At 63.4% G+C, this 54874-nt stretch carries 54 protein-coding genes (1 of these 54 cut by a window edge); 30 read left to right on the plus strand and 24 right to left on the minus strand.

The window, feature by feature from the left end:
• The first annotated feature begins 99 nt into the window (after positions 1 to 99).
• From dnaA to EJA05_RS00030, 6 genes are all read left to right on the plus strand, one after another.
• A complete protein-coding gene (dnaA, locus tag EJA05_RS00005; protein ID WP_125856977.1) occupies positions 100 to 1632 on the plus strand; it encodes a chromosomal replication initiator protein DnaA in 1533 nt (510 codons plus the stop codon).
• 40 nt (positions 1633 to 1672) lie between these two features.
• Positions 1673 to 2776: a DNA polymerase III subunit beta gene (gene dnaN, locus EJA05_RS00010; RefSeq protein ID WP_110994060.1), complete on the plus strand. Its 1104-nt coding sequence runs from the start codon at positions 1673 to 1675 to the stop codon at positions 2774 to 2776.
• A gap of 15 nt (positions 2777 to 2791) precedes the next feature.
• Positions 2792 to 3895 (plus strand): DNA replication/repair protein RecF, encoded by a 1104-nt coding sequence (gene recF, locus EJA05_RS00015; RefSeq protein WP_125462020.1) that lies wholly within the window; start codon positions 2792 to 2794, stop codon positions 3893 to 3895.
• A 4-nt stretch (positions 3896 to 3899) separates the two neighbouring features.
• A complete protein-coding gene (gene gyrB, locus EJA05_RS00020) occupies positions 3900 to 6320 on the plus strand; it encodes a DNA topoisomerase (ATP-hydrolyzing) subunit B (RefSeq protein WP_125856978.1) in 2421 nt (806 codons plus the stop codon).
• 212 nt (positions 6321 to 6532) lie between these two features.
• The gene (locus EJA05_RS00025) at positions 6533 to 7543 is read left to right on the plus strand and encodes a TauD/TfdA family dioxygenase (RefSeq protein WP_125856979.1); all 1011 of its coding nucleotides are present in this window, start codon (positions 6533 to 6535) and stop codon (positions 7541 to 7543) included.
• The gene (locus EJA05_RS00030; protein ID WP_125856980.1) at positions 7540 to 8457 is read left to right on the plus strand and encodes an AEC family transporter; all 918 of its coding nucleotides are present in this window, start codon (positions 7540 to 7542) and stop codon (positions 8455 to 8457) included. Before EJA05_RS00025 ends, EJA05_RS00030 begins: the two co-directional genes overlap by 4 nt.
• 143 nt (positions 8458 to 8600) lie before the next feature.
• Here the strand turns inward: EJA05_RS00030 and EJA05_RS00035 are convergent, their stop codons facing one another.
• Positions 8601 to 9899 carry a sigma-54 interaction domain-containing protein gene (locus tag EJA05_RS00035; RefSeq protein WP_125856981.1) on the minus strand — a complete coding sequence of 433 codons (1299 nt, stop codon included), beginning with the start codon at positions 9897 to 9899 and terminating at the stop codon, positions 8601 to 8603.
• A 246-nt stretch (positions 9900 to 10145) separates the two neighbouring features.
• Between EJA05_RS00035 and EJA05_RS00040 the strand changes: the two genes are divergently transcribed.
• From EJA05_RS00040 to EJA05_RS00050, 3 genes are read left to right on the plus strand one after another with little or no spacing between them, the layout of a single operon-like run.
• Positions 10146 to 11030, plus strand: a complete 885-nt coding sequence (locus EJA05_RS00040) for an MBL fold metallo-hydrolase (protein WP_125856982.1) — start codon at positions 10146 to 10148, stop codon at positions 11028 to 11030.
• A gap of 40 nt (positions 11031 to 11070) precedes the next feature.
• Positions 11071 to 12351 (plus strand): NAD(P)/FAD-dependent oxidoreductase, encoded by a 1281-nt coding sequence (locus tag EJA05_RS00045; RefSeq protein ID WP_125856983.1) that lies wholly within the window; start codon positions 11071 to 11073, stop codon positions 12349 to 12351.
• Positions 12348 to 13166, plus strand: coding sequence for a sulfite exporter TauE/SafE family protein (locus tag EJA05_RS00050; RefSeq protein WP_125856984.1), 819 nt, complete (start codon positions 12348 to 12350; stop codon positions 13164 to 13166). Before EJA05_RS00045 ends, EJA05_RS00050 begins: the two co-directional genes overlap by 4 nt.
• Here EJA05_RS00050 and EJA05_RS00055 read toward each other — a convergent pair.
• Positions 13155 to 14042, minus strand: a complete 888-nt coding sequence (locus tag EJA05_RS00055; RefSeq protein ID WP_125462026.1) for a LysR family transcriptional regulator — start codon at positions 14040 to 14042, stop codon at positions 13155 to 13157. The two genes, EJA05_RS00050 and EJA05_RS00055, sit on opposite strands and share 12 nt — an antisense overlap.
• Before the next feature lie 227 nt (positions 14043 to 14269).
• Here EJA05_RS00055 and EJA05_RS00060 point away from each other — a divergent pair, with 227 nt between their 5' ends.
• Both EJA05_RS00060 and EJA05_RS00065 read left to right on the plus strand, forming a co-directional pair.
• Positions 14270 to 15919, plus strand: a complete 1650-nt coding sequence (locus EJA05_RS00060) for a GMC family oxidoreductase (protein ID WP_125856985.1) — start codon at positions 14270 to 14272, stop codon at positions 15917 to 15919.
• Between the two features lie 97 nt (positions 15920 to 16016).
• Positions 16017 to 17636, plus strand: coding sequence for an MFS transporter (locus EJA05_RS00065; RefSeq protein WP_125856986.1), 1620 nt, complete (start codon positions 16017 to 16019; stop codon positions 17634 to 17636).
• 251 nt (positions 17637 to 17887) lie between these two features.
• Here the strand turns inward: EJA05_RS00065 and EJA05_RS00070 are convergent, their stop codons facing one another.
• The 4 genes from EJA05_RS00070 to glyQ form a co-directional block, all read right to left on the minus strand.
• Positions 17888 to 18658: a lysophospholipid acyltransferase family protein gene (locus EJA05_RS00070; RefSeq protein WP_125856987.1), complete on the minus strand. Its 771-nt coding sequence runs from the start codon at positions 18656 to 18658 to the stop codon at positions 17888 to 17890.
• Positions 18659 to 18720: 62 nt separating this feature from the next.
• Positions 18721 to 19248 (minus strand): D-glycero-beta-D-manno-heptose 1,7-bisphosphate 7-phosphatase, encoded by a 528-nt coding sequence (gene gmhB / locus EJA05_RS00075; RefSeq protein ID WP_125462030.1) that lies wholly within the window; start codon positions 19246 to 19248, stop codon positions 18721 to 18723.
• Between the two features lie 3 nt (positions 19249 to 19251).
• Complete coding sequence (gene glyS, locus EJA05_RS00080) at positions 19252 to 21303, minus strand: glycine--tRNA ligase subunit beta (RefSeq protein ID WP_125856988.1); 2052 nt, start codon at positions 21301 to 21303, stop codon at positions 19252 to 19254.
• The gene (gene glyQ / locus EJA05_RS00085; protein WP_027592054.1) at positions 21300 to 22247 is read right to left on the minus strand and encodes a glycine--tRNA ligase subunit alpha; all 948 of its coding nucleotides are present in this window, start codon (positions 22245 to 22247) and stop codon (positions 21300 to 21302) included. Before glyQ ends, glyS begins: the two co-directional genes overlap by 4 nt.
• Before the next feature lie 83 nt (positions 22248 to 22330).
• On the opposite strand from glyQ, the gene EJA05_RS00090 reads away from it, so the two are divergent.
• A complete protein-coding gene (locus EJA05_RS00090) occupies positions 22331 to 22882 on the plus strand; it encodes a DNA-3-methyladenine glycosylase I (RefSeq protein ID WP_125462032.1) in 552 nt (183 codons plus the stop codon).
• Between the two features lie 41 nt (positions 22883 to 22923).
• On the plus strand, positions 22924 to 23811 hold the full coding sequence (locus EJA05_RS00095) for a lysophospholipid acyltransferase (RefSeq protein ID WP_125462033.1): 888 nt from the start codon (positions 22924 to 22926) through the stop codon (positions 23809 to 23811).
• A gap of 126 nt (positions 23812 to 23937) precedes the next feature.
• Here EJA05_RS00095 and EJA05_RS00105 read toward each other — a convergent pair whose 3' ends face one another.
• The 5 genes from EJA05_RS00105 to def all read right to left on the minus strand — a co-directional run bounded on the left by EJA05_RS00105 (position 23938) and on the right by def (position 28605).
• Positions 23938 to 24252 (minus strand): tetratricopeptide repeat protein, encoded by a 315-nt coding sequence (locus EJA05_RS00105; RefSeq protein ID WP_125856989.1) that lies wholly within the window; start codon positions 24250 to 24252, stop codon positions 23938 to 23940.
• Between the two features lie 149 nt (positions 24253 to 24401).
• Positions 24402 to 25775, minus strand: a complete 1374-nt coding sequence (trkA, locus tag EJA05_RS00110; RefSeq protein WP_110994077.1) for a Trk system potassium transporter TrkA — start codon at positions 25773 to 25775, stop codon at positions 24402 to 24404.
• Positions 25776 to 25799: 24 nt separating this feature from the next.
• Positions 25800 to 27107 carry a 16S rRNA (cytosine(967)-C(5))-methyltransferase RsmB gene (rsmB, locus tag EJA05_RS00115; RefSeq protein ID WP_125856990.1) on the minus strand — a complete coding sequence of 436 codons (1308 nt, stop codon included), beginning with the start codon at positions 27105 to 27107 and terminating at the stop codon, positions 25800 to 25802.
• Positions 27104 to 28036: a methionyl-tRNA formyltransferase gene (fmt, locus tag EJA05_RS00120; RefSeq protein WP_125856991.1), complete on the minus strand. Its 933-nt coding sequence runs from the start codon at positions 28034 to 28036 to the stop codon at positions 27104 to 27106. Before fmt ends, rsmB begins: the two co-directional genes overlap by 4 nt.
• Before the next feature lie 62 nt (positions 28037 to 28098).
• Entirely contained in the window at positions 28099 to 28605 is a 507-nt protein-coding gene (gene def, locus EJA05_RS00125) for a peptide deformylase (RefSeq protein WP_110994080.1), read from the minus strand.
• 209 nt (positions 28606 to 28814) lie between these two features.
• Here def and dprA point away from each other — a divergent pair, with 209 nt between their 5' ends.
• The 3 genes from dprA to EJA05_RS00145 all read left to right on the plus strand — a co-directional run bounded on the left by dprA (position 28815) and on the right by EJA05_RS00145 (position 31255).
• On the plus strand, positions 28815 to 29912 hold the full coding sequence (gene dprA, locus EJA05_RS00130) for a DNA-processing protein DprA (protein WP_125856992.1): 1098 nt from the start codon (positions 28815 to 28817) through the stop codon (positions 29910 to 29912).
• Between the two features lie 39 nt (positions 29913 to 29951).
• A complete protein-coding gene (locus EJA05_RS00135) occupies positions 29952 to 30509 on the plus strand; it encodes an L-threonylcarbamoyladenylate synthase (RefSeq protein ID WP_110994082.1) in 558 nt (185 codons plus the stop codon).
• Between the two features lie 434 nt (positions 30510 to 30943).
• Entirely contained in the window at positions 30944 to 31255 is a 312-nt protein-coding gene (locus EJA05_RS00145) for a DUF3077 domain-containing protein (RefSeq protein WP_125856994.1), read from the plus strand.
• A gap of 343 nt (positions 31256 to 31598) precedes the next feature.
• Here EJA05_RS00145 and EJA05_RS00150 read toward each other — a convergent pair whose 3' ends face one another.
• Entirely contained in the window at positions 31599 to 32576 is a 978-nt protein-coding gene (locus EJA05_RS00150) for an NADPH:quinone reductase (RefSeq protein WP_125856995.1), read from the minus strand.
• 132 nt (positions 32577 to 32708) lie between these two features.
• Between EJA05_RS00150 and hemF the strand changes: the two genes are divergently transcribed.
• The gene (gene hemF, locus EJA05_RS00155) at positions 32709 to 33620 is read left to right on the plus strand and encodes an oxygen-dependent coproporphyrinogen oxidase (RefSeq protein ID WP_046853587.1); all 912 of its coding nucleotides are present in this window, start codon (positions 32709 to 32711) and stop codon (positions 33618 to 33620) included.
• 25 nt (positions 33621 to 33645) lie between these two features.
• Positions 33646 to 34470, plus strand: coding sequence for a shikimate dehydrogenase (gene aroE / locus EJA05_RS00160; RefSeq protein WP_125856996.1), 825 nt, complete (start codon positions 33646 to 33648; stop codon positions 34468 to 34470).
• A 90-nt stretch (positions 34471 to 34560) separates the two neighbouring features.
• On the opposite strand, the gene EJA05_RS00165 is transcribed toward aroE, so the two are convergent.
• The 3 genes from EJA05_RS00165 to betC all read right to left on the minus strand — a co-directional run bounded on the left by EJA05_RS00165 (position 34561) and on the right by betC (position 38724).
• Positions 34561 to 36126: a SulP family inorganic anion transporter gene (locus tag EJA05_RS00165; RefSeq protein ID WP_125856997.1), complete on the minus strand. Its 1566-nt coding sequence runs from the start codon at positions 36124 to 36126 to the stop codon at positions 34561 to 34563.
• A gap of 142 nt (positions 36127 to 36268) precedes the next feature.
• Positions 36269 to 37192: a choline ABC transporter substrate-binding protein gene (choX, locus tag EJA05_RS00170; protein ID WP_125856998.1), complete on the minus strand. Its 924-nt coding sequence runs from the start codon at positions 37190 to 37192 to the stop codon at positions 36269 to 36271.
• Between the two features lie 14 nt (positions 37193 to 37206).
• Positions 37207 to 38724 (minus strand): choline-sulfatase, encoded by a 1518-nt coding sequence (gene betC, locus EJA05_RS00175; protein WP_125856999.1) that lies wholly within the window; start codon positions 38722 to 38724, stop codon positions 37207 to 37209.
• Between the two features lie 109 nt (positions 38725 to 38833).
• On the opposite strand from betC, the gene EJA05_RS00180 reads away from it, so the two are divergent.
• Both EJA05_RS00180 and EJA05_RS00185 read left to right on the plus strand, forming a co-directional pair.
• Positions 38834 to 39754: a choline sulfate utilization transcriptional regulator gene (locus tag EJA05_RS00180; RefSeq protein ID WP_125857000.1), complete on the plus strand. Its 921-nt coding sequence runs from the start codon at positions 38834 to 38836 to the stop codon at positions 39752 to 39754.
• 130 nt (positions 39755 to 39884) lie between these two features.
• Entirely contained in the window at positions 39885 to 40217 is a 333-nt protein-coding gene (locus EJA05_RS00185) for a DOPA 4,5-dioxygenase family protein (RefSeq protein ID WP_125857001.1), read from the plus strand.
• 38 nt (positions 40218 to 40255) lie between these two features.
• On the opposite strand, the gene EJA05_RS00190 is transcribed toward EJA05_RS00185, so the two are convergent.
• The 3 genes from EJA05_RS00190 to trpB form a co-directional block, all read right to left on the minus strand.
• On the minus strand, positions 40256 to 40564 hold the full coding sequence (locus EJA05_RS00190; protein ID WP_125857002.1) for a hypothetical protein: 309 nt from the start codon (positions 40562 to 40564) through the stop codon (positions 40256 to 40258).
• A gap of 190 nt (positions 40565 to 40754) precedes the next feature.
• Positions 40755 to 41564, minus strand: coding sequence for a tryptophan synthase subunit alpha (trpA, locus tag EJA05_RS00195; protein ID WP_125857003.1), 810 nt, complete (start codon positions 41562 to 41564; stop codon positions 40755 to 40757).
• Complete coding sequence (trpB, locus tag EJA05_RS00200; RefSeq protein WP_125462047.1) at positions 41561 to 42778, minus strand: tryptophan synthase subunit beta; 1218 nt, start codon at positions 42776 to 42778, stop codon at positions 41561 to 41563. Before trpB ends, trpA begins: the two co-directional genes overlap by 4 nt.
• Before the next feature lie 225 nt (positions 42779 to 43003).
• Between trpB and EJA05_RS00205 the strand changes: the two genes are divergently transcribed.
• Positions 43004 to 43900, plus strand: coding sequence for a LysR family transcriptional regulator (locus EJA05_RS00205; RefSeq protein ID WP_125857004.1), 897 nt, complete (start codon positions 43004 to 43006; stop codon positions 43898 to 43900).
• Here the strand turns inward: EJA05_RS00205 and EJA05_RS00210 are convergent.
• Positions 43897 to 44220: a DUF883 family protein gene (locus EJA05_RS00210; RefSeq protein WP_125462049.1), complete on the minus strand. Its 324-nt coding sequence runs from the start codon at positions 44218 to 44220 to the stop codon at positions 43897 to 43899. The two genes, EJA05_RS00205 and EJA05_RS00210, sit on opposite strands and share 4 nt — an antisense overlap.
• A 152-nt stretch (positions 44221 to 44372) precedes the next feature.
• Here EJA05_RS00210 and EJA05_RS00215 point away from each other — a divergent pair, with 152 nt between their 5' ends.
• Together EJA05_RS00215 and EJA05_RS00220 are read left to right on the plus strand one after the other, a co-directional pair.
• Positions 44373 to 44588, plus strand: coding sequence for a dodecin (locus EJA05_RS00215; protein ID WP_023632599.1), 216 nt, complete (start codon positions 44373 to 44375; stop codon positions 44586 to 44588).
• A 102-nt stretch (positions 44589 to 44690) separates the two neighbouring features.
• Positions 44691 to 44912, plus strand: a complete 222-nt coding sequence (locus EJA05_RS00220; protein WP_125462050.1) for a DUF1161 domain-containing protein — start codon at positions 44691 to 44693, stop codon at positions 44910 to 44912.
• Positions 44913 to 45011: 99 nt separating this feature from the next.
• Here the strand turns inward: EJA05_RS00220 and EJA05_RS00225 are convergent, their stop codons facing one another.
• Positions 45012 to 46016, minus strand: a complete 1005-nt coding sequence (locus EJA05_RS00225; RefSeq protein WP_125857005.1) for an LLM class flavin-dependent oxidoreductase — start codon at positions 46014 to 46016, stop codon at positions 45012 to 45014.
• 155 nt (positions 46017 to 46171) lie between these two features.
• Between EJA05_RS00225 and EJA05_RS00230 the strand changes: the two genes are divergently transcribed.
• Both EJA05_RS00230 and EJA05_RS00235 read left to right on the plus strand, forming a co-directional pair.
• Complete coding sequence (locus EJA05_RS00230; protein ID WP_125462052.1) at positions 46172 to 46597, plus strand: OsmC family protein; 426 nt, start codon at positions 46172 to 46174, stop codon at positions 46595 to 46597.
• Between the two features lie 74 nt (positions 46598 to 46671).
• The gene (locus EJA05_RS00235; RefSeq protein WP_125462053.1) at positions 46672 to 46905 is read left to right on the plus strand and encodes a DUF1161 domain-containing protein; all 234 of its coding nucleotides are present in this window, start codon (positions 46672 to 46674) and stop codon (positions 46903 to 46905) included.
• Between the two features lie 137 nt (positions 46906 to 47042).
• On the opposite strand, the gene EJA05_RS00240 is transcribed toward EJA05_RS00235, so the two are convergent.
• Positions 47043 to 47456, minus strand: a complete 414-nt coding sequence (locus tag EJA05_RS00240; RefSeq protein WP_125462054.1) for a PA0061/PA0062 family lipoprotein — start codon at positions 47454 to 47456, stop codon at positions 47043 to 47045.
• Positions 47457 to 47511: 55 nt separating this feature from the next.
• Complete coding sequence (locus EJA05_RS00245) at positions 47512 to 47925, minus strand: PA0061/PA0062 family lipoprotein (protein ID WP_125857006.1); 414 nt, start codon at positions 47923 to 47925, stop codon at positions 47512 to 47514.
• A 67-nt stretch (positions 47926 to 47992) separates the two neighbouring features.
• Between EJA05_RS00245 and EJA05_RS00250 the strand changes: the two genes are divergently transcribed.
• On the plus strand, positions 47993 to 49105 hold the full coding sequence (locus tag EJA05_RS00250; protein ID WP_125857007.1) for an aminopeptidase: 1113 nt from the start codon (positions 47993 to 47995) through the stop codon (positions 49103 to 49105).
• A 43-nt stretch (positions 49106 to 49148) separates the two neighbouring features.
• Here EJA05_RS00250 and EJA05_RS00255 read toward each other — a convergent pair whose 3' ends face one another.
• Together EJA05_RS00255 and EJA05_RS00260 are read right to left on the minus strand one after the other, a co-directional pair.
• Entirely contained in the window at positions 49149 to 49796 is a 648-nt protein-coding gene (locus EJA05_RS00255; protein WP_125857008.1) for an HAD family hydrolase, read from the minus strand.
• 131 nt (positions 49797 to 49927) lie between these two features.
• Complete coding sequence (locus tag EJA05_RS00260; protein ID WP_125857009.1) at positions 49928 to 50470, minus strand: gamma carbonic anhydrase family protein; 543 nt, start codon at positions 50468 to 50470, stop codon at positions 49928 to 49930.
• A gap of 66 nt (positions 50471 to 50536) precedes the next feature.
• Here EJA05_RS00260 and prlC point away from each other — a divergent pair, with 66 nt between their 5' ends.
• From prlC to EJA05_RS00285, 4 genes are all read left to right on the plus strand, one after another.
• Positions 50537 to 52624 (plus strand): oligopeptidase A, encoded by a 2088-nt coding sequence (gene prlC / locus EJA05_RS00265; RefSeq protein ID WP_125857010.1) that lies wholly within the window; start codon positions 50537 to 50539, stop codon positions 52622 to 52624.
• Positions 52621 to 52905: a YheV family putative zinc ribbon protein gene (locus tag EJA05_RS00270; protein ID WP_110994107.1), complete on the plus strand. Its 285-nt coding sequence runs from the start codon at positions 52621 to 52623 to the stop codon at positions 52903 to 52905. Before prlC ends, EJA05_RS00270 begins: the two co-directional genes overlap by 4 nt.
• Before the next feature lie 184 nt (positions 52906 to 53089).
• A complete protein-coding gene (locus tag EJA05_RS00275; RefSeq protein WP_407692088.1) occupies positions 53090 to 54145 on the plus strand; it encodes a PA0069 family radical SAM protein in 1056 nt (351 codons plus the stop codon).
• Between the two features lie 391 nt (positions 54146 to 54536).
• Positions 54537 to 54874, plus strand: the 5' end (the start) of a protein-coding gene (locus tag EJA05_RS00285) for a carbonic anhydrase (RefSeq protein ID WP_125462062.1). It continues 382 nt past the right edge of the window; the window shows 338 of its 720 coding nt (coding positions 1-338); the start codon lies at positions 54537 to 54539; its stop codon lies off the right edge, out of view.

The raw sequence follows: 54874 nt of genomic DNA on the forward strand, positions 1-54874 counted from the left end.
CCGGGTCTGCATAGGGCCTCATATGTGGATAACTGACCGTCCGCCCGGTACAATGGCGGTTTGTTTTGCCTCATCCGGCTTTCAACTCAGGGGATATCCGTGTCAGTGGAACTTTGGCAGCAGTGCGTGGAGCTTCTGCGCGATGAACTGCCTGCCCAGCAATTCAACACCTGGATCCGTCCGCTACAGGTCGAAGCCGAAGGCGACGAGTTGCGCGTCTACGCGCCCAACCGCTTCGTGCTCGATTGGGTCAATGAAAAGTACCTGGGTCGTCTGCTCGAGCTGTTGGGCGAACACGGCAACGGCATTGCGCCGGCGCTTTCCTTATTAATAGGTAGCCGTCGTAGTTCTGCTGCGCGGGCTGCCCCGAATGCGCCGGTGAGCGCTGCCGTCGCCGCGACCTTGGCGCAGCAGGCTCAGGTTCAGCCTGCCGCACCGATCGTGCTGCCGAGCGAGCCGGTCATGGCGCCGGTGGCCGAGCCGCTTACCAGCGATATCGAAGAGTCCGCTTCGCGCAACAGCTTCGACAGCATGGCTGAGCCCAGCGCGGCGCCCGCAGCAACGGGCCGCACCGAACAACGTACGGTGCAGGTCGAAGGCGCGCTCAAGCACACCAGCTACCTGAACCGCACCTTCACCTTCGAGACCTTCGTGGAAGGTAAGTCGAACCAGTTGGCCCGTGCGGCTGCCTGGCAGGTCGCGGACAACCCCAAGCATGGCTACAACCCACTGTTCCTGTATGGCGGTGTCGGCCTGGGTAAAACGCACTTGATGCATGCTGTGGGTAACCACCTGCTGAAGAAGAACCCGAATGCCAAGGTCGTCTACCTGCATTCCGAGCGCTTCGTCGCCGACATGGTCAAAGCCCTGCAGCTGAACGCGATCAACGAATTCAAACGTTTCTATCGCTCGGTCGATGCGCTGCTGATCGACGACATCCAGTTCTTCGCCCGCAAGGAGCGTTCGCAGGAAGAGTTTTTCCACACCTTCAACGCCCTGCTCGAGGGCGGTCAGCAGGTGATTCTCACCAGTGACCGCTACCCGAAGGAGATCGAAGGCCTGGAAGAGCGCCTGAAGTCGCGCTTCGGTTGGGGCCTGACGGTGGCTGTCGAGCCGCCGGAGCTGGAAACCCGCGTGGCGATCCTCATGAAGAAGGCCGACCAGGCCAAGGTCGAGCTGCCGCATGATGCCGCGTTCTTCATCGCCCAGCGCATCCGTTCCAACGTACGTGAACTCGAAGGTGCCTTGAAGCGGGTGATCGCTCACTCGCACTTCATGGGCCGCGATATCACCATCGAGCTGATTCGTGAATCGCTCAAGGATCTGCTGGCGCTGCAGGACAAACTGGTGAGTGTGGATAACATCCAGCGCACCGTGGCCGAGTACTACAAGATCAAGATCTCCGATCTGCTGTCCAAGCGCCGTTCTCGCTCTGTAGCGCGCCCGCGCCAGGTGGCCATGGCCCTGTCGAAGGAGCTGACCAACCACAGCTTGCCGGAGATCGGCGACATGTTTGGCGGCCGCGACCATACCACCGTGCTGCACGCCTGCCGCAAGATCAACGAATTGAAGGAATCCGACGCGGACATCCGCGAGGACTACAAGAACCTGCTGCGTACACTGACGACCTGATGACCGTCTGCGTAGCTAATTGAAGGCAAGGGACTAGACCATGCATTTCACCATTCAACGCGAAGCCCTGTTGAAACCCCTGCAACTGGTCGCAGGCGTCGTCGAGCGCCGCCAGACCTTGCCGGTCCTGTCCAACGTCCTGCTGGTCGTACAGGGCCAGCAGCTGTCGTTGACCGGTACCGACCTGGAAGTCGAACTGGTTGGCCGCGTTCAACTGGAAGAGCCTGCCGAGCCGGGCGAGATCACTGTCCCGGCGCGCAAGCTGATGGACATCTGCAAGAGCCTGCCCAGCGATGTGCTGATCGACATCAAGGTCGACGAGCAGAAGCTGCTGGTCAAGGCCGGCCGCAGCCGCTTCACCCTGTCCACCCTGCCCGCCAACGACTTCCCGACCGTGGAAGAAGGTCCGGGCTCGCTGACTTGCAACCTGGAACAGAGCAAGCTGCGCCGCCTCATCGAGCGCACCAGCTTCGCCATGGCCCAGCAAGATGTGCGCTACTACCTCAACGGCATGCTGCTGGAAGTGTCGACCGACACCCTGCGCGCAGTAGCCACCGATGGCCACCGCCTGGCCCTGTGCGCCATGCAGGCGCCGATCGGCCAGGCCGAGCGTCACCAGGTCATCGTGCCTCGCAAAGGTATCCTTGAGCTGGCGCGCCTGCTCACCGACCCGGAAGGCATGGTCAGCATCGTCCTTGGCCAGCACCATATTCGCGCGACCACCGGTGAGTTCACCTTCACCTCCAAGCTGGTCGACGGCAAGTTCCCGGACTACGAGCGCGTGTTGCCGAAAGGCGGCGACAAGCTTGTGGTTGGCGATCGTCAGGCTCTGCGTGAGGCGTTCAGCCGTACCGCGATCCTGTCGAACGAAAAGTACCGTGGTATTCGCCTGCAACTCGCGGCTGGGCAGCTGAAGATCCAGGCCAACAACCCTGAGCAGGAAGAAGCGGAAGAAGAGATCAGCGTCGACTACAACGGCAGCTCGTTGGAGATCGGTTTCAACGTCAGCTACCTGCTGGACGTGCTGGGTGTCATGACCACTGAACAGGTGCGCCTGATTTTGTCGGACTCCAACAGCAGCGCCCTGGTACAGGAAGCCGGCAATGATGACTCGTCCTACGTTGTCATGCCGATGCGTCTGTAACTCGTAGCAGGCGAAATGTCCCTTCTACGCCTTTCGGTCACCGCGGTGCGCAACCTGCACCCGGTGACCCTCTCACCCTCCCCCCGCATCAACATCCTGTACGGCGACAATGGCAGCGGCAAAACCAGCGTGCTCGAAGCCGTGCATTTGCTTGGGCTGGCGCGCTCGTTCCGTAGCACGCGGCTGAACCCGGTCATTCAATACGAACAGCCCACCTGTACGGTCTTTGGCCAGGTAGAACTGGCTGAAGGTGGCACAAGTAACCTGGGTGTTTCTCGCGAACGCCAAGGTGATTTCACCATCCGTATTGACGGGCAGAACGCACGTAGTGCTGCGCAGCTCGCCGAAATGCTGCCCTTGCAATTGATCAACCCTGACAGTTTCAGGTTGCTCGAAGGTGCTCCCAAGGTACGCCGGCAGTTCCTCGACTGGGGCGTGTTCCACGTGGAACCACGCTTCATGGCCACCTGGCAACGTCTTCAGAAGGCCCTGCGGCAGCGGAACTCATGGCTGCGGCATGGTACACTTGACGCCGTTTCGCAAGCCGCCTGGGATCGGGAGTTGTGTCTCGCCAGTGCGGAGATAGATGAATACCGTCGCAACTATATCAAGGCCTTGAAGCCCGTCTTCGAGCGAACCCTGAGCGAACTGGTCGAGCTGGAAGGGTTGACCCTGAGCTACTACCGAGGCTGGGACAAGGACCGGGAACTCAACGAAGTCCTCGCTACCTCTCTCCTTCGTGATCAGCAGATGGGCCATACCCAGGCTGGGCCACAGCGTGCTGATCTGCGCCTTCGATTGGGGGCAAACAACGCTGCCGACATCCTTTCGCGCGGGCAGCAGAAGCTGGTTGTCTGCGCCCTGCGAATTGCTCAGGGCCATCTGGTTAGCCAGGTTCGTCGCGGTCAGTGTATTTATCTGGTGGATGACTTGCCGTCCGAACTGGACGAGCAGCACCGCCGCGCCCTGTGCCGCTTGCTTGAAGAATTGAACTGCCAGGTGTTCATCACCTGTGTAGACCACGAATTTCTGAGGGAAGGCTGGCAAACGGAAACGCCAGTCGCTTTGTTCCACGTGGAACAGGGCCGTATCACCCAGACCCACGACCATCGGGAGTGAAGGCATGAGCGAAAATCAAACGTACGACTCCTCCAGCATTAAAGTGCTGAAAGGGCTGGATGCCGTACGCAAGCGTCCCGGCATGTACATTGGCGACACCGATGACGGCAGCGGCCTGCACCACATGGTATTCGAGGTGGTCGACAACTCCATCGACGAGGCCCTGGCCGGGCACTGCGATGACATCACCGTCATCATTCACACCGACGAATCCATCAGTGTCCGCGACAACGGCCGCGGTATCCCGGTCGATGTGCACAAAGAAGAAGGCGTGTCGGCAGCCGAAGTCATCATGACTGTGCTGCACGCCGGCGGTAAGTTCGATGACAACTCCTACAAGGTTTCCGGCGGTCTGCACGGTGTAGGTGTTTCCGTGGTGAACGCGCTGTCCGAGAAGCTGGTGCTCACCGTTCGCCGCAGCGGCAAGATCTGGGAGCAGACTTACGTTCATGGTGTGCCACAGGCACCGATGGCCGTGGTTGGTGAAAGCGAAACCACCGGTACCCACATCCACTTCAAGCCTTCGGCTGAAACCTTCAAGAACATCCACTTCAGCTGGGACATCCTCGCCAAGCGTATCCGCGAACTGTCCTTCCTGAACTCCGGCGTTGGCATCCTGCTCAAGGATGAACGCAGCGGCAAGGAAGAGTTCTTCAAATACGAAGGCGGCCTGCGCGCATTCGTCGAGTACCTGAACACCAACAAGACCCCGGTCAACTCCCAGGTCTTCCACTTCAACGTCCAGCGTGACGATGGTGTCGGTGTCGAAGTCGCCCTGCAGTGGAACGACAGCTTCAACGAAAACCTGCTGTGCTTCACCAACAACATCCCGCAGCGCGATGGTGGTACCCACCTGGTCGGCTTCCGTTCCTCGCTCACCCGTAGCCTCAACAGCTACATCGAGCAGGAAGGCCTGGCCAAGAAGAACAAGGTCGCCACCACCGGTGACGACGCCCGCGAAGGCCTGACCGCGATCATTTCGGTCAAGGTGCCGGACCCCAAGTTCAGCTCTCAGACCAAGGACAAGCTGGTTTCCTCGGAGGTGAAAACCGCCGTGGAACAGGAGATGAACAAGTACTTCGCTGACTTCCTGTTGGAAAACCCCAACGAAGCCAAGGCCGTTGTCGGCAAGATGATCGACGCTGCCCGTGCCCGTGAAGCCGCGCGCAAGGCCCGTGAGATGACCCGCCGCAAAGGCGCGCTGGACATCGCCGGCCTGCCGGGCAAACTGGCCGACTGCCAGGAGAAGGACCCTGCCCTCTCCGAACTGTACCTGGTGGAGGGTGACTCCGCAGGTGGTTCGGCCAAGCAAGGCCGCAACCGTCGCACCCAGGCGATCCTGCCGCTCAAGGGCAAGATCCTCAACGTCGAAAAAGCTCGCTTCGACAAGATGATCTCGTCGCAAGAGGTCGGTACCTTGATCACCGCCCTGGGTTGTGGCATCGGCCGCGAAGAGTACAACATCGACAAGTTGCGCTATCACAACATCATCATCATGACCGATGCTGACGTCGACGGTTCGCACATCCGTACCCTGCTGCTGACCTTCTTCTTCCGTCAGCTGCCAGAGCTGGTGGAGCGTGGCTACATCTATATCGCCCAGCCGCCGCTGTACAAGGTGAAGAAAGGTAAGCAGGAGCAGTACATCAAGGACGACGAGGCCATGGAAGAGTACATGACCCAGTCGGCCCTGGAAGATGCCAGCCTGCATCTGGACGAGTCGGCACCTGCCGTTTCGGGCGTACAGCTCGAATCGCTGGTGAACGATTTCCGCGCCGTGATGAAGACACTCAAGCGCCTGTCGCGCCTGTACCCGGAAGAGCTGACCGAGCACTTCATCTACCTGCCAAAAGTCACCCTCGAGCAACTGGCTGACAAGGCACAGATGGACGAGTGGCTGAAAGCTTTCCAGCTGCGCCTGGATAACAGCCAGCGCTCCGGCTTGGCGTACAAGGCTGCCTTGCACGAAGACAAGGAACGCAATATCTGGCTGCCCGTGGTGGAAACCACCTCTCACGGCCTAGCCAGCTACGTGACCTTCAACCGTGATTTCTTCGGCAGCAATGACTACCGCAGCGTCGTCACCCTCGGTGAAAACCTCAGCACCCTGTTGGGTGAGGGTGCCTACGTCAAGCGTGGCGAGCGTCGCAAGTCGGTCACCGAGTTCAAGGAAGCGCTCGACTGGCTGATGAACGAAAGCACCAAGCGCCACACTATCCAGCGTTACAAAGGGCTGGGTGAGATGAACCCTGACCAGCTGTGGGAAACCACCATGGACCCAACCGTGCGCCGCATGCTCAAGGTGACCATTGAAGATGCGATCGCCGCTGACCAGCTGTTCAACACCTTGATGGGTGATGCGGTCGAACCGCGTCGTGAGTTCATTGAGAATAACGCGCTGTCGGTGTCCAACCTGGACTTCTGATCCAGCTGACTGCGCGATATCTGCAAAGGCCAACCCATATTGGGTTGGCCTTTTTCGTTCCATGTGGAACAAGATCCTACGGCCCTGATCCCTCTCAGCTTCCTTGCTGAGTGCTTCTGCCTACAGCTTGCTCTCGCAACTTCATACATTCTGCACAAGAGTCAGGGCGTTAGCCCGGACGCAGATTTTAGTGAAAGAGAGCTAAGCAAAAAATGGATAGCACCTGTATATACCCACTGACCGACAGTGAACGCAATCAACTGGCCACCGGTCTGGGCAAGGTCAATTATGATCCCCAAGGCGGGCAGAGCTACATCACCGATCTGCGCATCATGGCTGCTTCAAACCTGCCACGCAGGGTGATTGATGTGCTGGCCAACCAACGGGCTTCGCTGCGTCCGAAACCCTATCTGATATTCGAAAACCTGCCGACCGACGAGGCGGTTTTCACTACCCCAGATCCCGGAGTATTCACTCCCGCGGCCAAGAGCGGCACGCTGAGTGAAAATCTGATCATGGCCTTTGCTTCTCTGATTGGTGAGCCCTATTCGATTCAGTTTGAAGGGGCTGATATCGTCAATAATCTTATCCCCAGCCCTTCGGCCAAGCGCGAGTACACAGGCTTGGGCTCCGAGGTCGAGCTCAGTTTTCATATCGAGAACGCAGCGCTTAAGTACATGGACAACGCCAGTTTTTCTCCGCTTGGGTTGCTGTTGACCGGTGTTCGCCACGACCCGGCTGGGCCGCTGACTCGTCTTGCCGATGCACGTGATGCGCTCGGCATGCTCGAAGAGTCCGAGGTGGAGTGTTTGCGACAGCCCTTGTATCGAATCAAGGTACCCCATCGTTGGCGAAGCCAGGGCGCGTTCGCTACCGAGCCAGTTGCGATGCTAAGCGGCGAGCTGGACTTCCCCGAGATCAGCGCGGTGTTTTACCCGGACATGGTCGAGGCTTTAAGCAAACCGGCAGCGGATGCGATGGCGCGTTTCTGTGATGCGATCAGGCAGGTATCGGTGGGGCTGGACATCAAGCCAGGTCGGCTACTGTACATCGACAATCGTTTCACGCTGCACGCGCGCGATAGTTTCGAACCCTCCTTGGATGCGTTTTCCAACCCGTTGCGTTGGGTACAGCGGGTCTTCGTCAGCAAAAGTCTCTGGAGTCACCGCCGGCTGGAAATGGTCAAGTCTCGAGTATTCATGCCACGAGCCCAAGCACTATGATCAACAGCCTCTTCGCGATATTGCCAATCTTCCTGCTCATCGTGGTCGGCTATGCCAGCAAACGCTGGGTCCTGAATGACGATGGCTGGTGGAAGTATGTGGACAAGTTGGTCTACTACCTGTTCTTCCCTGCCTTATTGATACTGGATGTCAGCAGGGCAGATTTTTCCGGTGGTGAAACCTCAGCGGCCATTGCCGCCACTATGATGGCGACGCTGGCTGTTGGCGCGCTGATCTTCATCGGGCGGGTTTTCGTCAAAACCAGGAATGATCTGTTCACCTCGATCTTCCAAGGAGGGGTTCGCTACAACTCATACGTGTTCATCGCCCTGGCTCATTCCCTTTATGGGGTGGAAGGCGTTGCACTCTCAGGCGTGTTTGTCGCTTACCTGATTGTGTTGACCAATGTCATGAGTGTGCTGGTAATGAATCACTTCGGTGATACCGGCAGGAAATCACTGGCCGGCATGTTTGGCGCTTTGGTGAAGAATCCGCTGATCATTGCAGCAATACTCGGATTGGTAATGAACAACCTGGGTGTAGGTTTCGGCGGCGCTATCGAGCAGTTCATGACCTACCTCGCCGGTGCCGCGACGCCGTTGAGCCTCATGTCGGTGGGCGCGGGGTTGATGTTTAACCTGCAGGCTAATCGTGTGCTAGCCACTCTTTACGTGGTTGGCCTCAAGTTGATGCTGATGCCAATGATCACCTTCGGGTTATTGCTGGCGCTGGGCGCTTCGGGTGTGGCTGCCAATGTGGCACTGCTCTATGCCTGTGTTCCCTGTGCCGGGAACGCTTACATCTTGGCCAGGCAGATGGGCGGAGACGCACCGGCAATGGCATCCATGATCACCTGGACCACGCTGGTTTCCACACTGAGCATCACTCTGATCGTAAGCACGCTGACGCTTTAGTTCGGCTTCACCGGCCAAGCGTCTTTACCTTATATAGGGGCTGCACTCGCTCGGGCCAAACTGCCGAGCGAGTTTGCCAAGGCGGTCCAACGGATACGGTATCTGCGCAGGCGCAGCCTGATGAGTGTTCCACGTGGAACGCTTCAAAGTCCCAAGGCTTTGAGACGCCGATAAAGCGTACGTTCGCTCATGCCCAGATGCGCTGCGAGTTCGCTTCTAGACCCCCTGAAAGTTTCCAGCGCATGGGCCAACTGCGGCATTTCATGTTTCCCGCGACCACGCAAAGCCTTGTGATCAACCACCGGATGGAGGCCCTCGGGAAGATGCTCGGGGCGTATCAGACCGTCATCGGCGAACAGGCGAGCCCGCTCCAGAATATTTCGCAGCTCGCGAATATTGCCGGGGAAGCTATGCAGGCTGAGTCGTTCAAGCGCCTGAGCAGTGACCTTCGGGGACTGCTTGCCCGCCATCCTTTGCAACAGGCTTTCACAGAGCAAAGGCAAATCTTCAGCCCGCTCGCGCAAGGCCGGTAACCGTATCGGGAAACCGCTGATGCGGTAATACAGGTCTTCCCGGAACGTGCCATTAGCAGCCATGTCCTTGAGTGGCTTGTGGGTTGCTGAGACCAAACGAAAATCCGAATGCACCGTGCGCGTGCTGCCGACCGGGCGGAAACTGCCGGACTCGATCAAGCGCAGCAGTTTCACCTGCATGGCCAGCGGCACTTCGCCGATTTCGTCAAGGAACAGGGTGCCGCCATGGGCCGCTTCAGCCAGGCCGATCTTGCGTTGAGTAGCGCCTGTGAAGGCGCCCTTCTCATAGCCGAACAATTCGCTCTCGAACAAAGACTCGGTCAAACCCGTACAGTCCACCACTACCAACGGCCCGTTGGCTCGGGGGCTTCCCAGGTGCAACGCGCGGGCGAACAGCTCCTTGCCCGTACCAGACTCACCTTGCAGCAATACCGGGATTTGCGCCGGCGCCGCCCGTTGCAAGCTGGCGACCGCCGCCTTGAAGGCCGTTGCGCGACCCACCAGGCCCTGCTCCTGCGGTTGTGCCGACGCCAGGGTGACGCTGGTGAGGCGCTCGACGAAGGCCACCACCCTGCCCTGATCGTCGAGGATCGGCCTCAGCTCCACATCCACATGTTCCGGTCCGCGAGGCGTGTGGTGGATGTGCAGCACGCGCTCGGGGACTTTGCTGTCCAGCGATTTGCGCAGCGGGCAGTGCTCACCGGCCTGGTCGCAGGGCACTGCGTAGTGGTGCGAGACCCGGTGGCATTTCTCGCCCACAGGCGCATGATCGTTGCTGCCGAACTGACGTCGGTAAGCAGCATTGGCGGCAAGGATGTTGTAGTCGGTGTCCAGGATGATGCTTGGCAGCACATCGTGTTCGAGGTAGGACACCAGCGCGAGAATCGCGGGATGGGAAGCGGCAAGCATGACAGCACCAGATAAAAGACCCGCCGAGCGTAGCAAGGACTGCCAATCACTGCCATCGGCTGACAGTCGACTGCCAGCAACTGTCACCTTTGGCGGTTGGGTACGGCGCTGTCGCGCAGCCTGTGCCGGCGCAAGGCCGCAGTTACGGGGCAGCGCGCCCATCAGAAAGGCATGGCATGCATCTTGATAAAGCACCGTTCACTGCCTAAGCCTTCAAGGAGGCACGGTGGATAACTGGAGAGCGCAATGATCATCGGCAACAACCTTCATGTTGAAGCATTCTTCGACAAGACCACCTCGACCATCAGTTACCTGGTGATGGACGGCGAGACTCGCCAATGTGCGTTGATCGACAGCGTGCTCGACTACGACCCCAAGTCCGGACGTACCTGCACGGCTTCTGCGGACCAGCTGATTGCCCGGGTGAATGAGTTGGGCGCCAAGGTTCAGTGGATCCTGGAAACCCACGTGCATGCCGACCACTTGTCTGCGGCGGCCTACCTCAAGGAGAAACTTGGCGGCCACACCGGCATCGGTGCGCAGATCACCCAGGTGCAGAAAGTGTTCGGCACCCTGTTCAACGCCGAGCCCGGGTTCGCTCGCGACGGCAGCCAGTTCGATGTGCTGTTCGTCGATGAGGAAGGTTTTCGCATCGGCAACCTGCATGCCCGCGCCCTGCACACCCCCGGGCATACGCCGGCCTGCATGAGCTACATGGTGCAGGACGCCGGCGAGACCGCCGTGTTTGTTGGCGACACCCTGTTCACGCCCGACTACGGCACTGCCCGTTGCGACTTCCCCGGCGCCAGCGCGACAACCTTGTACCAGTCGATCCGTCGGCTGCTGGCCTTCCCTGACCAGACGCAGTTGTTCATGTGCCACGACTACCTGCCGGGCGGCCGTGAGCTGCGCTACGTCACCACGGTGGCCGAGCAACGCGCCGACAACATTCATATTCATGAAGGCGTCAGCCAGGACAGCTTCGTGGCGATGCGCGAAGCCCGTGACAAGACCCTCGACATGCCCGTGCTGATCCTGCCTTCGGTACAGATCAACATGCGCAGCGGCCAGTATCCCGAGCCCGAGGAAAACGGCGTGAGCTACCTGAAGATCCCGCTGAACAAACTGTAAAGCGCATCACCTACATAACGAGATTCCAAGGAACACCGCCATGCCTGCCTTGCTGTCCCCTGCCGATTCATCCCCTGCCGACCACCACAAAGTGGTGATAGTCGGTGCCGGTGCCGCCGGTATCGCCACCGCCTCGAGCTTGATCGCCCGCGACCCGTCACTGGATATCGCCTTGATCGACCCCGCCGATGTGCACTACTACCAGCCTGGCTGGACCATGGTCGGCGCCGGTGTGTTCAAGGCACCGAGCACCGCCCACACCATGGCCGCCACCCTGCCCCGTGGCGTGCGCTGGATCAAGGCGCGGGTCGAAGGTTTCGACCCGCATGGGCAACTGGTCATGCTCGAAGGTGGTCGAGCCGTAAGTTACGAACAGCTGGTGGTGTGCCCGGGCCTCAAGCTCGACTGGAGCGCCATCGAAGGCTTGAGCGAGACACTCGGGCGCAACGGTGTCACGTCCAACTACCGCTACGACCTGGCGCCCTACACCTGGGAGCTGGTGCAGACGCTCAAGCAAGGCCGTGCCCTGTTCACCCAGCCGCCGATGCCGATCAAATGCGCGGGGGCGCCGCAGAAGGCCCTGTACCTGTCGTGCGATCACTGGTTGCGCAATGGCCGGCTCGGCAATGTCAGGGCCAGCTTCTTCAACGCGGGCGCCGTGCTGTTCGGTGTGCCGGACTACGTGCCGGCCTTGATGAGCTACATCGACAAGTACGGCGTCGACCTCAACTATCAGCATCGCCTGACGGCGGTAGATGGCCCGAACAAGCGCGCCACGTTCGTGCGCACACTGCCGGATGGCAGCAGCGAAACCCGCGTCGAGGCCTTCGACATGCTGCACGTGGTGCCGCCGCAAGTGGCACCGGACTTCATCCGCCAGAGCCCGCTGGCCGATGCCGCTGGCTGGGTGGATGTCGACCCGCACACCCTGCGCCACCGCCAGTTCGGCAATATCCACGCCTTGGGCGACGTGGCCAACACCAGCAACGCCAAGACCGCCGCCGCTGCCCGCAAGCAGGCACCGGTGGTGGCCAACAACGTACTGGTGGCCCTTGGGCGCCTGCCGACCTTGGCGCAATACGACGGCTATGGTTCCTGCCCGCTGACAGTGGAGCGCGGCAAGATCGTCCTTGCCGAGTTCACCTATGGCGGCAAGGTGGCACCGAGCTTCCCGCGCTGGTTGCTCGACGGGCGCAAGCCGACCCGCCTGGCCTGGCTGTTGAAAGCGCAGATCCTGCCGCCGCTGTACTGGAAGGCCATGCTCAAGGGCCGTGAATGGATGGCGCGGCCACAGCCGCTGGTGATCGAGGCGCAGCAGTGATCGAACAGCAGCTGCTGGGCGCCGGGCTCGGCGCAATCATTGGCGCGGTGCTGGCGCTGACCGGCGCCGGTGGCGGCATCCTCGCGGTGCCGCTGCTGGTGTTCGGCTTGGGCCTGAGCATGGTCGAGGCGGCGCCGATCGGCCTGCTCGCCGTTGGCCTGGCGGCGGCGGTGGGCGCCCTGCTCGGCTTGCGCGAAGGGCTTGTACGTTATCGCGCCGCACTGTTCATCGCCCTGATCGGCATCGTCGCCTCGCCCTTTGGCCTGATGCTCGCGCATCAATTGCCCAATACACCCTTGGCCCTGGTGTTCGCCGGGGTACTGGTTTACGCCTGCCTGCGCATCTGGCGCAAGGCGGCCAGGCAACTGCGCGGCGAAGCCAATGACGCCCATCGTTTCATCGAGCCCTGCGTGCTCAACCCCTTGCAAGGCCGCTTGCGCTGGACCCTGCCCTGCGCCAGGGCCCTGGCCTTTACTGGGCTGATGTCGGGGTTGCTGTCCGGCCTGCTGGGCGTGGGCGGTGGTTTCGTGATCATCCCGGCATTGAACCGCTACACCAACCTGCGCATGACCAGCATCGTCGCCACCTCGTTGGCCGTGATCGCCCTGGTGTCCACCGGTAGCGTGGTGAGCGCCAGCGTGGCCGGTGTGATGCACTGGCAGGTGGGGGTGCCCTTCGCCATCGGTGCGGTCATCGGCCTGCTGCTGGCGCGGCCGCTCGCCGCCCGCATCGCCGGCCCACGCCTGCAGCAGCTTTTCGCCGTGGCGGGCTGGGCGGCTGCGCTGCTGCTGGCCGGCAAGGCGCTACTCGGCTAGCAGCTCATCCTGCTCGGCGGCGCACAGCGCCAGCAGGTAATCCCACACCACCCGCAGGCGCACCGACTTGTGCAGTTCGCGGCGGGTGCAGATCCAGTAGCTGCGCTGGATGGTTTCGCTGGGCAGCACCCGCACCAGCTTCGGGTCGTGGCGGGCCATGTAGTTGGGCAGCACGGCAATGCCCAGCCCGGCTTGGGCGGCGTGCTGCTGGGCGATCACGCTGGTGCTGCGAAACGCCACGCTGGGTGAGCGGCAGAAGCTGTTGAGGAACAGCAGTTCCTGGCTGAACAACAAGTCGTCGACGTAACCGATCCAGCTGTGCCGGGCCAGGTCTTCGCGGTTGCGCAAGGGCGGTGCGCGGTCCAGGTAGGCTTGGCTGGCGTACAGCGCCAGGCGGTAGTCGGTGAGCTTGCGGGTGATCAGCAGGTCGGCGTTGGGGCGCTCCAGGTGGATGCTGATTTCGGCCTCGCGGTTGAGGATGCTGACGAAACGCGGCACCGCCACCAGCTCCACTTCCAGCCCCGGGTAGCGCTCGAACAACGCGTTCATGCGCGGGGTGAAGAACATGATGCCGATGCCTTCGGTGACCCCCAGGCGAATCTTGCCCAGGGGGGTGATGGCCTGGGTGATTTCCTCCTGCGCCAGCAGGGCGACGTTCTCCATGGCCTCGGCGTGCTTGAGCAGTGCCTGGCCGGAGGGGGTGAGGTCGTAGCCTTGGGCGTGCTGGACGAACAGCGCCGTGCCCAGGCTTTTCTCGATGCTCTCGATATGCCGGGCCACGGTGCTGTGGGTGGTGTTGAGGCGCTTGGCGGCGGTCAGCAGCCGGCCGCTGCGCTGCAACTCGAGGAAAAACCGCAGATCGTTCCAGTCGAACATGCTGATCCCTTTGGCTGTTCGTACTGGCCCTATCGCCGGCAAGCCGGCTCCCACAAGGGTCAGAAGGCTTGTATACCTGTGGGAGCCGGCTTGCCGGCGCTAGGGCCAGAGCAGACATGCCGCTGTGCTAAAACGCACAACGGCTGCGCAAAATCTCGTGTTTCCTCGGCGAAATTAATCAATAAGATGGACCGGGACAAGAATAATAATCAGGCGCGAGGTTGCACATGCCATCAGCCGATTCTGTCTACGACTACGTGGTCGTGGGTGCCGGGCCCGCCGGTTGCCTGCTGGCCAACCGTCTGTCCGCCGACCCTGCCTGCCGTGTCCTGCTGCTGGAAGCCGGTGGTCGCGACAACTATCCCTGGATTCACATCCCCGTCGGTTACCTCTACTGCATCGGCAACCCCCGCACAGACTGGTGCTTCAAGACCGAGGCGCAACCCGGCCTGAACGGCCGCGCCCTGGGTTATCCACGGGGCAAGGTGCTCGGCGGCTGTTCCTCGATCAATGGCATGATTTACATGCGCGGCCAGGCTGCCGACTACGACCGTTGGGCCGAGCAAGGCAACGACGGCTGGGCATGGAAGGACGTGCTGCCGTTGTTCAAGCAAAGCGAAAACCACTTCGCCGGCGCCAGCGACAGCCATGGCGGTGACGGCGAATGGCGGGTTGAACAGCAGCGCTACAGCTGGCCGATCCTCGATGCCTTCCGCGATGCCGCCGAGCAGAGTGGCATCGCCAAGGTCGACGACTTCAACACCGGCGACAACGCCGGCTGTGGATACTTTCAGGTCAATCAGCGCCGCGGTGTGCGTTGGAACTCGGCCAAGGCTTTCCTCAAACCCATCCTCAAACGGCCCAATCTGACCGTATTGACCGGCGTCGAGGTCGATCAGGTGCTGCTCAACAACACCCGGGCCCGGGCGGTGAAAGCGCGTTGGCAAGGCGCGTGGCATGAGTTCGGCGCACGCCGGGAAATCATTCTTTGCGCAGGCTCCGTGGGTTCACCCGGCATCCTGCAGCGCTCAGGCATCGGCCCGCGCAAGCTGCTCGAAGGGCTGGGCATCGGCGTGCGGCACGACATGCCCGGCGTCGGCGGCAACCTGCAGGACCACCTGCAACTGCGGCTGATCTACCAGATCGACAACACCCGTACCCTCAACCAGATGGCCAACAGCCTGTGGGGCAAGCTGGGCATGGGTCTGCGTTACGCCTACGACCGCAGCGGCCCGTTGGCCATGGCGCCGAGCCAGCTGGGGGCATTCGTGCGTTCTGGCCCGGAGCAGGCCACCGCCAACCTGCAGTATCACGTGCAGCCACTATCACTGGAGCGCTTCGGTGAGCCGCTGCATCGCTTCCCGGCCTTCACCGCCTCGGTGTGCAACCTGCGCCCGGTCAGCCGTGGGCGTATCGATATCCGCTCGGCGGACATGCACGCCGCACCCGTGATCGACCCCAACTACCTCAGTGCGCCCGAAGACCGGCAGGTGGCGGCAGATGCCATCCGCATGACCCGGCGCATCGTCCAGGCCCCTGCCCTGGCCGCTTTCGCCCCCCGCGAATACCTGCCCGGCCCTGCCCTGCAGAGTGAAGAAGACCTGCACCAGGCCGCCGGCCAGATCGGCACCACCATCTTCCACCCGGTGGGCACCTGCCGCATGGGCAATGGCGCGCTGGACGTTGTGGATAACCAGCTGCGCGTGCACGGCATTCCCGGCCTGCGCGTGGCCGACGCTTCGATCATGCCGCAGATCGTCTCCGGCAATACCTGTTCACCTACGTTGATGATCGCCGAGAAGGCGGCGCAACTGATCCTCAAGGGGGCCCGTACCCAGACCAACCTCAGCGACTCCAGCGCGATACCGACGCCCTGACCCGGGTGTTTGCAACAGCGACGGCGCGTGGTCGGAGGCCGTCGGCAGTGGAACAACAAGAATAATCACTGTGGCCCTCGGGCCGAGGACAGCAACGATGTCGGACTACATCCAGGAACAGGGGGCGGCGGCGAGCAGCTCCAGCGGTCGTGAAGAACGCAAGATCATTTTCGCGTCATCCCTCGGGACGGTGTTCGAGTGGTATGACTTTTTTCTCTATGGCGCGCTGGCCGCGGTCATCAGCAAGCAGTTCTTTGCTGGGGTCAACGACACCACCGCCTTCATCTTCGCCCTGATGGCCTTCGCCGCCGGCTTCCTGGTGCGCCCGTTCGGCGCCCTGGTGTTTGGTCGGCTGGGTGACATGATCGGGCGCAAGTACACCTTCCTGGTGACCATCGTGCTGATGGGCCTGTCGACCTTCGCGGTCGGCCTGCTGCCCACCTACGCCAGTATCGGCATTGCCGCGCCGATCATCCTGGTGATACTGCGCATGCTCCAGGGCCTGGCCCTGGGCGGGGAATACGGCGGCGCCGCCACCTATGTGGCCGAGCACGCCCCGCACGGCAAGCGTGGTTTCCACACCGGCTTCATCCAGTCCACCGCCACCCTCGGCCTGCTGCTGTCGCTGACCGTGGTGCTGGCCAGCCGCTACATCAGCGGCGACCAGTTCGAGACCTGGGGCTGGCGCCTGCCGTTCCTGCTGTCGATCTTCCTGCTGGCGATCTCCACCTGGATCCGCATGAGCATGCATGAATCGCCAGCCTTCGTGAAAATGAAGGCCCAGGGCAAGGTGAGCAAGTCGCCGATTCGTGAGTCGTTCAGCTCGTGGCCCAACCTCAAGGTGGTGCTGACCGCGCTGTTCAGCATCAACGCCGGGCAAGCGGTGACCTTCTATACCGCACAGTTCTACGTGCTGTTCTTCATGACCCAGATGCTCAAGATGGACCCGGCACAAGCCAACACCCTGTTGATCATCAGCGTGATCATTGGCGCGCCGTTCTTCGTGTTCTTCGGTTGGCTGTCGGACCGCGTCGGGCGCAAGCCGATCCTGATGCTCGGGCTGCTGCTGGCCACCGTCTGCTACTTCCCGATGTTCAAGGCCCTGAGCCATTACGCCAACCCGCAGATCGACGCCGCCAGCCGCCAGGCACCAATCGTGGTGAATGCCAACCCGCAGGGCTGCACCTTCCAGTTCGACCCGGTGGGCAAGGCGCGCTTCGATAGCCCGTGCGACAAGGTCAAGACCTTCCTGGTCAAGCAGGGCCTGCCCTACAGCTCGGTTGACGCCGCGGGCAGCGACGTTTCGGTGAGCATCGGCGACAAGACCATCAACGGCTTCGACGAAGCAGCCATGCGCAGCGCCATCGAGGCGGCCGGCTACCCGGCCAAGGCCGATCCGGCCCAGGTGAACCAGGTGATGGTGGTGGTGCTGATTGTCGCCATGATCCTGATTGCCACCATGACCTACGGGCCACTGGCGGCGGTGATGGTCGAGCTGTTCCCTACCCGCATCCGCTACACCTCGATGTCCCTGCCTTATCACATCGGCAATGGCTGGTTCGGTGGCTTCCTGCCGACGGTATCGTTCGCGCTGGTGGTGTACACCGGGGATATCTTCTACGGGCTGTGGTACCCAGTATTGATCACCGGGGTGAGCCTGGTGGTGGGGATTTTCTGCCTGAAAGAAACCAAGGATGTGGATATCGACAAGGTCTGAGTTTTTCACTGGGGCCTTCGCGGGTAAACCCGCTCCCACAGGTTGTGGGAGCGGGTTTACCCGCGAAGAAGCCAGCAGCGATTTCAACCCATAAAAAAACCGGCGTAAAAGCCGGTTTTTTTATAGCGCGAAAAAACTTATGCACGATTTTCGCAAAAACGTCATACAGAGAAATAAATAGCTAATTCAATCACTTAGCATCTATTTCAGACGACTAATGCAAAACTTGCTAACAAGTTATCCACAGATCGTCAGGCCGGCTGCTGCTCAGGATTTTCAGCCACTGGCGGCAGCGAACCCATGGCCCGCTGGGCTGCTTCGTTCCAGGCTTGGGCACGGTCGTTGAGCTCGGCAATGGCGCGTGGCCCGGTGCCGACTGCATACATCGGTTCGCCGATCACCACCTCGATGGTGCCCGAGCGCTTGCCCCAGCCTTCACGGGGCCAGAACTTGCCGGCGTTGTGGGCAACCGGCAGCACCGGCAGGCCGGCGTTCACCGCCAGGGCGGTACCGCCGCGGGAGAACTTGCCGATCTGGCCGTGAGGCACGCGGGTACCTTCTGGGAAGATCAGCACCCAGGTGCCCTGCTTGAGCAGCTCGTCGCCTTGGCTGGCGACCTGGCGCAGGGCCTCTTTCGGGTTTTTGCGGTCGATGGCGATCGGCCGCAGCATGGCCATGGCCCAGCCGAAGAACGGCACGTACAGCAACTCACGCTTGAGCACCTGGCTCAGCGGCGAGAAGTAGGCCGACAGGAAGAATGTCTCCCAGGTGCTCTGGTGGTTCGACAGGATTACGCAGGGCACCGTCGGCACGTTCTCGGCACCGGTGATCTTGTAATCGATGCCCAGGATCGTACGCACCAGGAACAGCGCGCAGCGGCACCAGTACACGTTGATGAACCGATAGCGCTTGGCGAACGGCAAGAACGGTGCAACGAAGAAGCTCAGCGAGCACCACAGCAGCGAACTGGTGCCCAACAGCAGGTAAAAAAGAAAGATTCTGATCGCCTGCAGGATCGACATAGTGGCATGTACCGTTGCGGGGCAGGCCCGCCTAAGGACAACGCGCCGCTGGGGCGCGCCGTTTAAATGAGTTGTCTGGCGATGGCGGCCAGATCGTCAAAAATCAGTGTGTTCTGCGGGATGCCTTTTTCAAGCGTCCGCTCACCCTTGCCGGTTTTCACCAGCACCGGTTGTGCATCGACGGCCAGCGCCGCCTCCAGGTCACCTTTGCTGTCACCGACGAACCAAACATCGGTCAGTGGCACCTGGTAGTGCTCGGCAATCGCCCGCAGCATGCCGGGCTTGGGCTTGCGGCATTCGCAGCCCTCGTCCGGCCCATGCGGGCAATGCACGATATAGCCCACCTCGCCGCCCTGCTCGGCCACCAGTGCGCGCAGGCGCGCATGCATGGCCTCGAGGGTTGCCAGCGAGTAATAGCCGCGGGCAATGCCGGACTGGTTGGTGGCCACGGCCACCGTCCAGCCGGCCTTGCTCAACTGCGCGATGGCCTCGATCGAGCCGGGAATGGGGATCCACTCGTCCAGCGACTTGATGTAGGCGTCGGAGTCGTGATTGATCACCCCGTCACGATCGAGAATCAGCAGTTTCAAGGCTTACCCCAGCAGCGAAATGTCGGCCACGCCCAGGAACAGGCCGCGCAGGCGGCTGAGCAGGGCATAACGGTTGGCACGTACCTTGGCATCTTCGGCGTTGACCAGCACCGCCTCGAAGAAGGCGTCGACCGGGTCGCGCAGGGCGGCCAGGCGGGCCAGCGCTTCGTTGTACTGACGCGCGGCCGCCATCGGTTGCACGGCCTGGTCGGCCTGCTGGATGGCCGAGTACAGCGAGAACTCGTTGGCGTTGTCGAAGTACTTCGGCTCGACCTGGTCGGCGATGGCGCCTTCGGCCTTGCTCAGCAGGTTCGACACGCGCTTGTTCGCCGCCGCCAGGGCACCGGCTTCCGGCAGCTTGCGGAACGCCTGCACGGCCTGCACGCGCTGGTCGAAGTCCAGGGCGGAGCCCGGCTTCAGGGCACGCACCGACAGGTAGGTGGCAACGTCGATGCCTTCGTCTTCATAGCGCGCACGCAGGCGGTCGAAGATGAACTCCAGCACCTGCTCGGACAGGCCGGCGGCCTTGACCTTGGCACCGAACTGCTTGACCGCGAACTCGACCGCGCTGGTCAGATCCAGGTCCAGTTGTTTCTCGATCAGGATGCGCAGCACGCCGAGGGCGGCACGGCGCAGGGCGTACGGGTCCTTGCTGCCGGTGGGCAGCATGCCGATGCCGAAAATGCCGACCAGGGTGTCGAGCTTGTCGGCGATGGCCACGGCAGCACCGGTGAGGGTCTGCGGCAGCTCGGCGCCAGCACCGCGCGGCATGTACTGCTCGTTCAGCGCCAGGGCGACGTCTTCTGGCTCGCCATCGTTGAGGGCGTAGTAGTAGCCGGCGATGCCCTGCATCTCAGGGAACTCGCCAACCATTTCCGAGGCCAGGTCGCATTTGGACAGCAGGCCGGCGCGGCCGGCGTTGGCGGCGCTGCCGCCGAGGTACGGGGCAATGAAAGCGGCCAGCTTGGAGACGCGCTCGGCTTTGTCGAACACGGTGCCCAGCTGAGCCTGGAACACCACGTTCTTCAGGCGTTCGTTGAAGCTTTCCAGAGGCTGCTTCTTGTCCTGCTTGAAGAAGAACTCGGCGTCGGTCAGGCGCGGGCGCACGACCTTTTCGTTACCTTGCACGATCTGCTTCGGATCGCGGCTCTCGACGTTGGCCACGGTGATGAAGCGCGGCAGCAGCTTGCCTTCGTTGTCCAGCAGGCAGAAGTACTTCTGGTTGTCCTGCATGGTGGTGATCAGGGCTTCCTGCGGCACCTCGAGGAAACGCTCCTCGAACGAGCACACCAGCGGCACCGGCCACTCGACCAGTGCGGTCACTTCGTCCAGCAGCGCTGGCGGCACGATCGCGGTGCCTTCCTGCTGCATGGCCAGTTCGGCGGTGCGCTTGCTGATCAGCTCGCGACGCTCGGCGAAGTCGGCCAGCACGTAGGCTTTGCGCAGGTCTTCGACGTAGTTGGCCGGGGTGGTGATGACCACGGTCTCCGGGTGGTGGAAGCGGTGGCCACGGGATTCACGGCCGGCTTTTTGCGCGAGGATGGTGCAGTCGACGACCTGATCGCCCAGCAGCATCACCAGCCACTGGGTCGGGCGCACGAATTCTTCACGGCTGGCGCCCCAGCGCATGCGCTTGGGAATCGGCAGGTCGTTGAGCGAGTCTTCGACGATGGTCGGCAGCAGGCTGGCGGTCGCCTTGCCCGGGATGTGCTGGGAGAAGCGCAGCTTCGCGCCGCTCTGGTCGATGTCCGACAGCTCCACACCGCACTTCTTGGCAAAGCCCAGGGCGGCCTGGGTCGGCTCGCCGTCCTTGAAAGCAGCCTGCATGGGTGGGCCATCGATGTTGATGCTGCGGTCCGGCTGCTGCACGTCGAGCTGGCGGATCAGCACGGCCAGGCGGCGCGGCGCGGCGTAGACCTGCTTGGCGGTGTAGTTCAGGCCGGCGGCCTGCAGGCCTTTCTCGATACCGGCGAGGAAGGCGTCGCCCAGCGACGACAGGGCCTTGGGTGGCAGCTCTTCGGTGCCCAGTTCAACCAGGAAATCTTGAGCACTCATTGTGCAGCCTCCAGCTTAGCCAACACTTCGTCACGCAGTTCAGGGGTGGCCATCGGGAAGCCCAGGCGTGCGCGGGCTTGCAGATAGCTTTGCGCCACGTCACGGGCGAGCGTGCGTACACGCAGGATGTAGCGCTGGCGCTCGGTTACCGAGATGGCGCGGCGGGCGTCCAGCAGGTTGAAGGTGTGCGAGGCCTTCAGGACCATTTCATAGGTCGGCAGCGGCAGCTCCAGCTTGATCAGGCGGTTCGCTTCGCTTTCATAGAAGTCGAACAGTTCGAACAGCTTCTCGACGTTGGCGTGCTCGAAGTTGTAGGTCGACTGCTCCACTTCGTTCTGGTGGAACACGTCGCCATAGGTGACCTTGCCGAACGGGCCGTCGGCCCACACCAGGTCGTAGACCGAGTCCACGCCCTGGATGTACATGGCCAGGCGCTCCAGGCCGTAGGTGATTTCACCGGTGACCGGGTAGCACTCGATGCCGCCGACCTGCTGGAAGTAGGTGAACTGGGTCACCTCCATGCCGTTCAGCCAGATTTCCCAGCCCAGGCCCCAGGCGCCGAGGGTTGGCGATTCCCAGTTGTCTTCGACGAAGCGAATGTCGTGAACCAGTGGGTCCAGGCCGATGGCTTTCAGCGAGCCCAGATACAGCTCCTGGAAGTTCGCCGGGTTTGGCTTGAGCACTACCTGGAACTGGTAGTAGTGCTGCAGGCGGTTGGGGTTTTCGCCATACCGCCCGTCGGCAGGGCGACGGCTAGGCTGCACATAGGCGGCGTTCCAGGTTTCCGGGCCGACGGCGCGCAGGAACGTGGCGGTATGGAAAGTGCCGGCGCCTACTTCCATATCGTAGGGCTGAAGCACCACACAACCTTGAGCTGCCCAGTAGTTCTGCAGGGCGAGGATCAGGTCTTGGAAGGTACGCACGGCTGGCGTAGGCTGGCTCACGAAATTCACCTGTATCTGGGGATGCGGATGTAAAGAGCGGGAGTATAACCCGTTTCGCCTCGCCCTCTACTCATTGGAGCCTTATGCCACGCTGCTTTTGGTGTTCCGACGACCCGTTGTACCAGGCCTACCACGATCAGGAGTGGGGAACGCCGCAACGTGACCCGGCGTTGCTGTTCGAGATGCTTTTGCTCGAAGGGTTCCAGGCGGGCTTGTCGTGGATCACGGTCTTGAAGAAGCGCGAGCGTTATCGCGAGGTGTTGCACGGCTTCGACCCGCTGAAACTCTCGCAGCTCAGCGACGAGCGCATCGAGGAACTGATGCTCGACCCCGGCATCATCCGCAACCGCCTCAAGCTCAAGGCCGTGCGGCGCAATGCGCTGGCCTGGCTGGCTGTGGATAACCCTGCCGAGTGGCTGTGGTCGTTCGTGGGCGGTGAGCCGAAGATCAACCATTTCACCGGCCGCAGCGACGTACCGGCGGTCACCGAGGAAGCCAAGGCCATGAGCAAAGCCTTGCAGAAAGCCGGCTTCACCTTTGTCGGCCCGACCATCTGCTACGCCTTCATGCAGGCTACCGGCATGGTCATGGACCACACCACCGACTGCGATCGCTACGCCGCGCTGGTGCGCTGACGGGGTACAATGCGCGCCTTGCTGAAATAAGGAATTCGCCTGTGGAAAAGTTCAAGGGCGCCCTGATGGTCGGGGTGCTGCGACTGTTCGCCAAGTTGCCCTGGGGCGCGGTGCAGCGCGTTGGCGCCGGCATCGGCTGGCTGATGTGGAAGATCCCCAACGGCTCGCGCAATGTGGTGCGCATCAACCTGGCCAAGTGCTTCCCCGAGATGAACCCGGCCGAGCGTGAGCAGCTGGTGGGCCGTGCGCTGAAAGACATCGGCAAGTCGTTTGTCGAAAGTGCCTGCGCCTGGATCTGGCCGCCGCAACGCTCGCTGGAGCTGGTCAAGGAAGTGCACGGCCTGGAAGTGCTGGAGCAGGCCCTGGCCTCGGGCAAGGGCGTGGTCGGCATCACCAGCCACCTGGGCAACTGGGAAGTGCTCAACCACTTCTATTGCAACCAGTGCAAACCGATCATCTTCTACCGCCCGCCGAAGTTGAAAGCCGTGGATGACCTGCTGCGTGAGCAGCGCGTGCAGATGGGCAACCGCGTGGCGCCTTCGACCAAGGAAGGGATTCTCAGCGTCATCAAGGAAGTGCGCCGTGGTGGCCAGGTGGGTATTCCGGCCGACCCGGAGCCGGCCGAGTCCGCCGGGGTGTTCGTGCCGTTCCTGGGGACCCAGGCGCTGACCAGCAAGTTCGTGCCGAACATGCTGGCCGGTGGCAAGGCGGTGGGGGTGTTCCTGCATGCCCTGCGGCTGCCGGACGGCTCGGGCTTCAAGGTGTTCCTGGAAGCGGCGCCGGAAGAGATGTACAGCACCGACGTCAACGTGTCGGCAGCGGCGATGAGCAAAGTGGTCGAGCGCTATGTGCGCGAGTACCCGAGCCAGTACATGTGGAGCATGAAGCGCTTCAAGAAGCGCCCGGCTGGCGAGGCGCGCTGGTATTGAGTTATCCACTGCCCCTGCTTTAGCAGGGGCTCTGTGGGAGCGGGTTTACCCGCGAAGCAGGCGCTGCGGTGCATGGCACCGGCTTCGCCGGTGTTCGCGGGTGAACCCGCTCCCACAGAGACTGCGTCAAGTCGATGTTTTGCTGAGCTTCTTGAGAAACACCGTCATCTCCTTCTCGGCCTGCTTGTCCCCATGGGCCTGCGCCGCCTCGATCCCCTCTTCCCAGGCCCTGCGCGCCCCAGCCAGGTCCCCCTGCAACTGATACGCCTTGCCCAGCAGCTTCCACGCCGCCGAATACTTCGGGTCCTGCTTCACGCAACTGGCCAGGTGCACCGCCGCCTCAGCGCCATTGCCTTCATCCAGCCAGGCCTTGCCCAGGCCGAAGCGCAGCAACGGGTTATCCACACCCTTGGCCAGCATCTTCTCCAGCGATTCGCGCATAGGTTTCTCTCCCGGATCCATGATGTTGCGGGTGCCTGTGGGAGCGGGTTCACCCGCGAATGCGTTGGTGAATCAATAATCGCATTCGCGGGTAAACCCGCTCCCACAGGGGGTCGGCTATCTCTTCTAACAGGGGCCGGCTTGTTCTTCTAGAAGAAGCTCAAGCCCACGTGGAACAGCTTCTCCACGTCCCGAATATGCTTTTTATCCACAACGAACAGGATCACATGGTCGCCCGACTCGATCACCGTGTCGTCATGGGCGATCAGCACTTCCTCATCGCGGATGATCGCGCCGATGGTGGTGCCCGGCGGCAGGGCGATGTCCTCGATGGCTTTGCCCACCACTTTGCTCGACTTCGCATCGCCATGGGCCACGGCCTCGATGGCCTCGGCCGCGCCACGGCGCAGTGAGTGCACGCTGACGATATCGCCGCGGCGCACATGGGCCAGCAGCGTGCCGATGGTGGCCAGCTGCGGGCTGATGGCGATGTCGATGTCGCCGCCCTGCACCAGGTCGACATAGGCCGGGTTGTTGATGATGGTCATCACCTTGCGCGCGCCCAGGCGCTTGGCCAGCAGCGACGCCATGATGTTGGCCTCGTCGTCGTTGGTCAGGGCCAGGAAGATGTCGGCGTCGGCGATGTTCTCTTCGAGCATCAGGTCCTTGTCCGAGGCGCTGCCCTGCAGCACCACGGTGCTTTCCAGGGTGTCGGAAAGGTGCCGGCAGCGCGCCGGGTTCATCTCGATGATCTTCACCTGGTAGCGGCTCTCGATGGCCTCGGCCAAGCGCTCGCCGATCTGCCCGCCACCGGCGATCACCACGCGCTTGTTGGTTTCGTCGATGCGCCGCAGTTCGCCCATCACCGCACGGATGTCCTTCTTCGCGGCAATGAAGAACACTTCGTCGTCGGCTTCGATCACCGTGTCGCCGCGGGGCGTGATCGGCCGGTCGCGGCGGAAGATTGCCGCCACGCGGGTGTCGACGTTGGGCATGTGGGCGCGGATCTGGCGCAGTTGCTGGCCCACCAACGGCCCGCCGTAATAGGCCCTGACCGCCACCAGCTGGGCCTTGCCCTCGGCGAAGTCGATCACCTGCAACGAACCTGGGTGTTCGATCAGGCGCTTGATGTAGTTGGTCACCACCTGCTCGGGGCTGATCAGCACGTCCACCGGGATGTGGTCGTTGTCGAACAGCTCTTCGCGGGTGAGGTAGGCCGATTCACGCACCCGGGCGATCTTGGTCGGGGTGTGGAACAGCGAGTAGGCCACCTGGCAGGCGACCATGTTGGTCTCGTCGCTGTTGGTCACCGCCACCAGCATGTCGGCGTCGTCGGCGCCGGCCTGGCGCAGCACCGTCGGCAGCGATGCGCGGCCCTGCACGGTGCGGATGTCCAGACGGTCGCCCAGGTCGCGCAGGCGCTCGCTGTCGGTGTCGACCACGGTGATGTCGTTGGCTTCGCTGGCCAGGTGTTCCGCCAGCGTACCGCCTACCTGCCCCGCGCCGAGGATGATGATCTTCATCCACTACTCCCTAGGTTCTTGTGCTTACCGCGAGGCGGCGATCTTGATCAGCTTGGCATAGTAGAAACCGTCGTGGCCGCCCTCCTGGGCCAGCAGCTGGCGCCCGTGGGGCTGACGCAGGCCGGCTTCGGTCGCCAGGTCCAGCTCGCGGGCACCGGGGGTGCGGGCCAGGAAGGCGTCGATCACTTCGGTGTTCTCGGTGGGCAGGCTGGAGCAGGTGGCGTACAGCAGCATGCCGCCCACTTCCAGGGTCGGCCACAGGGCATCGAGCAGCTCGCCTTGCAGCGCGGCCAGGGCCGGGATGTCGTCGGCCTGGCGGGTCAGCTTGATGTCCGGGTGGCGGCGGATCACGCCGGTGGCCGAGCAGGGGGCGTCGAGCAGGATGCGCTGGAACTGTTTGCCGTCCCACCAGCTGGTGGTGTCGCGGGCGTCGCAGGCGATCAGCTCGGCATCGAGCTTGAGGCGGTCGAGGTTCTCGCGCACGCGGGTCAGGCGCTTGGCCTCGAGGTCGATGGCGACCATGTGCGCAAGCTTCGGCTCGGCTTCGAGCAGGTGGCAGGTCTTGCCGCCCGGGGCGCAGCAGGCGTCGAGCACGCGTTGGCCGGGGGCCAGCTCCAGCAGGTCGGCGGACAGCTGCGCGGCTTCGTCCTGCACGCTGACCCAACCTTCGGCGAAGCCCGGCAGGCCGCGCACGTCGCAGGCTTCGGCCAACACGATGCCGTCACGGCTGTACTGGCAGGCGCTGGCCTGGATACCGGCCTCGGCCAGCAGGGCGAGATAGGCGTCGCGGCTGTGGTGGCGGCGGTTGATGCGCAGGATCATCGGCGGGTGGGCGTTGTTGGCGGCGCAGATGGCTTCCCATTGCTCCGGCCAGAAGGCCTTGAGCGACTTCTGCAGCCAGCGCGGGTGGGCTGTGCGCACCACCGGGTCGCGCTCCATGTCGGCGAGCAGTGCCTCGCCCTCGCGCTGGGCGCGACGCAGCACGGCATTGAGCAGGGCCTTGGCCCACGGTTTCTTCAGCTTGTCGGCGCAGCCTACGGTTTCGCCGATGGCGGCGTGGGCCGGGATGCGGGTGTAGAACAGCTGGTACAGGCCAACCAGCAGCAGCGCCTGCACATCGGCGTCGGCGGCTTTGAACGGCTTCTGCAACAGTTGTGCGGCCAGCAGGTCCAGGCGCGGCTGCCAGCGGGCGGTGCCGAAGGCCAGGTCCTGGGTGAGGCCACGGTCGCGATCATCGACCTTGTCCAGTTGCGCAGGTAGCGAGCTGTTCAGCGAAGCCTTGCCGCTGAGCACGGCGGTCAAGGCACGGGCGGCAGCCAGACGTGGATTCATTGGCCGAGCACCTTGCCACTGGCGAATTTCTCGCGGCGGCTGTTGAACAGGTCGGCGAAGTTGAGGGCCTTGCCCCCCGGCAGTTGCAGGCGGGTCAGGCTCAGGGCCTGCTCACCGCAGGCGACCACCAGGCCGTCCTTGCTGGCCGACAGGATTGCGCCTGGGGCGCCCTGGGCTGTGGACAAGTTGGCGGCCAGTACCTTCACGCTTTCGCCGTCCAGGGTGCTGTGGCACACCGGCCAGGGGTTGAAGGCGCGGATCAGACGCTCAAGCTCGACGGCCGGGCGGCTCCAGTCGATGCGCGCTTCGTCTTTGTTCAGCTTGTGTGCGTAGGTGGCCAGGGCATCGTCCTGCACTTCACCTTGCAGGCTGCCATCGGCCAGGCCGGCGATGGCCTGGATCACCGCAGGCGGGCCCATTTCGGCGAGGCGGTCGTGCAAGGTGCCGCCGGTGTCGTCGGCGCTGATCGGCGTGACCACCTTGAGCAGCATCGGGCCGGTATCCAGGCCAGCCTCCATGCGCATCACGGTCACGCCACTCTCGGCGTCACCCGCCTCCACGGCACGCTGGATCGGTGCCGCACCGCGCCAGCGCGGCAGCAGCGAGGCATGGCTGTTGATGCAACCCAGGCGCGGGATATCCAGTACCGCTTGCGGCAGGATCAGGCCGTAGGCGACCACCACCATCAGGTCCGGCTGCAGCGCGGCGAGCTCGGCCTGCGCATCGGCATTGCGCAGGGTCTGTGGCTGGTACACCGGGATGTCATGGGCCACGGCCAGGGCCTTGACCGCGCTCGGCATGAGCTTCTGGCCACGGCCGGCGGGGCGGTCCGGCTGGGTGTAGACGGCCACGATCTCGTACGGGCTGTCGAGCAGGGCCTTGAGGTGTTCGGCGGCAAACTCAGGGGTGCCAGCAAAGACGATGCGCATGGAGTTCTCGCTTCTCGAAAAAGAAAAAGGCTTGCCGGAGCAAGCCTTCTGGAAGGTGGGGATCAGGCTTGCTGGCGGTGCTGCTTTTCCAGCTTCTTCTTGATCCGGTCGCGTTTGAGCTGCGACAGGTAGTCGACGAACAGCTTGCCGTTGAGGTGATCGAACTCGTGCTGCACGCACACCGCCAGCAGGCCTTCGGCTTCGAGCTCGTAGGGTTTGCCGTCGCGGTCCTGGGCCTTGACCCGGACGCGCAGCGGGCGGTCGACGTTTTCGTAGAAGCCCGGCACCGACAGGCAGCCTTCCTGGTACTGGCCCATGTCGTGGGTCAGTTCTTCGACGCTGGGGTTGATGAAGACGCGCGGCTCGCTGCGATCTTCGCTCAGGTCCATCACCACGACTTGCTGGTGGACGTTGACCTGGGTCGCCGCCAGGCCGATGCCTGGGGCCTCGTACATGGTTTCGAACATGTCGTCGATCAGCTGACGCAGGGCGTCGTCGAACACCGTTACCGGTTTGGCAATGGTACGCAGGCGCGGATCGGGGAATTCGAGAATGTTCAAAATGGCCATAGGGGTCAGGCAGTCACTGTGCGGTCGGTTGAAAACTGAGCACACATAATAAAGGGAAAAGGTGGCCAAGGCACCTGTGAAAGCTCGGCTAGGGTGTGAAAGGGCGGCTTATTGCCGATTTGATGGACAGCTTTTCAAAGCGTTATCAACACAGTTATCCACAGCTTGTGCCACGCCGATGGCCCCTTTTCGATCAAGGATGATCCCCTATGACTACACCCCGTTCGTCGCCTTGCCCGCCTGCCGAACTGGAGGCGCGGCTGCGTCTGCATCGCCTCCCCGACACTGGCCTGCGCCGTTTCCATACCCTCATCGAAGCCTTCGGCAATGCCTCGTCGGCACTCAGTGCGCCGGCCAGTGCCTGGCGTGCGCTGGGGCTGCCTGCTGCCAGCATCGATGCCCGGCGCAGCCCCGAGGTGCGCGACGGTGCATTGGCTGCAATGGCCTGGTTAGAGCGCCCGGGCCAGCATTTGCTGATGTGGGACGGGCCTGGCTATCCCGCGTTGCTCGGTGAAATCGACGACCCGCCGCCCTTGCTGTTCGTCGCCGGCGACCCGGCTTTGCTGGAGCGCCCGCAGCTGGCGATAGTGGGCAGCAGGCGTGCTTCACCTCCGGCGCTGGATACCGCAGGCGCGTTCTCGCGCTGTCTTGCGCAAGCCGGTTTCACCATCACCAGCGGGCTGGCGCTTGGCGTTGACGGTGCCGCTCATCGGGCGGCATTGCAGGCCGGCGGGCACACTATCGGGGTGCTCGGCACGGGGTTGCAAAAACTTTATCCACAGCGCCACCGCGACCTCGCCCGAGCGATGCTCGACAGCGGTAGCGCGCTGGTTTCCGAGTACCCCCTGGACGCCGGGCCGTTGGCCGGCAACTTCCCCAGGCGTAACCGGATCATCAGTGGGCTGTCGCTGGGTGTGCTGGTGGTCGAGGCGAGCATTGCCAGTGGCTCGTTGATCACCGCCCGGCTTGCCGCCGAACAAGGGCGCGAGGTGTATGCCATCCCCGGTTCCATTCACCATCCCGGCGCCAAGGGCTGTCACCAACTGATCCGCGACGGTGCGTTGCTGGTGGAGAGCGTGGAACAGATCCTCGACAGCCTGCGCGGCTGGCAGAACCTGCCGCCCGCGCCTGTGGGCAAACCCGACCATCCCCTGCTCGCCTTGCTCCACGCTGCGCCCCACACTACCGAGGGCTTGGCCCACAGCAGCGGCCAGCCGTTGGCCCAGGTGCTGGCCAGCCTGACCGAGCTGGAGCTTGAGGGCCGGGTGAGTAATGAAGCCGGGCGTTGGTTTGCAAGGTCCGGCTAAGTAAACTGCGCGCAAGGCTTATATGTGGAGTGACAACAAATGGTGAGCAGTTGGCGTGTGCAACAAGCCGCGCGTGAGATCAAGGCGGGTGCGGTGATCGCCTATCCAACGGAAGCGGTCTGGGGCCTGGGCTGCGACCCGTGGAACGAAGACGCGGTGTATCGCCTGCTGGCGCTCAAGTCGCGGCCTGTGGATAAAGGCCTGATCCTGGTCGCTGACAGCATCCACCAGTTCGACTTCCTGTTCGAGGACTTCCCCCAGGACTGGATCGACCGCATGGCCGCCACCTGGCCGGGGCCGAACACCTGGTTGGTACCGCACCAGGACCTGCTGCCCGAGTGGGTGACCGGGCAGCATGACAGCGTGGCGCTGCGGGTCAGTGATCATCCACAGGTGCGTGAGCTGTGCGCGTTGGTCGGGCCGTTGATTTCCACGTCCTGCAACCCGGCCGGGCGCCCGGCGGCCAAGAGCCGGTTGCGGGTGGAGCAGTATTTCCATAAGCAGCTGGACATGGTGCTGGGTGGGGCATTGGGCGGGCGGAAGAATCCGAGTGTGATTAGGGATTTGGCGACCGGTGAGGTTGTGCGCCCGGGCTGATATTCCACGGCTTGCACTGGACCTTCTGTGGGAGCGGGTTTACCCGCGAAGAAGCCACCGCGGTGTATGGCACCGGCTGCGCCGGTGTTCGCGGGTAAACCCGCTCCCACAGGGATTCTCAGTCACTCAGGACTTTCTGATTTTTCTTCCCAAGGCTGCCCATTTCTAATTCAGAGAAATATCCTACGCACTCTGTCGCCTGCCATTACCTTCTCACCGGGAACTCCTGCCTCTAGGCTCCAGACCGTCGCCGAATAACTTGGCGATCGGGTGTGGTAACCCGAGCAGGGAGAGATCTTGGCAGTCAATGGTGGCTGCATGCGGGAGGCCTCGTGCCTGCCGGGTTTTGAGATCTCTCCCGGTTTACCACCCCGTATGCAGCTGCCACCTATCCGTGTGGTAACGGATGCGTGTCGGCCTAGACGCGAGATCTCATGATGAAAAAGATCGTCCCGGATCCACCCCTCCCCAACACCTCTGCCCACCCCTTCGGCCGCTGCGATGCCGGCCATCCGCCCCTCTTTTCCGTGAACCCTGATGTCCCAGCACACGACGCCTTGGTGCATGTAGCGCTTTACCTGCGCTGCGCCTACGACACCGGCATCAAGGCGCTCGACCACCTGCGGGATGAGGGGCGGGGCATGTACTGGTCCAGCCTGCATTCGCTGGAAATGGCGGAGGGGTTGGTGGAGGCGATGCTTGAGGGCATCGAGTCGGCGCCACCGGCCAAGAATTCCACCGGCTGAACTGACGCCATCGCGGGCAAGCCCGCTCCCACAAGGGTCACGCATAACCTGTGGGAGCGGGTTCACCCGCGAACACCGGCGAAGCCGGTGCCATACACCGCAGCGCCTGCTTCGCGGGTAAACCCGCTCCCACAGGGTGCGCGGTGTCAGGGAGAAAAGACTGAATGCAAGACACCCAATATCTATTGAGCTCACGTAGCAATGCGCAGCGATTGCGCTCGTCAGTGGAACAGCTTCGTGCCGGTGCGATTGTTTTGCATGAGCTGTGGATTGATGAAAGTACCTGTGGAATCCAGCGTTCGCAGGGCAGGCCGCAACGGCGAACTGCCCCGCGATAGGGCCTTCAAGGCAGCAGAACAGTCGACCCGACAGTCCGCCGCGCCGACAACTCTGCCTGCGCCTTGGCCGCCTCACTCAACGGATACCGCTGCTGGATATCCACCACCAGCTTGCCGCTGGCGATCATCGCGAACAGGTCATCGGCCATGGCCTGGGTGTTCTCGGCGTTGTTGGCATAGCTCGCCAGCGTCGGCCGGGTGACATACAGCGAACCCTTCTGCGACAAAATCCCCAGGTTCACCCCGGTCACCGCGCCAGAGGCATTGCCGAAGCTCACCATCAACCCACGCGGCTTCAGGCAATCCAGCGAAGTCAGCCAGGTATCCGCGCCCACGCCGTCATACACCACCGGGCATTTCTGACCGTCGGTCAGTTCCAGCACCCGCTGGGCCACGTCTTCACGGCTGTAGTCGATGGTCGCCCAGGCCCCGAGCGCCTTGGCCCGTTCGGCCTTCTCGGCAGAGCTGACAGTACCGATCAGCTTGGCGCCCAACGCTTTGGCCCATTGGCAAGCCAGCGACCCCACACCACCGGCAGCCGCATGGAACAGCACGAAATCACCCGGCTGCACGGCATAGGTCTGCTTGAGCAGGTACTGCGTGGTCAGCCCCTTGAGCATCACCGCCGCCGCCTGCTCGAAGCTGATCGCCTCCGGCAGCTTGACCAGGTTGGCCTCCGGCAGCGTGTGCACCTCGCTGTAGGCCCCCAGCGGCCCACCGGCATAAGCCACGCGGTCGCCCACCTTGATCCGGCTGACGCCCTCACCCACTGCCTCGACCACCCCCGCCGCTTCGGTACCCAGCCCGGAAGGCAGCGACGGCGGCGCATACAGCCCGCCACGGAAATAGGTGTCGATGAAATTCAGGCCGATTGCATGGTTGCGCACGCGCACCTGCTGCGGGCCGGGCGGGGCCGGGTCGAATTCCACCAGCTGCAACACTTCCGGGCCGCCATGCTGGCTGAACTGGATACGCTTGGCCATCACACACTCCTGTCTTGAGGGTCGCAAAGGCCTTCTATCGGACGCCTTTGCTTGATCGCCGTCAACTGCGGCGCGGGGTTTGCCGGTGGTATGCTACGCGGCGAATTTTCCCCGCTCCTTCCAGGTGACCCGATGACCAGCCGCACCGAGGCCGTGAAAGCCTACCTGCTCGACCTGCAAGACCGCATCTGCACTGCCCTCGAGACCGAAGACGGCGGCGCCCGCTTCGTCGAGGATGCCTGGGTGCGCGATGCCGGCGGCGGCGGTCGCACGCGGGTGATCGGCGACGGCAAGGTGATCGAGAAAGGCGGCGTCAACTTCTCCCACGTGTTCGGCAGCGGCCTGCCGCCGTCGGCCAGTGCCCACCGCCCGGAGCTGGCGGGCCGTGGTTTCGAGGCGCTGGGCGTGTCACTGGTGATCCACCCGCACAACCCGCATGTGCCGACTTCCCACGCCAACGTGCGGTTCTTCATCGCCGAAAAAGAAGGCGAAGAGGCCGTGTGGTGGTTCGGCGGCGGCTTCGACCTGACCCCGTACTACGGCAATGAAGAAGACTGCGTGCACTGGCACCGCGTGGCCGAGCAGGCCTGCGCGCCGTTCGGCGCCGACGTGTACCCGCGCTACAAGGCCTGGTGCGACCGCTACTTCCACCTCAAGCACCGTGGCGAGCCACGCGGCATTGGCGGCCTGTTCTTCGATGACCTGAACGAGTGGGACTTCGACACCTGCTTCGCCTTCATCCGCGCCATCGGTGACGCCTATGTCGAGGCTTACCTGCCGATCGTCCAGCGCCGCAAGGGCACGCCGTACACCCCCGCGCAGCGCGAGTTCCAGGAATACCGCCGTGGCCGCTACGTCGAGTTCAACCTGGTCTACGACCGTGGCACCCTGTTCGGCCTGCAGTCCGGTGGCCGTACCGAGTCGATCCTGATGTCGCTGCCGCCGCAAGTGCGCTGGGGCTACGACTGGAAAGCCGAACCTGGCAGTGAAGAAGCGCGCCTGACCGAGTACTTCCTGCAAGACCGCGACTGGCTCGCCCAGTAAGCCTGTGGATAACCGAGGATCACCCATGGACCAGTACGTCGTTTTCGGTAACCCCATCGGCCACAGCAAGTCGCCGTTGATCCACCGCCTGTTCGCCGACCAGACCGGCGAGGCCCTGGAGTACGCCACCCTGCTGGCACCGCTGGACGAGTTCAGCGACTGCGCCCGTGGCTTCTTCAAGCAAGGCAGCGGCGCCAACGTCACTGTGCCGTTCAAGGAAGAGGCCTACCGCCTGTGCGACAGCCTCACCCCGCGCGCCCAGCGTGCCGGCGCGGTGAACACCCTGACCAAACTGGCCGACGGTCGGTTGCAAGGCGACAACACCGATGGCGCCGGGTTGGTGCGCGACCTCACCGTCAACGCCGGGGTCGAATTGGCCGGCAAGCGCATCCTGATCCTCGGCGCCGGTGGCGCGGTGCGCGGTGTGCTGGAGCCGATCCTGGCGCACAAGCCACAGTCGCTGGTGATCGCCAACCGCACGGTGGAGAAGGCCGAGCAACTAGCCCGTGAGTTCGATGAGCTGGGGCCGGTTGTGGCCAGCGGTTTCAGCTGGTTGCAGGAGCCGGTGGACGTGATCATCAACGCCACTTCGGCAAGCCTGGCTGGCGAGCTGCCGCCGATTGCCGAGAGCCTGGTCGAGGCGGGGCGTACCGTTTGCTACGACATGATGTATGGCAAGGAACCGACGCCGTTCTGCCAGTGGGCGAGCAAGCTGGGCGCGGCGAAGGTGCTGGACGGGTTGGGGATGCTGGCGGAGCAGGCAGCCGAGGCGTTCTTTATCTGGCGTGGGGTGCGTCCGGACACGGCGCCTGTGCTGGATGAGCTGCGTCGGCAGCTAGCTCGCGGCTGAGCTTGGTACCCAATCGCGGGGCAAGCCCGCTCCCACGCCATGATCAGAGGCCGGCGTGGGAGCGGGCTTGCCCCGCGATTGCATTTGTAGCTACTCCTGGAATTTGACCGGACATCCTTCAACCCCCTCCAGCTTCTGCAACTCCTCCACCACCTGCGGCCTTGCCCGCTGCAACGTCAGGCTCCCGCCGTTACGCAGCAACCGCCGCGCCTCGCGGTGCAACATATCCACACCCGAATAATCGATGAAGTTCACCTGCCGCGCATCGATCACCACATGCGGCCCCTGGCAGCGCTGCAGGCGCACCTGCAGGTAGTGCGCCGCGCCGAAGAAGATCGACCCGCCCACCCGCAAGATATCCGCCTCCCCTTCCCGGCTCTGCTGCACCCGTGGCCGCGACGTGCGCTTGAGGTAGAAGAACAACGAGGCCAGCACCCCGGCATAGATCGCCGTCTGCAGCTCCAGCAGCAGCGTCGCGGCCGCCGTCAGCGCCATCACCAGGAACTCCGAGCGGCTGACCCGGAACAGCGCGCGAATGCCGCGATGGTCCACCAGCCCCCAGCAGATCAGCAGGATGCTCCCCGCCATCGCCGGGATCGGCAGATGGGCGATCAGCCCGGCGCCGGTCACGGCGAACAGCGCCACCCACAACGCCGAGAACACCCCGGCCAGCGGCGAACGGGCGCCGGCGTCATAACTCAACCCCGAACGGGTGAACGAGCCGGAGGATAGGTACCCGGAGAAGAACGCCCCCACGATGTTCGACAGCCCCTGGGCGCGGATTTCCTGGTTGGCGTCGATCAACTGTTCCGAGCGTGCGGACAACGAGCGGGCGATGGACAGGCTGGTGACCAAGCCGAGCATGCCGACCGCCACGGCGCTGGGCAGCAGGCGCAGCATCAGCTCCACATCCAACAGCGGCAGTGGGCTCAGCGGCGGCAGCTGGCCGGTGAAGGCTGGCACCCGTGGCACATGGCCGAACACAGCAGGAAGCAGCCAGGCCACCAGGCTGACCAGCAGCAGACTTATCAACAGGCTCGGCCAGCGCGGGCGCCACAGCTTCAGAGCGATACCGATCACCAGCGTGGCCAGGCCCAGGGCGAGCGAGGGCATATCCACTTCGCCAAGGTTCCCGGCCAGGTCCTGCACGGTCCTGAGCGCCGTGGCCTGGCTTGGCAGGTCCATCCCCAGCAGGTTCGGCAGTTGGCCAAGGGCGATGACGATGGCGGCACCGAGGGTAAAACCGAGCACCACCGAGTGGGAGACAAAATTGACCAGCGCACCGAAGCGCAAAAGCCCTAGCAGCAATTGGAAGAGGCCGCCGAGGAAGGTCAGCAACAGCACCAGGGTCACGTAGTCGGCGCTGCCGGCCACGGCCAGCGGGCTGATACTGGCGTAGAGGACGATGGAAATGGCGGCAGTGGGGCCGCAGATCAGGTGCCAGGACGAGCCCCACAGGCAGGCGATCAGCACCGGGACTATGGCCGCATACAGGCCGTATTCGGCGGGCAGGCCGGCGATTAGGGCGTAGGCGATGGACTGCGGCAGGGCGAGGATGGCGCCGCTCAGGCCCACCAGCAGGTCCTGGCGCAGGCTGCGGCCCGATTGGCGGGGCAGCCAGGTGAGGAAGGGCAGCAGGTGGCTAAGGCGGGGCATGGGGAATAAGGATTCCTGAAGATTTCACCAGCCCTGTGGGAGCGGGTTCACCCGCGAAGCAAGCACCGCGGTGCATGGCACCGGCTCTGCCGGTGTTCGCGGGTGAACCCGCTCCCACAGGGACTATGTCTCGCTCAGCGGATCACAGTTTAGCTATTACGGTTTTTTGGGCATCCTCGCCCGCTTTGGTAGTCACTCCTGCGAGCCAGGCATCCAACAGCTCAGGATGCGCCTTCACCCAAGCCCTGGCCGCCTCATCGAAGCTCATCTTCTTATCCACAACCTCAGCCATGATGCTGTTCTCCATGTCCAGCGAGAACTTCAGGTTGCCCAGCAGCTTCGCCGCATTCGGGCACGCTTGTGGATATCCCTTGCGGGTCAGGGTGTAAACATCGCCCTTGCTGCCGAACCATTTCTCCCCTCCCGTGAGGTAATGCATTTTCAGCTTCACGTTCATCGGGTGCGGGGTCCAGCCAAGGAAGGTAATGAACTGCTGCTTCTTCACCGCCCGGTCCACCTGCGCCAGCATTGCCTGCTCGCTGGACTCGACCAGTTTCCACTGCCCCAGGTCGAACTCGTTCTTGTCGATGATCTCTTTCAGCGACAGGTTGGCCGGCGCGCCCGAACCAATGCCGTAGAGCTTCTTGTCGAACTGCTCGGCATGCTTTTGCAGGTCGGCGAAGTCCTTCACGCCCGCGTTCCATACATAGTCAGGCACCGCCAGGGTGAACTCGGTGCCTTGCAGGTTTTTCGCCAGTTGCTGCACATCGCCATTGGCGATGAACTTGTCATGGAAGCCCTGCTGCGCCGGCATCCAGTTGCCGAGGAAGGCATCCACCCGGCCATCCTTGAGGCCGCCGTAGATGATCGGCACGGCCAGGCTGTCGATCTTCACCTGGTAACCCAGGCTTTCCAGCAGCAGCCGGGCCAGGGCGTTAGTGCTGGCGATATCGCTCCAGCCGGGGTCGGCCAGTTTAACGGTGCTGCATTGCGCATCGCTGTCGGCGGCGTGGGCCGTGCCCAGGCTCAGGGCCAGGGCGAGCACGGCGGTGGAGAACTTCTGCATGGCGGCCTCTCTTCTCAATCCAGGGGTGCGGGCTGTGGATAACGTGCCTTGCGCTCGAGGTCGTCGAGATCGATGTGGTTGCGCATGTACTGTTGGCTGGCGTCCACCAGCGGTTGGTGGTCCCAGCTCTTCAGCGTGCCGATGGCCAGCGCCTCGGCCACCAGGCGGCGGCGGCGCTGGCTGGCCAGCACCTGCTGGCGCAGCGCGGGGATGTCCCAGCGTTGCCTGGCTTCATCGACAAATGCCTGCAGCAGCGCCTGGTGGTCCGGGCTGCCGGTGAGGTTCTCCCGCTCGTGCGGGTCGCGGCTCAGGTCGTAGAGTAAACAGGGGTCGTCCTCGCTGTACACGAACTTGTAGGCGCCACGGCGGATCATCATCAGCGGGCCGACCGTGCCTTCGGCCATGTATTCGCCGATCACCTCGTCATGCCCGCCCTGCCCTTGCAGGTGGCCGAGCAGCGAACGGCCGTCCAGGTGCAGGTGGTTATCCACAGCGCCGCCGGCAAGTTCCACCAGGGTTGGCAGCAGGTCGCAGGTGGAGACGCTGGCGCTGACGCGGGCCGGCTCGAAGCGCTTGGGCGCATGGATCAACAGCGGCACCCGCGCCGACATCTCGAACCAGTGCATCTTGTACCAGAGCCCGCGCTCGCCAAGCATGTCGCCGTGGTCGCCGGAAAACACGATCAGGGTGTCGTCGGCCAGGCCACAGTCCTCGAGGGTCTGCAGCAGTTTGCCGATGTTGTCGTCGATGTAGCTGCAGGCGCCGAAGTAGGCGCGGCGGGCGTCGCGGATCTTGTCCACCGGCAGCGGCTTGTTCCACAGGTCGTAGACCTTGAGCAGGCGTTGCGAGTGTGGGTCCTGCTCGGCCTGGGCGATTTCGTCCCGCGGCAGTGGGATATCCACATCCTGGTACAGGTCCCAGTAGCGCTTGGGAATGGTGTAGGGGTCGTGGGGGTGGGTCATGGAGACGGTCAGGCAGAACGGCCGGCCGTCATCCTCGCGTACATGGTCGTAGAGGTATTGGCGCGCCTTGAACACCACCTCTTCATCGAAATCCAGCTGGTTGGTGCGCACGCAGGGCCCGGCCTGCAGCACCGAGGACATGTTGTGGTACCAGCTCGGGCGCTGGTCGGGGGCGTCCCAGTTCACCGCCCAACCGTAATCGGCCGGGTAGATGTCGCTGGTCAGCCGTTGTTCGTAGCCGTGCAACTGGTCCGGGCCACAGAAGTGCATCTTGCCCGACAGCGCGGTGCGGTAGCCGAGGCGGCGCAGGAAGTGGGCGTAGGTGGGTATGTCGGCGGGGAAGTCGGCGGCATTGTCATAGGCGCCGATGCGGCTGGGCAACTGGCCGCTGACCAGGGTGAAGCGCGACGGCGCGCACAGCGGGCTGTTGCAGTAGGCACTGTCGAACACCACGGCCTGCTCGGCGAGGCGGGCCAGGTTGGGCATCTTGATCGGCGACGGGTTGTAGATCGGCAGCAAGGGTGCGGCCATCTGATCGGCCATGATGAACAGGATGTTGGGTCGCTTCATGGGGGCCTTCCATCGTCGAGGGTTATGGGTACCACTTGCAATCCAGCATGCGGCTGTGGATAACAGGGGTAAAGCCCATGCCGGGCAATGACTGGGATTAGCCAAGCTTATGTTTGAGCACCTTGCCGACCTGCCCCTCGACACCCTGCGCGTGTTCGAGGCCGCCGCCCGCCTGCGCAGCTTCACCGCTGCCGCCGTGGAACTGGGCACCACCCAGCCGGCGGTCAGCCAGCAGATGAAGCGCCTGGAGGCGCAACTGGGCACGCGCTTGTTCGACCGGATCTACCGGGGCATCGAGCTGACCGAGGCAGGCTTGCTGTTGTTCGAGCAGGTGCACCAGGGCTTGCAGGCGATGGACGATGGCGTTGCCCAAGCCAGTGGGCGCGGCCAGCGCGAGGTGCTGCAGGTGGCTACCGACTTCGCCTTTGCGGCGTTCTGGCTGATGCCGCGCCTGCAGCGTTTTCATGAGGCTTATCCACAGGTGGACGTGAGCTTGGTAACCGGCGAGCGCAGCCAGGCGATGTTGCGCCCGGACATCGATGTGGCGGTGCTGTTCGGCGATGGGCGCTTCCATCAGGGCGAGAGCCGCTGGCTGTTCGATGAGGAAGTTTTCCCGGTGTGCAGCCCTCGGCTGATTCATGGCAAACCCTTGTCAGCCGTGGCTTTGCAACGATTGCCCCTGCTCCATTTACGGGGTGAGCAGGCCAGCCGCTGGTTCGACTGGGCGGGGGTGTTTCGCGGGTTTGGCGTGGACAGCCCGCCACCGGCCGGGCAGCTGCGGTTCGACAATTACACGCTGCTGATTCAGGCGGCGATTGCCGGGCAAGGGGTGGCGATTGGCTGGGCGCACCTGGTTGATGGGCTGGTCGAGCAGGGGTTGTTGTGTCGGCCATTGGAAGGGAGTTTGCGCTCGAAGCGGGGGTATTACGCGGTGCTGCCGCCGCGCAAACGGCGTGGGGCCTTGATCGAACGGTTTGTGGACTGGCTGGAGCAGGAGCGCGGCCGCCCTGACTTGTCGCGCAATTTGTAGGAGCGGCTTTAGCCGCGAACACCGGCGCAGCCGGTGCCATCTACCGCGTTGCCTGCTTCGCGGCTGAAGCCGCTCCCACAGGGATGGCGTAGACTCGAAGGCAGGTCATCACTGCTATTCAGGAGCCATCGTGCAAAGGATCAAGGGCTACCACGCCCACGTGTACTACGACGCATCGACCATGGAGCAGGCCCGCGAGCTGTGCGAAGAGGCGACGCGGCTGTTTCCGGTGACCATGGGGCGCATGCACCAGAAGCCGGTCGGGCCGCACCCGGACTGGAGCTGCCAGCTGGCGTTCGGGCCGGAGGTGGTTGGCGTGGTGCTGCCGTGGTTGGCGCTGTACCGCAAGGGGCTGGTGGTGTTCCTGCACCCGGAAACCGGGGATGAGCTGGCGGATCACCGCGATCATGCGATCTGGATGGGGGCGATCAGGTCGTTGGACCTGTCGATTTTCCACGACTGACTACGGCTGAGTGAGCTTGAGCGCGTCACCGCCCAAATCTACCGCTTGGGTGTAAGGCTGATGAAACCGCCCTTGCCGTATTTATAGCGGCAAACAGGCTCGTCCGGATCATCGGGGTTTGAATCGTCAGCTTCGAGTGCCTTCACATCAACTGCGTCACCTTCTGTAAACCCGGTCCATTCGCGGCCATCAAATATGGTCGAATACCGATGGCCTTTGAGCAACCCCTCCATTTCCTGTTCTTCATCAGGCGTCACAGAAAAGGATGCGCTCGGTAGCGGGCAGGAGGCGGCGAATGCACCATTCGCAAGCAAAGCGGACAGGGTGAAGCAGATCAGATAGCGCATGGCACCAACTCCTTCAGGTATTGGGAATTCGCAGGATGCGGGTTCCCCCTGAGGATGCGCTACTGGTAGAAATGCCAGGTCCGGAGGTGGCCTCTTCGCGGGTAAACCCGCTCCCACAGGCGTTGCACAGCCCTTGAGAGCGGTGCAGTCTCTGTGGGAGCGGGTTTACCCGCGAAGCAGGCGACGAGGTTCAGCGACGAGCGCCGCGCACCCCTTCAGCCAGCGCCGAGCACAGGCTCAGCACGTCGTTCACAGCCTGGTCGTCGCTCTTGGCCTGGGCGATCTTGTCGACCAGCGCCGAACCCACCACCACACCGTCGGCCAGGCGGGCGATGGCCGCTGCCTGCTCCGGCGTGCGGATACCAAAGCCAACGCTGATCGGCAGGTCGGTATGCCGGCGCAGCCGTGCCACCGCCTCGGTCACATGCTCGGTGGTCGCCGAGCCCGCACCGGTCACACCCGCCACCGATACGTAGTAGACGAACCCGGAGCTGCGCTCCAGCACGCGCGGCAGGCGCACGTCGTCGGTGGTCGGGGTGGTCAGGCGGATGAAGTCGATGCCCGCGGCCTGGGCCGGGGTGGCCAGTTCGGCGTCGTGCTCCGGCGGCAGGTCGACGATGATCAGGCCATCGACACCCGCCGCTTTCGCCTCGGCGACGAACTTGTCCACGCCGAACCGGTGGATCGGGTTGTAGTAACCCATCAGCACGATCGGTGTGGCCTGGTTGTCTACACGGAATTCACGCACCATCTGCAGGGTCTTGGCCAGGGTCTGGCCGGCTTCCAATGCGCGCAGGGTGGCAAGCTGGATGGCCACGCCGTCGGCCATCGGGTCGGTGAACGGCATGCCCAGCTCGATCACGTCGGCGCCGGCGGCCGGCAGGCCTTTGAGGATCTTCAGCGAGGCGTCATAGCCTGGGTCGCCAGCGGTGACGAAGGTGACCAGGGCGGCGCGGCCTTCGGCCTTCAGTTCGGCGAAGCGTTGTTCAAGACGGCTCATGCCTGTTTCTCCTGGGCGGCCATGTGGTTCATCACGGTTTGCATGTCCTTGTCGCCACGACCGGACAGGCAGATCACCATCAGGTGGTCCTTGGGCAGGGTCGGCGCGCGCTTGATCGCCTCGGCCAGGGCGTGGGAGCTTTCCAGCGCCGGGATGATGCCTTCGAGGCGGCAACTGATGTGGAAGGCGTCGAGGGCTTCGTCGTCGGTGATGCTGACGTATTCCACGCGCTTCACTTCGTGCAGGTAGGCGTGCTCCGGGCCGATGCCGGGGTAGTCCAGGCCTGCGGAAATCGAGTGGGCGTCAGTGATCTGGCCGTCGTCGTCCTGCAGCAGATAGGTGCGGTTGCCGTGCAGCACGCCCGGTACGCCGCCGTTCAGGCTGGCCGCGTGCTTGTCGGTGTGCACGCCGTGGCCGCCGGCTTCGACGCCGATGATCTTGACGCTTTCATCTTCGAGGAAGTCGTGGAACAGGCCCATGGCGTTGGAGCCGCCGCCGACGCAGGCGATCAGGCTGTCGGGCAGGCGACCTTCCTTTTCTTGCAGCTGGGCACGGGTTTCTTTGCCGATGATCGACTGGAAGTCGCGGACCATCGCCGGGTACGGGTGCGGGCCGGCCACGGTGCCGATCAGGTAGAAGGTGTCGTCGACGTTGGTGACCCAGTCGCGCAGGGCCTCGTTCATGGCGTCCTTGAGGGTGCCGGTGCCGGCGGTGACCGGGACGATCTCGGCGCCCAGCAGCTTCATGCGGAACACGTTGGCCTGCTGGCGCTCGATGTCGGTGGCGCCCATGTAGATCACGCAGGGCAGGCCGAAGCGCGCGGCGACGGTGGCGGTGGCCACGCCGTGCATGCCGGCGCCGGTTTCGGCGATCAGGCGCTTCTTGCCCATGCGCTTGGCCAGCAGCACCTGGCCGATGCAGTTGTTCACCTTGTGCGCGCCGGTGTGGTTGAGCTCTTCACGTTTGAAGAAGATCTTCGCGCCGCCGCAGTGTTCGGTCAGGCGTTCGGCGAAGTACAGCGGGTTGGGGCGGCCAATGTAGTCGCGCTGGAAGTAGGCCAGGTCTTCGAGGAACTTGGGGTCGGCCTTGGCGGCTTCGTATTCGCGGGCAAGGTCCAGCACCAGCGGCATCAGGGTTTCGGCCACGTAGCGGCCGCCGAACGAGCCGAACAGGCCGTTGGCGTCGGGGCCGGGGCGGTATTGGGACTGGGACATGGGGCGCTCCATAGGCGGTGTAAGGAGTTGGTACCGTGTTGGCTTCTTCGCGGGTAAACCCGCTCCCACAGGTTCAGTGTTGCCCTCGGAATCACATCAATCCTGTGGGAGCGGGTTTACCCGCGAAGGGGCCGGCACTGGTCGATGGGCTTTACTCTACCCACGACATGCGCTGCTGAAAACCGATAAGATTGCGCAAACCTGTCAGGAAATCTCACAAGTCATATGGCCCAGGATCTTCCCCCGCTCAACGCCTTGCGGGCCTTCGAGGCCACCGCCCGGCTCAACAGTGTCAGCCAGGCCGCCGAAGCGCTGCATGTGACCCACGGAGCGGTCAGCCGGCAGATCAAGGTGCTCGAAGAGCACCTTGGGGTGGCGTTGTTCGTCAAGGACGGGCGCGGCATCAAACTCACAGATGCCGGTGTGCGCCTGCGCGATGCCAGCTTCGAAGCGTTCGACCGTTTGCGCGGCGTGTGTGCCGAGCTTTCGCGCACGGCAGACGAAGCGCCGTTCGTGCTCGGCTGCTCCGGCAGCCTGCTGGCGCGCTGGTTCATCCCGCGCCTTGGGCGTTTGAAAGCGGACCTGCCGGAGTTGCGCCTGCACCTGTCAGCGGGCGAAGGCGACCTCGATCCGCGGCGCCCAGGGTTGGACGCGCTGCTGGTGTATGCCGAGCCGCCGTGGCCGGCGGACATGCAGGTGCATGTGCTTGCCGAGGAGCGCATCGGCCCGGTGCTGAGCCCGCACTTCGAAGGCTTCGATCGTTTGAAAGCCGCGCCAGCCGTGGCTTTGCAACGAGAAGCAGTGCTCCACACCACCTCGCGACCGCAGGCTTGGCCGACCTGGGCAGAGCAGCAGGGCCTGGCGCCTGAAGCCTTGAATTACGGCCAGGCTTTCGAGCATCTGTACTACCTGCTGGAAGCGGCGGTAGCCGGGCTGGGCGTGGCCATCGCGCCACAGCCACTGGTGGCGGACGACCTGAAAGCCGGACGGCTGGCTGCACCCTGGGGCTTTTCACCCACCCGTGCGGCCTTGGCGCTATGGGTGCCCCGGCGCGCTGATGACGGTCGCGCCGAGCAACTGGCGCAGTGGCTGCGCCAGGAGCTGCAACGGCAGGCGGGTTAGTTGCGGCGGCACAGCAGGTAGGCGGCCAGCAGGCCAAGGGCACCAACGGCCACGCCGGCGGTGGTCCAGGGGTGTTCCTGGGCGTAGTCGCGGGTGGCGATACCGGTTTGGCGGGTGCGGGTTTTGACATCCGCATAGGCATCGCTGAGCAAGCTGCGCGAGTGCTTGAGGGCGCTTTCGGCACTGCCGCGCAGCGCCTTCATGGTTTTCTGCGATTCTTCCGAGGCGTCGTGCTTGAGGTGTTCCAAGGTCTTGAGCAGGCTCTCGATCTCGGCTTCCATGCTTTCCAGCGACGCTTTGCGCAGCGAGTTGTGGGCCATGGTGACTCTCCTTCGCGGTGGATGAGGTGTACAGGGTGCGACTGCGCGGCGGGCTGAAAGTGCGATCGAATTTTCACCTGCGGCATTGGCTCGCAGGTAAACCAGGCCGGCGCTGCTAGGCTGAACTGACACTTCATCCAAGGAGCGCACTCATGAGCGATCATCACACTTACAAGAAGATCGAGCTGGTCGGGTCCTCGCCCACCAGCATCGAAGAGGCGATCAACAATGCCCTGGCCGAGGCAGGCAAGAGCATCAAGCACCTGGAATGGTTCGAGGTGATCGATACCCGCGGGCATATCCGTGACAACAAGGCCGCGCACTTCCAGGTGACGCTGAAGGTGGGCTTCCGCATCGCCAACAGCTGACCGGCAGCCGGGCTGGCTTTGCCCGGCATGATGCGGTAATAGGTTTGCAGGGCGCACAGGCTGCGCCCTTTTCGACTTTGATCTGTACAAGGAACGCGATAGATGAAGAAGTTGATTGTGGCAGTAGGCCTGATGATGCTGGCCGGCGGTGCGATGGCGGCGGGCAAACCGTGCGAAGAGCTCAAGGCCGAGATCGCCGCGAAGCTGGATGCCAAGGGCGTGAAGGGTTATTCGCTGGAGATCGTCAAGAAGGGCGACCCGGCGGGCAAGGTGGTGGGTACCTGTGAGGGTGGCGCCAAAGAGATTGTCTACCGACGCGGCTGATGCCGAGCGTTTTTCGCGGGTAAACCCGCTCCCACAGGTGTTCCACTGATACCAAAGTCAGTGGAGCACCTGTGGGAGCGGGTTTACCCGCGAAGCAGTTCATTCTGTCTTGAGGGCCTGCGCCATCAATTCATAGGACCGGATCCGGTCCGCATGCTCATACAGGTCACTGGTAAAGATCAGCTCATCCGCCCCGGTCTGTTCCAGCAGTACCTCCACCTTGGCCCGCACCTTCTGCGGGCTGCCAATCATCGCCAGGCCCAGGAAACTGCTCACCGCGTCGCGCTCGTGAGGCAGCCACAGGCCGTTCATGCTCTCGACGGGCGGGCGCTGCATCAGGCTCTGGCCACGGATCAACGCCAGGATGCGCTGGTACACCGAGGTGGCCAGGTATTCGGCCTTCTCGTCGGTTTCGGCCACCACCATCGGTACCCCGAGCATCACGTAGGGCTTGTCCAGTGTGGTGGAAGGCTTGAAGTGGTCGCGGTAGATACGGATGGCCTCGTGCATGTAGCGCGGCGCGAAGTGCGAGGCGAAGGCGTACGGCATGCCGCGCATGCCGGCCAGCTGGGCGCTGAACAGGCTGGAACCCAGTAGCCACATTGGCACCTCGGTGTCGTGGCCGGGCACGGCGATGACCTTCTGGTCGTCGGTGCGTGGGCCGAGGTAGCGCGACAGCTCCTCGACGTCATCCGGGAAATCGTCGGCGCTGCCGGAACGCTCGCGGCGCAAGGCTCGGGCGGTCATTTGGTCGGAGCCGGGGGCGCGGCCCAGGCCCAGGTCGATGCGGCCCGGGTACAGGCTGGCGAGGGTGCCGAACTGTTCGGCGATCACCAGCGGTGCGTGGTTGGGCAGCATCACCCCGCCAGAGCCGACGCGAATGGTCGAGGTACCACCGGCCAGGTAACCGATCAGCACGGCGGTGGCCGAGCTGGCGATGCCATCCATGTTGTGGTGCTCGGCCACCCAGAAGCGGTGATAACCAAAGCGTTCGGCGTGTTGCGCCAGGTCCAGCGAGTTGCGCAGCGCTTGCGCCGGGCCGCCGTCGGCGCGCACGGGCACCAGGTCGAGGGTGGAATACTTCAGGTCTCGCAGGTGCGTCATCGAAAGCCTCCGCAGCAGAGTGGTTGGCCAAAGGCCTTGCAGACTCTGTATGGGCACATTCGAAGGATTCAATGCCTACCGGTGGATTGATCTGAACTTGGCGTGGGCAGGGGCCTCAGAACCATAAGCACCCCACCCTGTGACCAGGAGGCAACATGAAGAAGACAGCATCGGCGATCTGGCAAGGTGGCCTGAAGGATGGCCATGGCCTGTTGTCCACCGAAAGCGGCGCGCTCAAGCAGAACCCTTACGGCTTCAACACCCGCTTCGAGGGCATCCCGGGGACCAACCCCGAAGAGCTGATCGGCGCGGCCCATGCCGGGTGTTTCTCCATGGCCCTGTCGATGATGCTGGGCGAGGCTGGCCTGACCCCGGAGCGCATCGACACCTTTGCCGAGGTGAGCTTGGACAAGCAGGCCGACGGTTTCGCAATCACGGCGGTGCACCTGACGCTCAAGGCGAAAGTGCCGGGCGCCAGCGAGGCGCAGTTCCAGGAGATCGCCAACAAGGCCAAGGCCGGTTGCCCGGTGTCCAAGGTGCTGAACGCGACGATCAGCCTGGATGCGACCTTGCTGACCTAGGCCGGCGCAACGGCGGCGGTTTGCGGTAGTCTAACCAGCATCGGCAGCCCACCTGCCCTTTTAGGAGTGGTTCCATGATCCGCGTAGCAATTGCCATGCTGGCCTCCCTGATGGCCACGGGTGCACTGGCCGCAGTCAAGCCGTGCGAGGAACTCAAGGCCGAGATCGAGGCGAAGATCCAGGCGCGCGGGGTGACCTCCTACACGCTGGAGATCGTGCCGAACAGCGAAGTCCATGATCAGAGCATGGTCGTGGGGAGTTGCGAGGGTGGCACCAAAAAGATCATTTACCAGAAGAATGATCGGTAAGGCCGGCCTCTACTTCTGTAGGAGCGGCCTTGTGTCGCGATAGGGGCGCGTAGCGGCCCCAGGTTTTCAGCATCAAACAGAAATCGCCGGGGCTGCTGCGCAGCCCTTTCGCGACACAAGGCCGCTCCTACAGAGCCCTAGGGAATGCAGAACACATTGCTCGGCTCATTCACCACCACCTTGCGGTTGGCGTCGTACAGCAGCACCTGTGGCTGCATCACCGGCGCCCGCGCCTCCAGACGGTAACGTTCGCCGGCCTTGAAGTCGTCGTAGCGCACGGTGAGGTAGCAGGTGCGTTCGGTCGGGTCGGTACTGAAGCCGCCGGAATACACCTCGAAGTCGAAGCGCACCACCAGCTCATGCTTGCCCGGCGTCACCTGGAAGTAGCGGCCATCCTCGAGCCGCTTGCCGTCCAGGCGGTCGGCCATGAGGGTACGGCCAGGGGTGACGGTGTACATGTCGATCCAGGCCTTGCCTGGGTCGACTGGCGGCAAGGGGCTGGCGCAAGCCCCCAGTGCGCTGATGGCGAACAGCATCATGGGCTGGCGCATGGCGAAACTCCCGCTCGCGATTCACAGGCCATAAGCATAGCGCCGTTCGCGGCCTTCAGGTGCGCTGGCAGCCTGCCGGTTCACCCTGGCCGATCAGTTTGCCTTGCTGGTCGTAGAGCTTGACCCATGGGCGCAAACCAATGCTGCCCGCCTGCATCTGGTAGCGCTGGCCGGCATTGAAGTCCTTGAAGGTGAGGTTGAGCTGGCAATCGCGCCACAGCGGCTCGTCGACCGGGCCGATATTGCTCGGCGCCACGGGGAACTGGTAGCGCACGGTCAGCTCGTGATTGCCGGGCTGTACCTCGAAATAGCGGTTGTCGGCCCAGGCGCGTTCATCCACCTGCACGGCATGCAGCGAGGCGTTGTCGTGCGGGGCCAGGTCGATCCAGGCCTGGTTCGGGTCCGGGTCGGGCAAAGTGGCGCAGCCGGACAGCAGCATGAGTGTGCCCACGGCAAACCTAGTACGCATGGCGAAGCTCCCCCTTGGCAAGATAGTCTTGGTCGCATTCGGCCGACGAGCGAGATAGACAGCCTCGATGTTTGGACTTTTTCTTTTCACGCGCTGCAGCCGTCGGGGTCTGGACCGCGTTTTCACCCGCTTGGTTCCCGCCGCGCTCGGCGTCCTGCTGAGCGGTTGTTCCAGCTTGGGTTACTACGGCCAGTTGGCCGAGGGGCAATGGCAGCTGTTGCGGGCGCGCCAGCCCGTGGCGCAGGTGATCGACGACCCTGCCACTCGCCCGGAGCTGCGCCAGCGCCTGCAATTCGCCCAGCAGGCCCGGGTGTTTGCCAGTGAGCAACTGAAACTGCCGGACAACGGCAGTTACCGGGTGTATGCCGAGCTGGGCCGGCCCTACGTGGTGTGGAATGTGTTCGCCACCCCCGAGCTGTCGCTGCAGCCAGTCACCCATTGCTTCCCTGTCGCCGGCTGTGTGGCCTATCGCGGCTATTACCAGCAGGGTGCGGCCCGCGGGGCGGCGGCGTTGATGCGCGAGCAAGGGCTGGATGTCTATGTCGGGGGTGTGGAGGCGTATTCGACGCTGGGCTGGTTCGACGACCCGATCCTTTCCAGCATGGTCGGTTGGGGCGGCGAGCGCCTGGCCACGGTGATCTTCCATGAGCTGGCGCACCAGCGCTTCTATGTGCAGGACGATACCGAGTTCAACGAGTCGTTCGCCTCCTTCGTCGAGCAGGAAGGCACCCGGCAATGGCGCGCGGCGCGTGGGCTGGCAGCGGTTGAGGAGCGTGGCGCCGGGCAACGCGATGCCTTCATTCGCCTGGTGTTGGCCAGCCGTGAGCGCTTGCAGGCGATCTATGCCGGGCCGCTGGATGAAGCGGGCAAGCGAGTGGCCAAGCAGGCGGAGTTCGAGCGATTGCGGCGCGAGTACCGTGAGGTGCGGGATCGGGACTGGGCCGGGGATCGGCGCTTCGATGCCTGGATCTTTGCGCCGATGAACAATGCGAAGTTGTTGCCGTTTGGTCTGTATGACCAGTGGGTGCCGGCATTTTCGCAGCTGTTCAAGGAGGTTGGTGGGGATTGGCTGGTTTTCTATCAGCGAGTTGAGGCGCTGGGGCGATTGCCGATTGAACCGCGCAAATTGGCGTTGGCAAAGCTGGCCTCATCGCGGGGCAAGCCCGCTCCCACGATCTGAGACTAGGACGTGGGAGCGGGCTTGCCCCGCGAGGAGGTTTGAATCAGCGCACGAACGCCTGATGCATCTCGGCCAGGGTCTCGAAATGGAACGCCGGCGCTTCGGCTTCCAGTTCCTCGCGGCTACCAAAGCCATACCCCACCGCCACCGCCTGCAAGCCATTGCTGCGCGCGCCGATCAGGTCATGCTTGCGGTCACCGATCATCAAGGTCTGCGCCGGGTCCAGCCCTTCCTCGTCCAACAGGTGACGGATCAGCTCGACCTTGTTGGTCCGGGTGCCATCCAGCTCGCTGCCGTAGATCACCTTGAAGTGCCGGTCGAAGGCGAAATGGCGGGCTATTTCGCGGGCAAACTCCCACGGCTTGGAGGTGGCGATATACAGCGTACGGCCTTGGTCGTTGAGTGCCTGCAGCAGCTCCGGCACGCCGTCGAACACCAGGTTTTCGTACAACCCGGTCACCTTGAAGCGCTCGCGGTAGAAGTTCACCGCGTCCCAGGCCTTGGCTTCGTCGAAGTGGTAGAACTGCATGAACGCCTGCAGCAGGGGCGGGCCAATGAAGTGTTCGAGGCGGGCAAGGTCCGGCTCGTCGATGCCCAGTTTGGCCAGGGCGTACTGGATCGAGCGGGTGATGCCCAGGCGCGGGTCGGTCAGGGTGCCGTCGAGGTCGAAGAGGATGTTCTGCTGGTGCATGGTTTTCTCGGTGCCTGAAAGGTGTTTCGTGGGAGCGGGCTTGCCCCGCGATGGCGGCAGCAGTACCAACCTCTGCTGACTGGGCCAACGCAATCGCGGGGCAAGCCCGCTCCCACGGGCAGAAACTGGGTTTACTGGTCGTAGCCTTCGGCCAGGTGCTGGTCCTTGAGCTTGACGTAGTTGCCGGCGCTGTAGGCGAAGAACGCGTGTTCCTGTTCGCTCAGCAGCCGCACCTGTTTCACTGGGCTGCCCATGTACAGGTACCCGCTGGCCAGGCGCTTGCCCGGGGGCACCAGGCTGCCGGCACCGATGATCACCTCGTCCTCGACGATGGCGCCATCCATGATGGTGCTGCCCATGCCCACCAGGATGCGGTTGCCCAGGGTACAGCCATGCAGCATGACTTTGTGACCGATGGTCACCTCGTCGCCGATGATCAACGGGAAACCATCCGGGTTGAAAGGCCCGGCGTGGGTGATGTGCAACACGCTGCCATCCTGCACGCTGGTGCGCGCGCCGATGCGGATGCGGTGCATGTCGCCGCGCACCACCGTCAGTGGCCAGATCGAGCTGTCGTCACCGATCTCGACGTCGCCGATGACCACCGCCGAACGGTCGACGAAGGCCCGTGCTGCCACTTTCGGCGTGTGTTCCTGGAAGGTCCGGAGGGCCATGATAGTGTTCCTCTGCAATGCCGATAGGCAGGCTGCCTGCTGCGGTCGGCGTCGATTGTAATTAAGATGGTCCCGTGTTTCTCCTGCCAAGGTACCCGAACCGTGAGTGCGAACAACCCGCTGCTGCAGTCCCACGATCTGCCGCCCTTCTCGGCCATCCGCGCCGAGCATGTGCTGCCGGCGATCGAGCAGATCCTTGCCGACAACCGCAAGGCCATCGCCGACATCCTCGAGAAGCAGGGCAACAACCCGAGCTGGGCCGGCCTGGTGCTGGCCATGGACGAACTTAACGACCGCCTGGGCGCCGCCTGGAGCCCGGTCAGCCACCTCAACGCGGTGTGCAACAGCCAGGAGCTGCGCGAGGCCTACGAGTCCTGCCTGCCGGCCCTGAGCGCCTATTCCACCGAACTGGGCCAGAACCGCGCCCTGTTCGACGCCTATCAAGCCCTGGCCAACAGCCCTGAGGCTGCAAGCTTCGATGTGGCGCAGAAGACCATCATCGAGCACGCCCTGCGCGATTTCCGTCTGTCGGGCATCGACCTGCCGGCCGACCAGCAGCAGCGCTACGCCGAAGTGCAGAGCACGCTCAGCGAGCTGGGCAGCCGCTTCTCCAACCAGCTGCTCGATGCCACCCAGGCCTGGACCAAGCACGTCACCGACGAAGCCGCGCTGGCCGGCCTGACCGACTCGGCCAAGGCGCAGATGGCTGCCGCCGCCCAGGCGAAAGGCCTCGACGGCTGGCTGATCACCCTCGAATTCCCCAGCTACTACGCGGTGATGACCTACGCCAGCGACCGCGCCCTGCGCGAAGAGCTGTACGCCGCCTACTGCACCCGCGCTTCCGACCAGGGCCCGAATGCCGGCCAGTTCGACAACGGCCCGGTGATGGAGCAGATCCTCGACCTGCGCCAGGAACTGGCCAAGCTGCTGGGCTACCCGAACTTCGCCGAGCTGAGCCTGGCCACCAAGATGGCCGAGTCCAGCGACCAGGTGCTGGGCTTCCTGCGTGACCTGGCCAAGCGTTCCAAGCCGTTCGCCGCCCAGGACCTGGAGCAGCTCAAGGCCTACGCCGCCGAGCAAGGCACACCGGAACTGGCCAGCTGGGATGCCGGTTATTTCGGCGAGAAGCTGCGCGAGCAGCGCTACAGCGTGTCCCAGGAAGCCCTGCGCGCCTACTTCCCGATCGACAAGGTGCTGACCGGCCTGTTCGCCATCGTCCAGCGCCTGTACGGCATCGAAATCGCCGAGCTCAAAGGCTTCGACGCCTGGCACCCGGATGTGCGCCTGTTCGAGATCAAGGAAAACGGCCAGCACGTGGGCCGCTTCTTCTTCGACCTCTACGCCCGCGCCAACAAGCGCGGCGGTGCCTGGATGGACGGCGCCCGCGACCGTCGCCGCACCGCGGCCGGCAGCCTGCAGAGCCCGGTGGCCAACCTGGTGTGCAACTTCACCCCGGCCGCGCCCGGCAAGCCTGCGCTGCTGACCCACGATGAAGTCACCACGCTGTTCCACGAGTTCGGCCACGGCCTGCACCACCTGCTGACCCGCATCGAGCATGCCGGTGTGTCCGGCATCAACGGCGTTGCCTGGGACGCGGTGGAGCTGCCGAGCCAGTTCATGGAGAACTGGTGCTGGGAGCCGGAAGGCCTGGCGCTGATCTCTGGCCATTACGAAACCGGCGAGCCACTGCCCCAGGACCTGCTGGACAAGATGCTGGCGGCGAAGAACTTCCAGTCCGGCATGATGATGGTGCGCCAGCTGGAGTTCTCGCTGTTCGACTTCGAACTGCACGCCACCCACGGTGACGGCCGCAGCGTGCTGCAAGTGCTCGAGGGCGTGCGCGAGGAAGTCACGGTGATGCGCCCGCCAGCGTACAACCGTTTCCCCAACAGCTTCGCGCACATTTTCTCTGGCGGTTATGCGGCGGGTTACTACAGCTACAAGTGGGCCGAAGTGCTGTCGGCCGACGCCTTCTCGCGCTTTGAAGAAGAAGGCGTGCTCAATGCCGAGACCGGCCGCTCGTTCCGCGAGGCGATCCTGGCGCGGGGCGGTTCCTGCGAGCCGATGGTGCTGTTCGTCGACTTCCGTGGCCGTGAGCCTTCCATCAACGCATTGCTGCGCCACTGCGGCCTGAGTGAGGACGCAGCGGCATGAGTGAGGTAGCCGTGAGCAAGACCAAGCGACGCTTTATCGCCGGGGCCGTGTGCCCGGCGTGCAGCGAGATGGACAAGCTGATGATGTGGAGCGAAGACGACGTGCCGCACCGCGAGTGCATGGCCTGCGGGTTCACCGATACCTTGAATGAGCAGGGGCTGTCGGTGCCCAAGGAACTCGGTACCCGGGTCAACCAGCTGGCGCCGAAGGCGGCGCCGGTGAAAGTACAGGTGCAGACGGTGCAGTTCTTCCCCAATCCGAAGCTCAAGAAGCCCGAGTGAGGTCGGGGTCGCTTCGCGACCCATCGCTGGCAAGCCAGCTCCCACAGGAGGCAGCGATACCCTGTGGGAGCTGGCTTGCCAGCGATGGGCTGCGCAGCAGCCCTTTGCAATCCGCCTGACGGCACTGGTGCTCAAGGAAAACCCGGATTACTGTATGCGCATACAGTAATCCGGGTTTTTCATCATGAAGCCAGCCCCCCTCCGTGGCCGCGGCACCACCGCCAACCCGCACAACCGTTTCGCCCCCAACCACTCGGTGGCCGAGGACGACGGCTGGTACCAGGAAGTCCCGCTCACCCAGGGCACAGAGGTGCGGATCGAGCTGGCCAAGACCATCATCGCCCGCAACACCTCCCCCGACCTGCCCTTCGACCGCACCATCAACCCCTACCGTGGCTGCGAGCACGGCTGCATCTACTGCTACGCCCGCCCCAGCCACGCCTACTGGGACCTCTCCCCCGGCCTGGACTTCGAAACCAAGCTGATCGCCAAGACCAACGCCGCCGAGGTGCTCGAACAGCAACTGAGCAAACCGGGCTACGTCTGCGCGCCGATCAACCTGGGCTCCAACACCGACCCCTACCAGCCCATCGAACGCGAGCAGCAACTCACACGGCGGCTGCTGGAGGTGCTGCTGCGCTACCGCCACCCGGTGACCATCGTCACCAAAGGCTCGCTGGTGCTGCGTGACCTCGACCTGCTGAGCGAACTGGCAAGCCAGCGCCTGGCCCGCGTGATGATCAGCCTCACCACCCTCGACGATGAGCTCAAGCGCACGCTGGAGCCCCGTGCCGCCGCGCCGAAAGCGCGTTTGCGTGCGATTCGGGTGTTGCGCGAGGCTGGAGTGCCGGTGGGCGTGCTGTGTTCGCCGATGATCCCGATGATCAACGACAGTGAGCTGGAGCGCCTGCTGGAGGCGGCAAAGGAAGCCGGCGCCCAGAGCGCGGCGTACATGATGCTGCGCCTGCCGCTGGAGGTGGCGCCGCTGTTCGAGCAGTGGCTGCGCGATCACTACCCGCAACGTGCCGATCACGTGCTGAGCCTGATCCGCCAGAGCCGGGGAGGCGAGTTGTACGACAGCCGGTTTGGCGCGCGCATGCGGGGTGAAGGCGTGTTCGCCGAACTGCTGGCGCAACGGTTTCGCAAGGCGGCCAGGCGCCTGGGGTTCGAAGGGCGGGAGGAGTTGGCGCTGGATTGCAGCGCTTTCTGCCCTCCAGGCGGGCAGATGGCATTGTTCTGAATGCATCTGTGGGAGCGGCTTTAGCCGCGAACACCGGCGTAGCCGGTGCCATTTACCGCGTCGCCTGCTTCGCGGCTAAAGCCGCTCCCACAAGGTCTGCGTCATTCCCTGCAAAGCTACCCTCAGCGTCGCTAATGCTAGGCATCAATATCAGTATTGGGTATTGGCATCTGATGCTTTTTTGCTATTATCCAAATCCCGCCTAAAACCTCTGGAACGCCCGTTCTAGAGCTGTCCAAATTAAGTTTCAGTTAAGTTTTCTCCGCTAGCGTAGGCCCCCAGTCCACCCCGACTGTGATCTATTGTCTGTGCGCGTCATCTAATCCCCGCATAGCCATAATCTTTCCCCGGTAACATGGAACTTACCTTCAAACCGTCAAGAGGATGAATCATGCCCGTCAAGGACCCATCCAAGGTTGTCCCGGCCGCACCCGCCGAAAGCGCCGATGCCGCCCTCAAGCATATCGTCGACGGCTTCCTGCGGTTCCACACCGAGGTCTTCCCTGAGCAGCAAGAGCTGTTCAAGAAGCTGGCCACCGCGCAGAAACCCCGCGCCATGTTCATTACCTGCGCCGACTCGCGCATCGTCCCCGAGCTGATCACCCAGAGTTCGCCTGGCGACCTGTTCGTCACCCGTAACGTCGGCAACGTGGTGCCGCCGTATGGGCAGATGAACGGTGGTGTTTCCAGTGCCATCGAATACGCGGTGCTGGCGTTGGGCGTGCATCA

The sequence above is a fragment of the Pseudomonas oryziphila genome (assembly GCF_003940825.1).
Lineage (GTDB): Bacteria > Pseudomonadota > Gammaproteobacteria > Pseudomonadales > Pseudomonadaceae > Aquipseudomonas > Aquipseudomonas sichuanensis.

What these genes read in the sequence shown, in the direction of transcription:
- fmt (WP_125856991.1), bottom strand. Translation starts at nt 28,036, where the DNA reads ATGCGCATCGTCTTTGCTGGCACCCCTGAGTTTGCCGCCGAACACCTC.
- EJA05_RS00145 (WP_125856994.1), top strand. Translation starts at nt 30,944, where the DNA reads ATGATGAAAAAGATCGTCCCGGATCCACCCCTCCCCAACACCTCTGCC.
- dprA (WP_125856992.1), top strand. Translation starts at nt 28,815, where the DNA reads ATGACTACACCCCGTTCGTCGCCTTGCCCGCCTGCCGAACTGGAGGCG.
- prlC (WP_125857010.1), top strand. Translation starts at nt 50,537, where the DNA reads ATGGTCCCGTGTTTCTCCTGCCAAGGTACCCGAACCGTGAGTGCGAAC.
- EJA05_RS00210 (WP_125462049.1), bottom strand. Translation starts at nt 44,220, where the DNA reads ATGGCCCACAACTCGCTGCGCAAAGCGTCGCTGGAAAGCATGGAAGCC.
- dnaN (WP_110994060.1), top strand. Translation starts at nt 1,673, where the DNA reads ATGCATTTCACCATTCAACGCGAAGCCCTGTTGAAACCCCTGCAACTG.
- EJA05_RS00275 (WP_407692088.1), top strand. Translation starts at nt 53,090, where the DNA reads ATGAAGCCAGCCCCCCTCCGTGGCCGCGGCACCACCGCCAACCCGCAC.
- EJA05_RS00065 (WP_125856986.1), top strand. Translation starts at nt 16,017, where the DNA reads ATGTCGGACTACATCCAGGAACAGGGGGCGGCGGCGAGCAGCTCCAGC.
- EJA05_RS00165 (WP_125856997.1), bottom strand. Translation starts at nt 36,126, where the DNA reads ATGCCCCGCCTTAGCCACCTGCTGCCCTTCCTCACCTGGCTGCCCCGC.
- EJA05_RS00205 (WP_125857004.1), top strand. Translation starts at nt 43,004, where the DNA reads ATGGCCCAGGATCTTCCCCCGCTCAACGCCTTGCGGGCCTTCGAGGCC.
- def (WP_110994080.1), bottom strand. Translation starts at nt 28,605, where the DNA reads ATGGCCATTTTGAACATTCTCGAATTCCCCGATCCGCGCCTGCGTACC.
- gyrB (WP_125856978.1), top strand. Translation starts at nt 3,900, where the DNA reads ATGAGCGAAAATCAAACGTACGACTCCTCCAGCATTAAAGTGCTGAAA.
- betC (WP_125856999.1), bottom strand. Translation starts at nt 38,724, where the DNA reads ATGAAGCGACCCAACATCCTGTTCATCATGGCCGATCAGATGGCCGCA.
- EJA05_RS00250 (WP_125857007.1), top strand. Translation starts at nt 47,993, where the DNA reads ATGTTTGGACTTTTTCTTTTCACGCGCTGCAGCCGTCGGGGTCTGGAC.
- EJA05_RS00270 (WP_110994107.1), top strand. Translation starts at nt 52,621, where the DNA reads ATGAGTGAGGTAGCCGTGAGCAAGACCAAGCGACGCTTTATCGCCGGG.
- EJA05_RS00055 (WP_125462026.1), bottom strand. Translation starts at nt 14,042, where the DNA reads ATGTTCGACTGGAACGATCTGCGGTTTTTCCTCGAGTTGCAGCGCAGC.
- EJA05_RS00090 (WP_125462032.1), top strand. Translation starts at nt 22,331, where the DNA reads ATGCCACGCTGCTTTTGGTGTTCCGACGACCCGTTGTACCAGGCCTAC.
- EJA05_RS00105 (WP_125856989.1), bottom strand. Translation starts at nt 24,252, where the DNA reads ATGCGCGAATCGCTGGAGAAGATGCTGGCCAAGGGTGTGGATAACCCG.
- EJA05_RS00180 (WP_125857000.1), top strand. Translation starts at nt 38,834, where the DNA reads ATGTTTGAGCACCTTGCCGACCTGCCCCTCGACACCCTGCGCGTGTTC.
- trpA (WP_125857003.1), bottom strand. Translation starts at nt 41,564, where the DNA reads ATGAGCCGTCTTGAACAACGCTTCGCCGAACTGAAGGCCGAAGGCCGC.
- EJA05_RS00235 (WP_125462053.1), top strand. Translation starts at nt 46,672, where the DNA reads ATGATCCGCGTAGCAATTGCCATGCTGGCCTCCCTGATGGCCACGGGT.
- aroE (WP_125856996.1), top strand. Translation starts at nt 33,646, where the DNA reads ATGGACCAGTACGTCGTTTTCGGTAACCCCATCGGCCACAGCAAGTCG.
- EJA05_RS00230 (WP_125462052.1), top strand. Translation starts at nt 46,172, where the DNA reads ATGAAGAAGACAGCATCGGCGATCTGGCAAGGTGGCCTGAAGGATGGC.
- EJA05_RS00135 (WP_110994082.1), top strand. Translation starts at nt 29,952, where the DNA reads ATGGTGAGCAGTTGGCGTGTGCAACAAGCCGCGCGTGAGATCAAGGCG.
- recF (WP_125462020.1), top strand. Translation starts at nt 2,792, where the DNA reads ATGTCCCTTCTACGCCTTTCGGTCACCGCGGTGCGCAACCTGCACCCG.
- rsmB (WP_125856990.1), bottom strand. Translation starts at nt 27,107, where the DNA reads ATGAATCCACGTCTGGCTGCCGCCCGTGCCTTGACCGCCGTGCTCAGC.
- EJA05_RS00045 (WP_125856983.1), top strand. Translation starts at nt 11,071, where the DNA reads ATGCCTGCCTTGCTGTCCCCTGCCGATTCATCCCCTGCCGACCACCAC.
- choX (WP_125856998.1), bottom strand. Translation starts at nt 37,192, where the DNA reads ATGCAGAAGTTCTCCACCGCCGTGCTCGCCCTGGCCCTGAGCCTGGGC.
- EJA05_RS00035 (WP_125856981.1), bottom strand. Translation starts at nt 9,899, where the DNA reads ATGCTTGCCGCTTCCCATCCCGCGATTCTCGCGCTGGTGTCCTACCTC.
- EJA05_RS00060 (WP_125856985.1), top strand. Translation starts at nt 14,270, where the DNA reads ATGCCATCAGCCGATTCTGTCTACGACTACGTGGTCGTGGGTGCCGGG.
- EJA05_RS00220 (WP_125462050.1), top strand. Translation starts at nt 44,691, where the DNA reads ATGAAGAAGTTGATTGTGGCAGTAGGCCTGATGATGCTGGCCGGCGGT.
- EJA05_RS00070 (WP_125856987.1), bottom strand. Translation starts at nt 18,658, where the DNA reads ATGTCGATCCTGCAGGCGATCAGAATCTTTCTTTTTTACCTGCTGTTG.
- EJA05_RS00260 (WP_125857009.1), bottom strand. Translation starts at nt 50,470, where the DNA reads ATGGCCCTCCGGACCTTCCAGGAACACACGCCGAAAGTGGCAGCACGG.
- glyS (WP_125856988.1), bottom strand. Translation starts at nt 21,303, where the DNA reads ATGAGTGCTCAAGATTTCCTGGTTGAACTGGGCACCGAAGAGCTGCCA.
- EJA05_RS00190 (WP_125857002.1), bottom strand. Translation starts at nt 40,564, where the DNA reads ATGCGCTATCTGATCTGCTTCACCCTGTCCGCTTTGCTTGCGAATGGT.
- EJA05_RS00040 (WP_125856982.1), top strand. Translation starts at nt 10,146, where the DNA reads ATGATCATCGGCAACAACCTTCATGTTGAAGCATTCTTCGACAAGACC.
- EJA05_RS00255 (WP_125857008.1), bottom strand. Translation starts at nt 49,796, where the DNA reads ATGCACCAGCAGAACATCCTCTTCGACCTCGACGGCACCCTGACCGAC.
- EJA05_RS00025 (WP_125856979.1), top strand. Translation starts at nt 6,533, where the DNA reads ATGGATAGCACCTGTATATACCCACTGACCGACAGTGAACGCAATCAA.
- EJA05_RS00245 (WP_125857006.1), bottom strand. Translation starts at nt 47,925, where the DNA reads ATGCGTACTAGGTTTGCCGTGGGCACACTCATGCTGCTGTCCGGCTGC.
- EJA05_RS00215 (WP_023632599.1), top strand. Translation starts at nt 44,373, where the DNA reads ATGAGCGATCATCACACTTACAAGAAGATCGAGCTGGTCGGGTCCTCG.
- EJA05_RS00225 (WP_125857005.1), bottom strand. Translation starts at nt 46,016, where the DNA reads ATGACGCACCTGCGAGACCTGAAGTATTCCACCCTCGACCTGGTGCCC.
- EJA05_RS00150 (WP_125856995.1), bottom strand. Translation starts at nt 32,576, where the DNA reads ATGGCCAAGCGTATCCAGTTCAGCCAGCATGGCGGCCCGGAAGTGTTG.
- trkA (WP_110994077.1), bottom strand. Translation starts at nt 25,775, where the DNA reads ATGAAGATCATCATCCTCGGCGCGGGGCAGGTAGGCGGTACGCTGGCG.
- EJA05_RS00030 (WP_125856980.1), top strand. Translation starts at nt 7,540, where the DNA reads ATGATCAACAGCCTCTTCGCGATATTGCCAATCTTCCTGCTCATCGTG.
- EJA05_RS00240 (WP_125462054.1), bottom strand. Translation starts at nt 47,456, where the DNA reads ATGCGCCAGCCCATGATGCTGTTCGCCATCAGCGCACTGGGGGCTTGC.
- hemF (WP_046853587.1), top strand. Translation starts at nt 32,709, where the DNA reads ATGACCAGCCGCACCGAGGCCGTGAAAGCCTACCTGCTCGACCTGCAA.
- trpB (WP_125462047.1), bottom strand. Translation starts at nt 42,778, where the DNA reads ATGTCCCAGTCCCAATACCGCCCCGGCCCCGACGCCAACGGCCTGTTC.